The sequence below is a fragment of the Citrobacter sp. Cpo221 genome (assembly GCF_030332345.1).
In the GTDB taxonomy this organism is placed as follows: domain Bacteria; phylum Pseudomonadota; class Gammaproteobacteria; order Enterobacterales; family Enterobacteriaceae; genus Citrobacter; species Citrobacter portucalensis.
Genome location: NZ_JAOWIA010000052.1, coordinates 230,687 through 276,701 on the forward strand (window position 1 = coordinate 230,687; position 46,015 = coordinate 276,701).

44 protein-coding genes are annotated in these 46,015 nt (G+C 49.5%); 22 read left to right on the top strand and 22 right to left on the bottom strand.

From position 1 onward, the window contains the following. Positions 1-116 precede the first annotated feature (116 nt). A complete protein-coding gene (locus OGY72_RS12990) occupies positions 117-548 on the bottom strand; it encodes a carboxymuconolactone decarboxylase family protein (RefSeq protein ID WP_003825991.1) in 432 nt (143 codons plus the stop codon). 90 nt (positions 549-638) lie between these two features. On the opposite strand from OGY72_RS12990, the gene pdxR reads away from it, so the two are divergent. Both pdxR and OGY72_RS13000 read left to right on the top strand, forming a co-directional pair. Next, a complete protein-coding gene (pdxR, locus tag OGY72_RS12995) occupies positions 639-1,973 on the top strand; it encodes a MocR-like pyridoxine biosynthesis transcription factor PdxR (protein WP_286547837.1) in 1,335 nt (444 codons plus the stop codon). 123 nt (positions 1,974-2,096) lie between these two features. After that, the gene (locus OGY72_RS13000) at positions 2,097-2,447 is read left to right on the top strand and encodes a DUF2002 family protein (RefSeq protein WP_003037262.1); all 351 of its coding nucleotides are present in this window, start codon (positions 2,097-2,099) and stop codon (positions 2,445-2,447) included. A gap of 36 nt (positions 2,448-2,483) precedes the next feature. Here the strand turns inward: OGY72_RS13000 and alaE are convergent, their stop codons facing one another. Continuing rightward, the gene (gene alaE / locus OGY72_RS13005) at positions 2,484-2,933 is read right to left on the bottom strand and encodes an L-alanine exporter AlaE (RefSeq protein WP_003037259.1); all 450 of its coding nucleotides are present in this window, start codon (positions 2,931-2,933) and stop codon (positions 2,484-2,486) included. A 557-nt stretch (positions 2,934-3,490) separates the two neighbouring features. Here alaE and stpA point away from each other — a divergent pair. Next, positions 3,491-3,892, top strand: a complete 402-nt coding sequence (stpA, locus tag OGY72_RS13010) for a DNA-binding protein StpA (RefSeq protein WP_008785604.1) — start codon at positions 3,491-3,493, stop codon at positions 3,890-3,892. 36 nt (positions 3,893-3,928) lie between these two features. Here the strand turns inward: stpA and OGY72_RS13015 are convergent, their stop codons facing one another. From OGY72_RS13015 to OGY72_RS13025, 3 genes are all read right to left on the bottom strand, one after another. Next, positions 3,929-4,108, bottom strand: a complete 180-nt coding sequence (locus OGY72_RS13015; protein WP_003825999.1) for a GDFGVC terminal motif YodC-like protein — start codon at positions 4,106-4,108, stop codon at positions 3,929-3,931. A 90-nt stretch (positions 4,109-4,198) separates the two neighbouring features. Further along, positions 4,199-4,726, bottom strand: coding sequence for a rhodanese family protein (locus OGY72_RS13020; RefSeq protein WP_286547838.1), 528 nt, complete (start codon positions 4,724-4,726; stop codon positions 4,199-4,201). Positions 4,727-4,735: 9 nt separating this feature from the next. Then, positions 4,736-5,035 (bottom strand): ArsR/SmtB family transcription factor, encoded by a 300-nt coding sequence (locus tag OGY72_RS13025; protein ID WP_003037247.1) that lies wholly within the window; start codon positions 5,033-5,035, stop codon positions 4,736-4,738. 183 nt (positions 5,036-5,218) lie between these two features. Here OGY72_RS13025 and OGY72_RS13030 point away from each other — a divergent pair, with 183 nt between their 5' ends. Together OGY72_RS13030 and lysM are read left to right on the top strand one after the other, a co-directional pair. Continuing rightward, entirely contained in the window at positions 5,219-5,377 is a 159-nt protein-coding gene (locus tag OGY72_RS13030; RefSeq protein ID WP_003037242.1) for a YqaE/Pmp3 family membrane protein, read from the top strand. 95 nt (positions 5,378-5,472) lie between these two features. Further along, a complete protein-coding gene (gene lysM, locus OGY72_RS13035; RefSeq protein WP_063940987.1) occupies positions 5,473-5,922 on the top strand; it encodes a peptidoglycan-binding protein LysM in 450 nt (149 codons plus the stop codon). 12 nt (positions 5,923-5,934) lie between these two features. Here the strand turns inward: lysM and csiR are convergent, their stop codons facing one another. From csiR to OGY72_RS13070, 7 genes are all read right to left on the bottom strand, one after another. Continuing rightward, complete coding sequence (csiR, locus tag OGY72_RS13040) at positions 5,935-6,621, bottom strand: DNA-binding transcriptional regulator CsiR (protein WP_148361574.1); 687 nt, start codon at positions 6,619-6,621, stop codon at positions 5,935-5,937. Between the two features lie 45 nt (positions 6,622-6,666). After that, on the bottom strand, positions 6,667-8,067 hold the full coding sequence (gabP, locus tag OGY72_RS13045; protein ID WP_032944690.1) for a GABA permease: 1,401 nt from the start codon (positions 8,065-8,067) through the stop codon (positions 6,667-6,669). Between the two features lie 147 nt (positions 8,068-8,214). Next, a complete protein-coding gene (gene gabT / locus OGY72_RS13050; protein WP_149385111.1) occupies positions 8,215-9,498 on the bottom strand; it encodes a 4-aminobutyrate--2-oxoglutarate transaminase in 1,284 nt (427 codons plus the stop codon). Positions 9,499-9,523: 25 nt separating this feature from the next. Next, positions 9,524-10,972 (bottom strand): NADP-dependent succinate-semialdehyde dehydrogenase, encoded by a 1,449-nt coding sequence (gene gabD, locus OGY72_RS13055; RefSeq protein WP_286547839.1) that lies wholly within the window; start codon positions 10,970-10,972, stop codon positions 9,524-9,526. A gap of 23 nt (positions 10,973-10,995) precedes the next feature. Beyond that, a complete protein-coding gene (gene lhgD / locus OGY72_RS13060) occupies positions 10,996-12,264 on the bottom strand; it encodes an L-2-hydroxyglutarate dehydrogenase (protein WP_003826017.1) in 1,269 nt (422 codons plus the stop codon). Positions 12,265-12,281: 17 nt separating this feature from the next. Continuing rightward, on the bottom strand, positions 12,282-13,259 hold the full coding sequence (gene glaH, locus OGY72_RS13065) for a glutarate dioxygenase GlaH (RefSeq protein ID WP_286547840.1): 978 nt from the start codon (positions 13,257-13,259) through the stop codon (positions 12,282-12,284). A 248-nt stretch (positions 13,260-13,507) separates the two neighbouring features. Then, positions 13,508-14,110 (bottom strand): short chain dehydrogenase, encoded by a 603-nt coding sequence (locus tag OGY72_RS13070; RefSeq protein WP_353622066.1) that lies wholly within the window; start codon positions 14,108-14,110, stop codon positions 13,508-13,510. Positions 14,111-14,208: 98 nt separating this feature from the next. On the opposite strand from OGY72_RS13070, the gene OGY72_RS13075 reads away from it, so the two are divergent. Then, positions 14,209-15,099 carry a LysR substrate-binding domain-containing protein gene (locus OGY72_RS13075; protein WP_148361579.1) on the top strand — a complete coding sequence of 297 codons (891 nt, stop codon included), beginning with the start codon at positions 14,209-14,211 and terminating at the stop codon, positions 15,097-15,099. 70 nt (positions 15,100-15,169) lie between these two features. Here OGY72_RS13075 and OGY72_RS13080 read toward each other — a convergent pair whose 3' ends face one another. From OGY72_RS13080 to OGY72_RS13090, 3 genes are read right to left on the bottom strand one after another with little or no spacing between them, the layout of a single operon-like run. After that, positions 15,170-16,684: a tripartite tricarboxylate transporter permease gene (locus tag OGY72_RS13080; RefSeq protein WP_003826025.1), complete on the bottom strand. Its 1,515-nt coding sequence runs from the start codon at positions 16,682-16,684 to the stop codon at positions 15,170-15,172. 10 nt (positions 16,685-16,694) lie between these two features. Further along, entirely contained in the window at positions 16,695-17,129 is a 435-nt protein-coding gene (locus tag OGY72_RS13085) for a tripartite tricarboxylate transporter TctB family protein (protein WP_100247225.1), read from the bottom strand. Between the two features lie 14 nt (positions 17,130-17,143). Next, complete coding sequence (locus tag OGY72_RS13090) at positions 17,144-18,121, bottom strand: Bug family tripartite tricarboxylate transporter substrate binding protein (protein ID WP_003826029.1); 978 nt, start codon at positions 18,119-18,121, stop codon at positions 17,144-17,146. Between the two features lie 153 nt (positions 18,122-18,274). Here OGY72_RS13090 and tctD point away from each other — a divergent pair, with 153 nt between their 5' ends. The 13 genes from tctD (at position 18,275) to OGY72_RS13155 (ending at position 33,927) form a co-directional block, all read left to right on the top strand. Beyond that, entirely contained in the window at positions 18,275-18,949 is a 675-nt protein-coding gene (gene tctD / locus OGY72_RS13095; protein WP_003826032.1) for a transcriptional regulator TctD, read from the top strand. Continuing rightward, positions 18,936-20,348 carry a sensor histidine kinase gene (locus tag OGY72_RS13100; RefSeq protein ID WP_148361580.1) on the top strand — a complete coding sequence of 471 codons (1,413 nt, stop codon included), beginning with the start codon at positions 18,936-18,938 and terminating at the stop codon, positions 20,346-20,348. Before tctD ends, OGY72_RS13100 begins: the two co-directional genes overlap by 14 nt. Positions 20,349-20,802: 454 nt before the next feature. Next, positions 20,803-22,218, top strand: coding sequence for an undecaprenyl-phosphate glucose phosphotransferase (locus OGY72_RS13105; RefSeq protein WP_003826035.1), 1,416 nt, complete (start codon positions 20,803-20,805; stop codon positions 22,216-22,218). After that, positions 22,208-23,494, top strand: coding sequence for an outer membrane beta-barrel protein (locus OGY72_RS13110; RefSeq protein ID WP_125112809.1), 1,287 nt, complete (start codon positions 22,208-22,210; stop codon positions 23,492-23,494). Before OGY72_RS13105 ends, OGY72_RS13110 begins: the two co-directional genes overlap by 11 nt. A gap of 1 nt (position 23,495) precedes the next feature. Next, positions 23,496-24,053, top strand: coding sequence for a polysaccharide biosynthesis/export family protein (locus OGY72_RS13115; protein ID WP_003826038.1), 558 nt, complete (start codon positions 23,496-23,498; stop codon positions 24,051-24,053). A 2-nt stretch (positions 24,054-24,055) separates the two neighbouring features. Then, on the top strand, positions 24,056-26,185 hold the full coding sequence (locus OGY72_RS13120) for a GumC family protein (protein ID WP_191236069.1): 2,130 nt from the start codon (positions 24,056-24,058) through the stop codon (positions 26,183-26,185). Continuing rightward, positions 26,182-27,393, top strand: coding sequence for a lipopolysaccharide biosynthesis protein (locus OGY72_RS13125; protein WP_149385070.1), 1,212 nt, complete (start codon positions 26,182-26,184; stop codon positions 27,391-27,393). The genes OGY72_RS13120 and OGY72_RS13125 overlap by 4 nt, the downstream gene beginning before the upstream one ends. Then, positions 27,390-28,760, top strand: a complete 1,371-nt coding sequence (locus OGY72_RS13130; protein ID WP_126317529.1) for a capsular biosynthesis protein — start codon at positions 27,390-27,392, stop codon at positions 28,758-28,760. Before OGY72_RS13125 ends, OGY72_RS13130 begins: the two co-directional genes overlap by 4 nt. A 4-nt stretch (positions 28,761-28,764) precedes the next feature. Then, complete coding sequence (locus OGY72_RS13135) at positions 28,765-29,754, top strand: glycosyltransferase family 2 protein (protein ID WP_103285669.1); 990 nt, start codon at positions 28,765-28,767, stop codon at positions 29,752-29,754. 14 nt (positions 29,755-29,768) lie between these two features. Next, entirely contained in the window at positions 29,769-30,980 is a 1,212-nt protein-coding gene (locus OGY72_RS13140; protein WP_003826049.1) for a glycosyltransferase family 4 protein, read from the top strand. Position 30,981: 1 nt separating this feature from the next. Beyond that, on the top strand, positions 30,982-32,094 hold the full coding sequence (locus OGY72_RS13145; protein WP_057067649.1) for a glycosyltransferase family 4 protein: 1,113 nt from the start codon (positions 30,982-30,984) through the stop codon (positions 32,092-32,094). Between the two features lie 2 nt (positions 32,095-32,096). After that, positions 32,097-32,504: a hypothetical protein gene (locus tag OGY72_RS13150; RefSeq protein ID WP_003826052.1), complete on the top strand. Its 408-nt coding sequence runs from the start codon at positions 32,097-32,099 to the stop codon at positions 32,502-32,504. Positions 32,505-32,535: 31 nt separating this feature from the next. Next, positions 32,536-33,927, top strand: coding sequence for a DUF4832 domain-containing protein (locus tag OGY72_RS13155; RefSeq protein ID WP_286547843.1), 1,392 nt, complete (start codon positions 32,536-32,538; stop codon positions 33,925-33,927). 46 nt (positions 33,928-33,973) lie between these two features. Here the strand turns inward: OGY72_RS13155 and galE are convergent, their stop codons facing one another. The 7 genes from galE to OGY72_RS13190 form a co-directional block, all read right to left on the bottom strand. Continuing rightward, a complete protein-coding gene (gene galE / locus OGY72_RS13160) occupies positions 33,974-34,990 on the bottom strand; it encodes a UDP-glucose 4-epimerase GalE (RefSeq protein ID WP_198579497.1) in 1,017 nt (338 codons plus the stop codon). 52 nt (positions 34,991-35,042) lie between these two features. Further along, positions 35,043-35,981: a glucosamine inositolphosphorylceramide transferase family protein gene (locus tag OGY72_RS13165; protein WP_126317533.1), complete on the bottom strand. Its 939-nt coding sequence runs from the start codon at positions 35,979-35,981 to the stop codon at positions 35,043-35,045. A 207-nt stretch (positions 35,982-36,188) separates the two neighbouring features. Beyond that, positions 36,189-36,824 carry a carbonic anhydrase gene (locus OGY72_RS13170; RefSeq protein WP_003826059.1) on the bottom strand — a complete coding sequence of 212 codons (636 nt, stop codon included), beginning with the start codon at positions 36,822-36,824 and terminating at the stop codon, positions 36,189-36,191. A 154-nt stretch (positions 36,825-36,978) separates the two neighbouring features. Further along, positions 36,979-38,151: a MalY/PatB family protein gene (locus tag OGY72_RS13175; protein ID WP_286547847.1), complete on the bottom strand. Its 1,173-nt coding sequence runs from the start codon at positions 38,149-38,151 to the stop codon at positions 36,979-36,981. A gap of 123 nt (positions 38,152-38,274) precedes the next feature. Next, positions 38,275-39,735 (bottom strand): Na+/H+ antiporter NhaC, encoded by a 1,461-nt coding sequence (gene nhaC / locus OGY72_RS13180; RefSeq protein WP_286547849.1) that lies wholly within the window; start codon positions 39,733-39,735, stop codon positions 38,275-38,277. Positions 39,736-39,928: 193 nt separating this feature from the next. Further along, positions 39,929-40,867: a transcriptional regulator MelR gene (gene melR / locus OGY72_RS13185; RefSeq protein WP_003826064.1), complete on the bottom strand. Its 939-nt coding sequence runs from the start codon at positions 40,865-40,867 to the stop codon at positions 39,929-39,931. Positions 40,868-41,230: 363 nt separating this feature from the next. Further along, positions 41,231-42,403 carry a hypothetical protein gene (locus OGY72_RS13190; protein WP_286547852.1) on the bottom strand — a complete coding sequence of 391 codons (1,173 nt, stop codon included), beginning with the start codon at positions 42,401-42,403 and terminating at the stop codon, positions 41,231-41,233. A 757-nt stretch (positions 42,404-43,160) separates the two neighbouring features. On the opposite strand from OGY72_RS13190, the gene evgA reads away from it, so the two are divergent. Genes evgA through OGY72_RS13205 form a run of 3 tightly spaced genes read left to right on the top strand, consistent with a single transcriptional unit; the run spans position 43,161 to position 45,868 of the window. Continuing rightward, a complete protein-coding gene (gene evgA / locus OGY72_RS13195; RefSeq protein WP_008785570.1) occupies positions 43,161-43,775 on the top strand; it encodes an acid-sensing system DNA-binding response regulator EvgA in 615 nt (204 codons plus the stop codon). 4 nt (positions 43,776-43,779) lie between these two features. Continuing rightward, positions 43,780-44,847: a hybrid sensor histidine kinase/response regulator gene (locus OGY72_RS13200; RefSeq protein WP_286547853.1), complete on the top strand. Its 1,068-nt coding sequence runs from the start codon at positions 43,780-43,782 to the stop codon at positions 44,845-44,847. A 40-nt stretch (positions 44,848-44,887) separates the two neighbouring features. Then, entirely contained in the window at positions 44,888-45,868 is a 981-nt protein-coding gene (locus OGY72_RS13205) for an IS5-like element ISKpn26 family transposase (RefSeq protein WP_000019450.1), read from the top strand. Positions 45,869-46,015 lie beyond the last annotated feature (147 nt).

Consider the following 46,015-nt stretch of genomic DNA (forward strand, 5'->3'; position numbering starts at 1 on the left):
AGTGATATGTACCATCGCAGGTTGCCGGATGGCGACGCGTCGCGTCTAATCCGGCCTACAGGAAAGTACTTCCCGGGCCGGATAAGGCATTTATGTCGCCATCCGGCAGCGCAGAATCACATGCGCATCCCCACCGCCAGACGGTTAAAGCAGTTCATCAGGCTAATGGCAAATGTCAGGTCGCTAATTTCTTTCGCGCTGAAATGGTCTAGCAGCGGCAGATAAACGTCATCTTCGGCGTGAGTAGTGGCAATCTGGGTGACCGATTCGGCCCACGCCAGCGCCGCACGTTCCTGCTCGCTGAAGTGGTGACTCACCCGCCAGCCTGCCAGTGCGTCCAGTTTGGCCTGCGCAACACCGGATTTGCGCAGTGCTTTACTGTGCATTTCCAGACAAAAGGCGCAGCCGTTGATTTGCGAGACCCGCAGGTAAATCAGTTCCGTCAACGTAGGTTCCAGCGCGCAGTTTTCCAGCGCCTGGCTTGCCTGAACCAGGGCGTTATAGATTTCAGGGCTGAGTTCGTAATAGGGCTGGCGTAACATTGTCATGGTATTTCTCCTCGTTTGGATGACCCGCAATGTAGCACTATAATGGACTGCAACAGAGAGCCATATTGTTGCCAAAAAAGCAGACCATAAATGCCACGTTATCAGCAAATCGCCCGTCAGTTAAAAAACGCAATTGAGAAAGGCGAACTCAAGCCTGGCACCAGATTGCCCTCCAGCCGGACCTGGGCCCAGGAGCTGGGAGTATCACGCTCGACGGTGGAAAATGCCTATGCAGAGCTGGTGGCGCAGGGCTGGCTCGCGCGGCGTGGGCAGGCAGGAACGTTTGTCAGTGAGCAACTGCGACCAGAAAGGGCGCCTGCATCGCCTGCCATCTTCGCCGGAGAAAATCCCAGACCGCAACCTTTTCAGATGGGATTACCCGCACTCGATCTTTTTCCGCGTGAAGTCTGGGCGCGGGTGATGGGACGGCGTTTACGTACCCAAACGCGTTTTGATCTGGCGGTGGGCGATGTGTGTGGCGAACGGGTGTTACGCCAGGCAATTGTTGATTACCTGCGCGTTTCACGCAGCATAGAATGTCAGCCAGAGCAAATTTTTATCACTTCAGGCTATGCGGCATCAATGACGTTAATCCTGCGCGCTCTGGCGCATCCCGGTGAGGGAATGTGGGTCGAAGATCCCGGTTTTCCGCTGATCCGGCCCGTGGTGGCTCAGGAACGCATTGAGTTGATGCCGGTAGCGGTGGATGCCGATGGTCTGGATGTCAGTGCCGGGATCCGCGACTACCCGCAGGCGCGTTTTGTACTGCTCACTCCCGCACATCAAAGTCCGCTCGGGGTCGCCCTGTCTTTAGACCGTCGCCACCAGTTGCTGGAGTGGGCGACTCGCGCGCAGGCGTGGGTAATCGAAGATGACTACGACAGTGAATTTCGCTACCACGGCAAACCGTTGCCGCCGCTAAAAAGTCTGGATGCGCCCCAGCGGGTGATTTATGCCGGAACGTTCAGCAAATCGATGTTTCCGGCTTTGCGTACGGCATGGCTGGTGGTGCCTCTGACCCAGGTTGAACACTTTCGCCAACAAGCGGCGCTAACGGCCTGTAGCGTTCCGGTTTTATGGCAGCAAACGCTGGCAGATTTTATGCAAGATGGCCACTTCTGGCGGCACTTAAAACGTATGCGCCAGCATTATGCCGAACGACGACAATGGATGGAAAACGCCCTGACTGAACAAGGGTTTAGCGTCATTCCTCAGGAAGGTGGGATTCAACTGGTGATGAGTGTAGACGGAGATGATATTGCGCTGGTGCGCAAAGCGAATCAGGCCGGGTTAGCGGTTCAGGCGCTAAGCCGCTGGCGAATAACGTCAGAAGGAAAGGGTGGAATATTGCTGTCATTTACCAATATCAGCTCGGCGGAAATGGCGCAACAGGCGGCCTACCAACTGAGGTTGGCGCTGACATAAATCTGTACGGTTCTTAAGATATTCATCTCATCATGTTCACTCGTTTATGGACTTTTCTGAAAGCGTTGTTAATGCTGAATCAGGTAAGGTAAGCCCGCAGTAAAAGATAACGAGGAAAATAATATGTATTTACGACCTGATGAGGTGGCGCGCGTACTTGAAAAAGTGGGCTTTACCGTTGATGTAGTGACGCAGAAAACGTACGGCTATCGGCGTGGCGAAAATTATGTGTATGTTAATCGTGAAGCTCGCATGGGGCGTACCGCATTAATTATCCATCCCACGTTGAAAGAACGTAGCTCTTCGCTGGCGGAACCGGCAACGGATATTAAAACTTGCGATCATTACCAGCAATTCCCGCTGTATTTAGCCGGAGAGACTCATGAGCATTATGGTATTCCGCACGGCTTTAGCTCGCGTATTGCGCTTGAACGTTATCTGAGCGGGCTGTTTGGCGACGTTAATTCTAACTAATAACGCGACTGGCAGTGCCAGTCGCGAAGAAGCGTGTCAGGCTTTAGCCTGATGATAGCTGCTGACCTTAAACAAGCGGCGGCAATAATCAAGAAAGTAGCCATAGACAGCGCCCATCAGCATTGACACCACGATGTTCGAACTTACTGCAGCTGTAATCTGATGCCAGTCTGCGCCAACCGTCAGCAGAATAATCACATACACCGGCGACTGGAAGGTGACATAAGCCAGCACATCCGCCAGATTTTTTGCCCATCCTGCCTGCGTGGCTTTACGGGCCGCGCGCATGAACAAATCACGATACATGCCGTATGGCCACGCGATCAGTATGTTGACAGGGATAGCGACTAATCTGGAATACAGCGACTGTTCGAAGCTCATTCCAGAAAGGAATATTTCGATCAACATGTTCACGACAGAACAATAAACAACCATCGCGAACGTGTCTGCTACTGCATGACGCAAGCGTGACTGCGGAGAGAACATGTTAATGCTCCTTGTAAAAAGGGGAAAAAAGGTTTTGAATACCTTAACTGCTAGTGATTTGTCTTGCTGCTTTCGCGTTTTAATAGGATATCTGCCTGGTTAATAACTATCAACTAGCTGAAAATTTTTATTTATTGTCTTTTTGTCGATAAAATGCTCTGCAATGGTTTGTTTTTTGTTCGTTTTGGTATTTTCGTTGCTGTATTAATTAAAGTCTTTTTAGATCAAAGAGTTATTGTTGCTTGTTTTTCTGAATTTTTTGCGCTCCTTTTCTGAATGTTGACTGATGTGCAATATGTATACTCGTTGGTTCCACGAGATGCTGTGGCTTGTTTCTTAAGTGACGCGCTGAGATACCTTGCAGGTATATTCAAAGCTGCAATCAGAGTAATAGAATATATTGTCTGGGCGATAGCAGAATGGATGCTATAAATATCAGAGTTGGCTATTTGTTTAATGATAAACGAATAAATTAGACTGGAAATATAATAATCAGTTGCATACAATATTTAGCGTAATACCGTTTTTATGTTTTACGTTAAAGAGGTTTTGTTAATATGAGTTCAATGTTAAAAAACTTAAATAATATCCGCTCGCTGCGTGCAATGGCTCGTGAATTTTCCGTTGATGTACTGGAAGATATGCTTGAAAAATTCAGGGTAGTGACCAAAGAACGGCGCGATGAAGAAGAACAGCTACAGCGCCAACGTGCAGAACAGCAGGCAAAAATTAATGCCTTGCTGGCGCAGATGCAGGCAGACGGGATCAGCCCGGAGGAGCTGCTGAGCATAACACCTGCGACGGCACGTTCAGTTAAAAAACGCCAACCGCGCCCGGCGAAATATCGTTTTATCGATCTCAATGGTGAAACGAAAACATGGACCGGACAAGGTCGCACACCGAAGCCAATTGCCCAGGCGCTGGCTGCCGGTAAATCTCTTGATGACTTTTTGATCTAATTACGAAGGCGGTGAGGAGACCCTCACCGCTTATTTTCAGCAAACGCCGAAATCACCTTCTTCGGTATATCGCGTGACATCAGCTGCTTTCAGCGTGAATTTATCACCGCTTTCATTACTGGCTTGTACCGCCACAATTTGATCGTCATTGACTTCAACAACCTTCAGTTTTGGACCGCCCATACGCGGTTGAACCAGATCGCCAGGTTTAAACATATTGTTGCGCTCCTTTATTTATCATTTATCGCAGATCTCACCATAGATCACGTCAACCGGCGGGTACAGTGCTGTTTCAATGATTACCGCTTAATGAGTACGTCGGTTCCAGGGCATGATGTCCAGTAATCGCGCCATACCGCAAAAGCCGGTCATGCCAGCGAGAATCAGCCCGGCGCCTACAAAACCGCTCAGCAGGAAGAAGGCGCTGCTAACGCTATAGCCCAGAATAACGCCGAGTAGGGCAAGGCTGCCTGCGGCTATCTGCACCTGACGCATCAGCGGTAACGGTTGTGAACTGTCTTTCGCCACCGGCAACCCTGCGGCTTTCCAGCCGTCAATTCCACCTTCCAGCAACCAGACCTGCGCGGGGGCGGCGATGGCGCTCAGTTTTGTTGCCGCATTTTGTGTACGTTTGCCTGACTGGCAGTGAAAAATCACCTGCTCGGCGCGTAAATTCGCTGGCAGCGATCCCTGCTCAAGCGCGGGTAATGGCGCCAGATGTGCCTCAGGAATATGTTCGTGCAGATACTCGTCAGCATCGCGGATATCAATCAGTTTTGCACCCTGCGCGACCAGTGTCTGCGCCTCGCGCGGGGAAATCGTCCCAATAGTCATGATGGCTCCTTATGGGCAATACAGTGTTTTTAATGTGGCGATCAACGAATTCACAGCCGCATTTTTAATGGAGTAGAGGATGCGCTGAGCATCGCGCTGGCTTTCTATCAGACCTTCTTCACGCATACGCGCCAGATGCTGGGATGTGGCGGAAGGGCTAAGGCCGGTAACACGGGCTAACTCACCCGCGCTGGTACCGGGTGAACCACAGAGCATGCACAAAATCAGCAACCGTTTCGGGTTACTCATCGCTTTTAGCAGGGCGGCAGCCTGTTCAGCGCTGGCCTGGAGTTGTTCAAGTTCAGTCATATGTATTTAAGCATGATCTAAATTAAGCGTATTCTAAAATAAGTAACCAACGTACGCTAGCGTAAAGAGCGTAAAGGAGGGTAAAACAGCCGCGGAATGCTGGCAGAGTTGGGTAGAATGGCTACTCTTAGAGATAAAATCTCTTTTTAAACAATGATTAATTTTTGCTTGTAGGGAGTGTGTATGGGTTTCTGGAGAATCGTTTTTACTATTATTCTGCCCCCGCTTGGCGTGCTGCTGGGGAAGGGATTCGGCTGGGCATTTATCCTCAATATCGTTCTGACGCTGCTGGGCTACATTCCTGGTTTGATCCATGCCTTCTGGATACAGACGCGTAACTAATTCCTTTCTACTACGGCGCTTTGGCGCCGTTTTCTTTGTGCCCCTTTCTCCTCTGCTACACTTTTGGGTGTTGATTGTTAATTACCGAGGTGCATATGGGACTCTTCAATTTTGTAAAAGATGCGGGTGAAAAACTGTGGGATGCGGTCACTGGAAACCATGACACAGCCGATCTGGCAAAAAAAGTGCAGGAACACCTGAACAAAACCGGCATCCCTGATGCGGATAAAGTGGACGTGCAAATTAACGAAGGCAAAGCCACTGTTTCTGGTGAGGGATTAAGTCAGGAAGCGAAAGAAAAAATTCTGATCGCGATTGGTAATATCTCCGGTATCGCCAGCGTAGACGATCAGGTTAAAACCTCTGCACCCGCGAGCGAAAGCCAGTTTTATACCGTGAAATCTGGGGATACCCTGAGCGCTATTGCCAAACAGGTTTACGGTAATGCCAACCTGTATAACCAGATATTTGAAGCGAATAAACCAATGTTGAAAAGCCCGGATAAAATCTATCCTGGGCAGGTTTTACGTATTCCGGAACAGTAATATTATTCAGGCTTATTGCGTCAGCAATTTACCGGACATAGCCTGTTGAATTATCGGAATCGGCGTCAGCAAGTGCTGGCGCATTAATTCGCTGGCGTGCGCGGCATCACGTGCCAGAATCGCTTCGGTCAGCGTCTTGTGCTGATCGTGTTTGTCTTCCAGCATTTCAACCGACAGTACCGTTTTACGCAGCCAGATAAACCGGTAGCGTGCCGCCAGAGAGAATAGCCGTTCGCGCATTTGCAACAGATATTGTGAACCACAGCCGGCGACAATCGCCGAGTGAAACGCCTGGTGGCGCTGATCCCACTCGTCGAGCATCTGTTCGCTGGCGTCAATGGCCTCAAGCTTACTGAGCATATGCGCGCGCGCCAGAATTTCAGCTTCCCAGGCGTCGTCGCCGCGTTCAATGGCCAGTGCGACCAGCATGGCTTCCATATTGGCGCGGGCATCGAAAATATCGAGCAACTCCTGTTCTGACATCGGGGCGACACGATACCCTTTCTGATTAACCACCGTCACCAACCGCTCGGCAACTAACTGCGAAAGCGCTTCGCGTAGCGGTCCCACGCCAAGCTCATAGCGTGAGGTCAGCAGGCTCATACGCAGTTTTTCATCAGGCTGATACACACCGCGGATGATGTCGTTCTTCAGCCAGCGGTATCCATCAATGGCCGTCGGTTGGGGAATGGCGGTCATGGTCATACTCCTGAAAGGATTTCCCGGCCTGCGCCGGGAACAGGTTTAATGCGTATTTTGCAATGGTGCTTTTTGCCACGATAGCAGTTTTTTCCAGCGCGACATAATGGGCACGGTGCAAATAATTCCTATGGCTAACAACCCGGTAGAGATAACTTCCAGTTGTTGTGCCGGGCGAAACAGCATGACCACCAGCACAAAGATAATAAACGCGATGACCAGCCAGGTTAGCCACGGATAGAGCCACATTTTCAGTTTAATTTCACCGCCTCGCGCCAGCAGGATTTTGCGCATCCGCAGTTGAGAAACGGCAATGACCAGATACACCAGCAGCGCGATGGCACCGGAGCTGTCGATCAGGAATTTAAACACCTTGGCCGGGGCGTAATAATTGACGATGACGGTGAGGAACGCGGCACCTGTCGACAGTAGCACCGCCACATAAGGCGTTTTACTGCGGTTCGTTTTACCCATAAAGGCGGGGGCATCGCCACGGCGGCTCAGGGAGTAGAGCATACGCGATGACGTATACAGCGCGGAGTTAAGACAGCTGGTCACCGACAGTAAAATGACGCAGTCCATGATCAATTTCGCGTGCGGGATATGCAGTAGCTCCAGCACCGAGCGGTAAGAACCGACTTCTTTCAGGCCCGGCATATTCCACGGGATCAGCGCCACCACCACAAAAATAGAGCACAGATAGAAGATAGAGATACGCCAGATAACCGAGTTGGTGGCGCGAACGATATGTTTATCCGGGGTATCGGATTCGGCGGCGGCGATGGTAACTATCTCCGCGCCCATAAAGGAGAACATGGTGATTAACATCGCGCTGATCACGGCGCCAAAACCGTTGGGCATAAAACCGCCCTGATCCCACAGGCGTGAAACTCCGCTAACTTCGGCATAAGGGTAGAAACCGCTAATCGCCGCCGCACCGAGGGTAATAAACGCCAGAATGGCAACCACTTTGCACAGCGCCAGCCAGAACTCGAATTCACCGTAATTTTTAACGCTCAGCAAGTTACTGCCGGTTAACGCCAGCGTGATAACCAGAGAAAACAGCCAGATAGGAATGCCCGGTACCCAGGAGTGCAGAATGATGGCGGCAATATTCGCTTCCAGAGGGATAACTAACACCCAGAACCACCAGTACAACCAGCCGATGGTGTAACCCGCCCACGGGCCAATGGCCTTATCGGCGTAAGTGGAAAAAGAACCGGTATCCGGGGTGGCAACGGCCATTTCGGCCAGCATGCGCATAATCATCACCACCAGCAATCCGGCGAACAGATAGGCTAATAATACTGCGGGACCGGCTTCTGCAATCGCCACACTTGAACCGACGAACAAACTTGCGCCGATTACCCCGGCAATAGACAGCATGGTGACGTGGCGTGATTTCAGCCCGCCCCCTAAATCATGTGATTGTGACACTTGCCCCATCTTTAAACCTCGTTATTGTTATTGACGTCGCTTCCTGCACCTTACCCGTAGGCCCGGTAAGCGTAGCGCCACCGGGCATCACAACATTGCCGGATGGCAGCGCTTGCGCTTTATCCGGCCTACAATTTCACGTTTTTATTCGGGGGTTTAACCCTGCTTTGCCTCGGCAAAACACTGGGCGATAATGTCCAGCCCCTGGCGGATTTGCGCATCTTCAATGGTCAGCGGGACAAGAATGCGCAGCACGTTGTAGTAAGGTCCGCAGGAGAGCAGGATCAGTCCTTTCTCACGTGCACGCGCCACTACTTCCGCAGTCAGTTTGGCGTCTGGTTTCGTGCGATCGCCATCTTCGAACAGTTCGATAGCAATCATCGCGCCCAGCCCGCGTACGTCGCCAATCTCACGATGGGTTTCCGCGATAGCCAGCAGGCCTTCGCGCAGGGTTTGTCCCAGCTCGTTGGCTTTTTGCAGCAGATTTTCCTGTTCGAAAATGTTCAGTACCGCCAGCGCGGCGGCACAGGCAATTGGGTTACCGGCATAGGTACCGCCCAGACCACCCGGTGGGATTGCATCCATGACTTCGGCGCGTCCGGTCACGCCTGCCAGCGGGAAGCCTCCGGCGATGGATTTGGCGAAGGTGGTGAGATCGGGCGCAACGCCCATCTGCTCCATGGCAAACAGCGTACCGGTGCGGCCCGCACCGCTCTGTACTTCATCCGCAATCAGCATGATCCCGTGTTCGTCACAAATGGCGCGCAGCTGTTGCATAAAGGAAGGAGAGGCCGCGTAAAAGCCGCCTTCGCCCTGAACGGGTTCAATCACGATGGCGGCGACGTCTTCTGGCGCGGCATCGTTTTTGAAAATGCGGTGAATGCTGGCGATAGCATCATCTTCACTGATGCCGTGCAGCGGGCAAGGATAAAGCGCGCGATACACATGGCCTGGCATCAGCCCCATTCCGGCGGAGTACGGATTGACTTTCCCGGTCAGTGACAGGGTGTAGTGGGTACGGCCGTGGTAAGCGCCGCTAAAGGCGATAGTCCCCGTACGCTTGGTGGCGGCGCGGGCGATTTTCACCGCGTTTTCTACCGCTTCAGAGCCGGTGGTCACCAGCAGGGTTTTCTTGGCGAAATCACCCGGCACTTTCTTATTCATGATTTCACACAGCTCCAGGTACGGCTCATAGGCCAGCACCTGGAAACAGGTATGAGACAGCTTTTTCAACTGCGCTTCTACCGCAGAGACGATCTGCGGATGCAGGTGACCGGTGTTCAGCACCGCAATACCGCCAGCAAAGTCGAGGAATTCACGGCCTTCAACGTCCCAAACCCGACAGTTTTCTGCCCGCTCGGCAAAAATAGGGTGGATCTGTCCTACGCCACGGGGAACGGCGTTGCTGCGACGTTGCATAAGTTCTTTGTTGGTGCTCATCAGGTGTTCTCCAGTATTTGTTTTATTAAAGGCCGATGCACATATATTTGATTTCTAAGTAGTCTTCGATGCCGTATTTCGATCCTTCACGGCCAAGACCGGAGGCTTTTATCCCCCCAAACGGGGCGACTTCGTTGGAGATAATGCCGGTGTTAATCCCGACGATGCCGTACTCCAGCGCTTCGCCAACGCGGAAGACGCGGCTTAAATCACGGGCGTAGAAATAGGCGGCCAGACCAAACTCGGTGTCGTTGGCCTGAGCGATGACGTCAGCTTCGTCTTTAAAACGAAACAGCGGAGCCAGCGGGCCGAACGTTTCTTCTTTGGCGACCTTCGCGTTATCTGGCACATCCACCAGGATGGTGGGCTGGAAGAAGTTACCGCCGAGCGCGTGAGGTTTACCGCCCGCGATAATGCGTGCGCCTTTATCCAGAGCATCGGCGATGTGTTCCTGCACTTTGGCAACCGCTTTCTCGTCGATCAGCGGTCCGGTGGTGACGTCAGGTTGCAGACCATCGCCGAGATGCAGCTTGCTCACCGCCTGCTGGAGTTTTTCGGCAAAACGCTCATACACGGCGTCCTGCACGTACAGGCGGTTGGCGCAGACGCAGGTTTGACCAGCGTTACGGAACTTCGATGCCAGCGCGCCCTCCACGGCTTTATCAAGATCGGCATCGTCAAAGACGATAAACGGCGCATTGCCGCCCAGCTCCAGCGATACTTTTTTGATGTCTTTGGCGCACTGCTGCATTAACTGACGGCCGATTTCGGTCGAGCCGGTAAATGACAGCTTGCGCACCAGCGGGTTGCCGGTCAGCTCGTTACCAACCTCGCTTGCAGAACCGGTCACTACGCTGAAAACGCCTACCGGGATCCCGGCGCGATTAGCCAGTTCTGCCAGCGCCAGTGCGGAGTAAGGGGTCTGGCTGGCGGGTTTAAGCACCATCGTACAGCCAGCTGCCAGCGCCGGACCGGCTTTACGGGTGATCATCGCTGAGGGGAAGTTCCACGGCGTAATCGCGGCGGTAACGCCGATCGGCTGCTTGATGACGATCAGACGCTTATCGGCCTGATGACCAGGGATCGTATCGCCATAGATGCGTTTGCCCTCTTCGGCAAACCACTCAATAAATGAGGCGGCATAGGTGATTTCGCCTTTGGCCTCCGCCAGCGGTTTACCCTGTTCCAGGGTCATCAGGTGGGCGAGATCGTCCTGATGCTCAATCATCAGGTTGAACCAGCGGCGCAGGATATTGGCTCGCTCTTTGGCGGTCAGCGCACGCCAGGCCGGCAGAGCGCGGTTAGCGGCGTTAATCGCTTCGCGAGTTTCTTCCGCCCCCATTTTCGGTACGCTACCCAATTGCTGACCGTTGGCGGGATTGGTTACCGCGATGGTCTCGCCGCTGTTGGCGTCACGCCAGTTGCCGTCGATCAGTGCCTGCTGGCGAAATAAGGTTGGATCGTTAAGTTGCATGATTGCTTCCTGTCTTAATCGGTTTAACGGGTAAATGCGGCGTGTAATGTCTCCACGCTACGTGCCGCACGCAGCGTGCGTCCGGGATTACTCTGGTTCTCCAGCAGCGCATGAACTTTGCTGACAATATGTGCGCCGATAGGGATCGCCGACGTTGCCGCCGGAGAAGGGGCGTTACAGGTGTGAATTGAGCGTGGCGTGGTGACAAACAGAAAATCGTCGATAAGCTTGCCATCAGGTGATACCGCCTGTGCCCGTACGCCCGCAGGCCACGGTTGCAGATCCTTGAGCGTCAGGCTCGGGCAGTACTTTTGTACCAGCCGCAGATAACCGCTTTTGCACAGCGAATTCTTCATTTCACCAAGCCCTGAGCGCAGGTTGTTTTGCAGCACGCGGCGAATACCGGAAGAGCCGAGGATCTCCAGCGTATCGCTGAGCGAGAAGTCACGTTTACGGTAGCCTTCACGTTTAAATGCCAGTACCGCGTTGGGGCCGACGGTGACGCTGCCGTCAATCATCCGGGTCAGATGAACGCCGAGAAACGGCATCGCCGGGTCGGGGATGGGGTAGATCAAATGGTTAACTATCTGATTATGTTCTGGCGCCAGGCGGAAATATTCGCCCCGGAACGGACAGATGATAAAGCCAGGTTCAACGCCGAGCATTTTTACCAGTCGGTCCGCCATCAGGCCAGAACAGCTAATCAGCGTCGCGCCTTCATATTCCTGGCCCTGACGGGTACGGACAATCACGCCCGCAGCATGCTCTTTCAGCGCGCTGACCTCGGCGTTGTAAATAATCTCCCCGCCTTTGGCCTGGAAAATCTTCGCCATCGCGGCGGTGACTTCGCGGTAGCTGACAATCCCGCTCGACGGGACAAAAATGCCGCCCAGTCCGGTGATATTGGGTTCACGCTCGCGAAGTTCCTGCGCATTCAGCCATTCGCGCTCCAGACCGTTAGCGGCGGTGCGATCCCAAAGCGCGCGCATGCGCTCCATTTCCAGAGCGGAGGTGGCAACCAGCATTTTTCCGCAGACGTCGTAGCGGATGCCGTTTTGGTCGCAAAAGGCTTTTGTGGCGCGATTTCCGGCCAGGCAAAACTGAGCCTTCAGGCTGCCGGGGGTGTAATAGACCCCGGCGTGAATGACGCCGCTGTTATGGCCCGTCTGGTGGCAGGCCGGGCCGGGCTCTTTTTCCAGTAGCGCGATTTTGGCGTCCGGATAGACATCAATCAATTGCATGGCGGTCGACATGCCGATAATGCCGCCGCCAATAATCACAAAATCATACATCCGCTTTTCCTTCGCGCTTACTGATGGGTCTGGTAGTAGTTTGTCGCGTACGCAAAATAACCACGCTGGCGCATCAGTTCGCGGCGCAAGTCCGGATGCGAAGTGAAACGATCGCGCCCGTGCAGCCAGAACAGGTTGTTGATCAGCAGGAATTTACCTACTGAAACCGGAACGGAAATAATGCTCTTGCTGGTTTCCAGCGCATCGGACAGGTCACTCAGCCAGACGCCTTCTTCATAGTCTTTTGGCTGGACGAACTGGTCGATGTAGCGCATTACCGGGCGGCCCTGCTGGTCAACGTCAAATACCGGATGGAACACTTCCTGACTGACGTTTTTGCTTGGCGGTGCGGCAAAGCGCATGGCGCGACGCGCCAGAGGATGGGTAAAGTACTGCTCCAGATGCTCCCAGTCGTCGAGGTGCAGTAGCAGCGAGTTACCGCCGGTCATGTTCTGCTCGTCGATCTTCATCATCAGCACGTAATCGGTGATTTCTTCGAGGTAGGTTCCGTCGTTGTGCAATTCCATCACTCGGTGAGGCTGGCGCAGATAGCTGTCTGAGTTATCGACGTTTTTCACCACAAAACGAGCGTAATATTGACCGCTCATCGCATCAAAATTAGAGCGTCCGATGAGGTGCGCTACCGCCGTTGCCAGCTTGACCATTTCTTCCGCCTGCGCCACGTCGTCTACGCCAACGGCATTGATTAGCAGTGCGCCTTCGGCACGATCGAGCAGGGTTTTCAGCAGCAGGGGCTGTAACTGATTGCCGCACAGGTCGTCGAGGATTTTGCCCACTTTGAAGCGCAAGAAGGATTTGTATTCCAGCGCCTGAACCGGCCACTGTGCGACGGCCTGCAAAAATTGCTCAGTGGTCTCAGCAGAAAAAGTCAGCTCCAGCAGGCGTGGGGATTGGGCTGATGGTTTCAGCGTGAAACCGCTGTAGTGCTGGGCAGGATCTTCAGCGTTCGGTTTTACGGCAGTCAGTGCGTTCATCAAATCGTTCCTCTCGGTAGATTGTCAGGGAGATATGGCGCAGCTCGTTTCGTAGCCATAAATTAAAAATATCTACATTTTTGAAAAACGCGCACAGAATGAGCTTGTTTGTTTATTATTTGTGATCAAAAACAACAATTATTTAACATTGTGAAGGGTGTGGGTTAATGCGAGGGGAAAGATAAATTATTTTAAAACAGTGGGTTAATCATGCTGCCGTTGGTGATGAGTCAACGGCAGCGGCAAAGTCAGTAACCGACTTTATAAATACGCCCGGTTTGGATACCTTCCACACTGCGGCGATAGGCGTTGGCGACGGTGGTGGCGGGCACGCTTTCAAAGCCCGGGAAGAAACTGTCGTACGCTTCGGCGGATTCACTCAGCACGGTTGGACTTATCAGGTTAATGCGTTGACCATGGCCTAGCTCACAGGCCGCGGCGCGAACAAATCCTTCCAGCCCGGCATTGATCGTTGCGGCGTTTGTCCCCTGTGCGACGGGTTCGTGGGCGATAATGCCGCTAATTAACGTTATCGAGCCGCCATCATTCAGGAAATGCTGCCCGGTTAATGCCAGGCGTATCTGGCCTAATAGCTTGTCCTGAAGCCCCTGATTAAAGTCCTGGTCGGTCATTGTCGACAGCGGCCCAAAGAACAGATTACCGGTGGCGGAAACGATCGCATCTACCCGACCGACTTTTTCAAACAAGGCCTCGACACTCTCCTGCGAGGTGATATCGACCTGGTAATCCCCCTGAGTGCGACCCACGCGGACCACCTCATGTTTACGGCTCAATGCTTCTGTAACTGCGCGACCCACTGTACCACTGGCACCAATAATGACGATTTTCATAACCACCTCCGCAATAGTGTGAGCCGCTATTCTTTAATGAAAATGAAATCAGATAAACTGGCTAAAAGTTAGATGATTACTAACCAGGGGTTTGTAATATGGATAAACTGCGCGGCATGGAAACGTTTGTCGCCGTGGTGGAGAGTGGGAGCTTTACTTCTGCGGCGACGAGGCTCGAGATGTCTGCGGTGATGGTGGGAAAATATATCACCCAACTGGAAGCGCAGCTCGGCACGCGTTTGCTGGAGCGCAATACGCGCCGCCAGAGTCTGACCGATGCCGGACGCGTCTATTTTGAAGAAGCCCGTCGTGTGCTGGAGCAGGTATCGATAGCCGAACGTTCGGTAGAGCGTCTGCGGCTGGCACCGGCGGGGACGCTGCGCATTAGCGCGCCCACTTCTTTTGGCGCTTGCGTGATCTCGCCGCTGGCCGCTGCGTTTTTACAGACCTGGCCAGAGGTGCGCATTGAACTGGATCTCACCAACCGGATGGTTGATCTGGTGAATGAAGGTGTCGATCTGGCGATCCGCATTGGCGATATCCATCAGACAGACGTGGTGGCGAAATACCTGTGTCCCTACCGTATGGCAATTTGTGCTTCGCCAGATTATCTTGCCCGCCATGGCACCCCCCGGACGCCCGCGGATCTGGTGGATCATCTGTGCCTGTCCCATACCGTGTGGACGGCTCGCAACGAGTGGATACTGCCTGGCGTGACGGGGGAGGTCAGATGGAAGCGCGATGCGATCCTGCGTTGTAACGATGGTCATGGCCTGCGTATGGCGGCGGTAGCGGGGGCTGGGCTGTTATTGCAACCTGAGGTGCTGCTGGCGCAAGAACTGGCTACGGGGAAATTGATTCGGATCCTGGAAGGGTTTACGCCGCAGCCGCGGCCAATTCATTTGCTGTGGCGACAGGATTTGCGTCCGTTGCCTAAGCTGACACGGTTTGTTGAGCACGTTCTTAGTGCTGTCCAGGAATTAAGATGAAAATGCCGGATGGCGCTGCGCTTATCCGGCCTACGATGGTGATTAATCGTAGGCCGGATAAGGCGCATTATTAACCGATATCCACCTGCGGTTTGCTGTTGCGTTTACGGATCATGCGCAGCACCGGCGGGACCACGATAACCAGTACCGCCATCACCAATAACACTTTTGCCACGCCGCTGGCCCACAGAATATCCATACTGCCGTTACTGATAGATAGCGCCCGGCGCAGGTTCTGCTCCAGCATTTCCCCGAGAACGAAGCCCAGAATCAATGGCGACATCGGGAAGTGCATTTTACGCAAAATGTAGCCCAGCACGCCGAGGGCGACCATCAATACCAAATCGAAGGTGGTGCTGTGAACGGCGTACACGCCAACTGCGGAAACTGCCGCGATAGCCGGTACCAAAAACCACAGCGGGATGGTCAGCATGCGGGTAAACAGACCGATCAGTGGAATGTTCATCACCAGCAGCATTACGTTAGCAATCAGCAGCGCTGCAATCAGCCCCCAAACGATATCCGGCTGCTCGGTAAACATGGCTGGACCCGGGGTGATGTTGTACAGCGTTAGCGCGCCCATCATCACCGCCGTGGTACCGGAGCCCGGCACGCCGAGCGTCAGCATCGGAATAAAAGAGCCGCAGGCCGAAGCGTTATTGGCGGCTTCTGGCGCCGCAACGCCGCGAATATCCCCCTTGCCAAAGCTGTCGCTGTTGCCGCTGAGCTTTTTCTCGGTCATGTAGGTGATGGCACTGGCAATGGTGGCGCCAGCGCCAGGCAGAACGCCGACGAAAAAGCCAATCACTGATGAACGCAGGGTGGCCCCTACGCACTGTGCGCCTTCTTTGGCGTTGAACAACATGCGGCCCGTTTTACGCACCAGCGTCTGGCCACTGCTGGTATGTTCCAGCATTAACAATATTTCAGAGACAGAGAACAGCCCAATCACCACCACGATAAACTGCACACCGTCAGAGAGATGGACACTGTCAAAAGTAAAGCGATAAACCCCGGTGTTGGCGTCTACGCCGACGGTCGCAAGTCCGAGACCGATAAGCGCTGCCAGAAATGATTTCAGCGGATTTTGCGCCATCATGCTGCCGAGACAGGCAATGGCGAAAACCATTAAGGCAAAGTATTCCGCTGGACCGAAGGCCAGCGACCATTGGGCTAACGCCGGGGCAAACAGAATGATGCCGCCGATGGCGATAAGCGAACCAAAGAAAGAGCTGACCGCCGAGATAGAGAGCGCCACGCCACCGCGTCCTTGCTGCGCCATAGGGTAACCATCCAGCGCGGTCATAATCGCCGCCGCATCGCCGGGAACATTCAACAGGATGGAGGAGATGCGCCCGCCATATTCACAGCCTATGTAGACTGTAGCCAGCAGGATCAGCGCGGATTCTGCGGGCAGATGCAAAGCAAAGGCCAGCGGCAGCAGGATCGCCACGCCGTTGATCGGCCCAAGGCCGGGCAGCAAACCCACAATGGTGCCGACAAAACAGCCTATCAAGGCGATGACCAGGTTTTCCGGCGTCATTGCCACCGCGAAACCCTGAGAAAGATAAATCCAGGTATCCATCGTTTCTCCGTTAACCCAGCCAGGCGCCGAGTGGTAAGGTGACGTCAAGCAGTCGGTCAAAGGCATACCACAGCAGAATGCCGAGCACCGCGCCGGAAATACCCGCAGCCGGGATGGTTGCACCGAACAGCATGCCAATCACCACGGTGAGAATGGCGGTGGCGATGGGAAAACCGAGCCACTCAAAACCCCAGGCGTACATCAACAGAACAATGACCATCGTCAGCAGCTTTTGCAGCACGTGGCGACGGGGCCAACTGATGGTGTCCGGATGGCGCAACAGCAGCGCCACGGCACAGACCAACATCAGACCGATAATGCCAAGCGGGAAGGGACGCGGCCCTACGGGTTCATAGCTGTATTCGCTGCTGATTTGCCAGGCCACGAACAGCCCGGCTATGCAGAGCAACAGCCAGATACCTGCGAAAATACGATCGCTCATCATCTTTGCCTCTGCGTTTACTTCGCCAGACCGAAGGCTTTCGCCTGCTCACGATAATCCGTGACCTGCTTTTTCACGTAGTCGTCGAGCTGTTTGCCACTCATGTTGAATTCAAACAGGCCGCGCAGATCGCGCTGCTTTTTAAACTCATCGGTCTGCTGGAGTTTGTTAAAGGCATCAACCCACCACTGATACTCGGCGTCGCTGACTTTTGGCCCAACGTAGAAGCCACGAATGATAGGCCACACGAGGTCATAACCCTGCTCTTTGGCGGTTGGCACGTTGGCTAACTGTCCCGGCAGGCGTTCATCAGAGAACACCGCGAGCACGCGGATTTTGTCGCCGCTGAGGTAAGGCACCATCTCACTGAGATCGCCGGAAACCACCTGCACGTGATTGCCCATCAGTGCGGTAACCGGCTCGCCACCGCCTTCAAAGGCCACATAGCGCATCTTGTGTGGATCGACATTGGCTTTTTGCGCCAGCAGTGCCGACTTCATCCAGTCCTGGCTACCGATAGAGGCACCTGCACCAATGACCACGCTGTTTGGGTCTTTTTCCATGGCCGTCAGCAGATCTTTCAGCGTTTTCCACGGTGAGTCCTGGCGTACGGCAATCATGCCGTAGTCGGTACCCACACTTGCCAGCCAGCGGACATCATCCACGCCGTAGCGACCAAACTTGCCCTGTGACAGGTTCAGCAGTGAGCCGCCGGAGAAGGCCACTACGGTTCCCGCTTCAGCCGGGCGTTGAGCGACGATCGCGTTATAGGCCACGGCACCAACGCCACCGGGCATGTAGGTGACGCGCATCGGTTTTTCGATAGCGCCGGTTTCCATCATGCTCACCTGAATCAACTTACAGGTGAGATCGAAACCGCCGCCGGGTTTAGCAGGGGCGATACATTCAGTGCGCGATGGCGCTTGTTCCGCCAGTACAGAGGTACTCATCAATAAAATGCTTGCAGTAAGGGTACGAAGTAACTGTTTTTTCATTGTTTATCCTCACGCCGGAAAACCGGATTTTCGGGTACGGAAGAAGATTTTTGTGATTATGTGAGCCGATGTGTAGCAGTTCGGTTGCGTGATTGTTAAAACATTAACCTTTCAATTCCCTTTCAATGCGGCAGAAACTTTACAGGATGTGATATGCGTCTCTTATTAGCGGAAGATAACCGTGAGTTAGCTCACTGGCTGGAGAAAGCGCTGGTGCAAAACGGTTTTGCCGTTGACTGCGTGTTTGATGGCCTGGCAGCCGACCATCTTTTACATAGCGAAACGTATGCGCTGGCGGTGCTGGACATCAATATGCCGGGGCTGGATGGTCTGGAAGTCGTTCAGCGGCTGCGCAAACGCGGGCAGACGCTTCCTGTCCTGCTGCTGACGGCGCGTAGCGCGGTGGCCGATAGGGTGAAAGGGTTGAACGTCGGAGCCGATGATTATCTGGCAAAGCCGTTTGAAATCGAGGAACTGGATGCCCGGCTGCGGGCCTTGCTGCGTCGCAGTGCGGGACAGGTGCAAGGCATACAGCAACTGGGGGAGCTGGCGTTTCACGATGAAGGCTATTTTCTGTTGCAGGGGCAGCCGTTGGCGCTCACACCACGTGAACAGGCGCTGTTGACGGTGCTGATGTACCGTCGGTTGCGGCCGGTTTCACGTCAGCAGTTGTTTGAGCAGGTCTTCAGCCTGAGTGATGAGGTTAGTCCCGAAAGCATTGAGCTGTATATCCATCGTTTGCGCAAAAAGCTACAGGGAAGCGATGTGCGTATTGCTACGCTGCGTGGTCTGGGCTATGTGCTGGAGCGTAGCGATGAAGTGGGTTAAACCCCAATCGTTGTACCTGCAACTGCTGATGTTTCTGGGCTTGCCGCTAATGTTGCTGTGGGGTCTGTCGGCATTTAACAGCTATGTCAGTGCGCTACAGGCGGCGACCCAGGCGTATGACCGCACGCTCCTTTCATCCGCCAGGACCGTTTCCGAGCGGCTGGTGGTGCGCAATAAACTGCTGGAAGTGAACGTGCCATGGGTGGTGCTGGACAGCTTTGAATTGAATATGAATGACCGACTGTACTACAAAGTGGTTGATCCGGCGGGGAAGGTTATCTCTGGTTATGACGATTTACCGGCGATGCCGCCAGCTACCTCGCGCACGCGGCTTTATCCGGCGCTGGCATGGTTTTATCACACTGAATATCGCGGTGAGGCAATCCGCGTGGCGCGTCTGCTGCAGCCCGTCAACGAAGGCGGCATTGTCGGCATGGCGGAGATTTATGTTGCCGAAACGCTGCAATCGCGGCGCTATCTGGCGCGACAGCTGCTGTTTTCCTCGTGGGTTTCGCAAGGGCTACTGGTGCTGCTGACGCTGGTGCTGGTTGGCTGGCTGCTGCGCCGGGTGCTACGCCCGATGCGCCAGCTGTCATCGCTGATGGTGCGTCGTGAGCCAGGCCTGCTGACGCCGCTGCCGGAACTGCTGCCATGGTCGGAAACCCGTCTGCTGATTGTGGCTTTCAACCGTTATCTGGACCGACTTCGCGGTCTGATCTCTCGTCAGGAGCGCTTCAGCGCGGATGCTTCCCATCAGCTCAAAACGCCGTTGGCGGTACTGAAAACTCAGGCATCGGTGGCTCTCGCCAGCGCCGAACCGCGGCAATGGTATGAGAGTTTACAAGCCATGAGTAGCACGCTCGATAATACCATTCAACTGACGGAGAGGCTGTTGCAGTTGTCTGCGGTGAAGCGCAAGGAGCAGGGGGAAAGGCATTTCTCGCCGGTTAATCTGTATGAGGTGGTGCAAAGCAGCTGTTTTACCCGACTGGCGCAGTCGCGTAGTAAAGGGATCGATCTGGGCTATGAAGGGGAACAGGACGCGGTGTGGGTCGAGGGAGATGAAGTGCTGCTCGGTGAACTGTGTGGGAATCTGCTGGATAACGCACTGAAATACACGCCGTCACAGGGGATGGTGACCGCCCGACTGCAACGAGAAGGAGAGGCCGTGGTGCTGGTGGTCGAAGATAGCGGACCGGGCATAGATGAGCAGATGGTTCATCAGGCTCTGCTACCGTTTCATCGTCTTGATAACGTAGGCAATGTCCCAGGCGCCGGGATCGGCCTGGCGCTGGTCAATGATATTGCTCGCCTGCATCGCACGCATCCTCAGCTAACGCGTAGTGAGACATTAGGTGGGCTGAGGGTTCAGGTGCGCTTTTTAAGCGTTACCGTATGAAGTATTCATGGTGATGATATTTGTTGTTTAATTATAATAAAAAGTAATTAATTGTATTATTAATATCATTTGAAATGTTGTCTTAAGGCAGCTGTTTTTATTTTAATTACTGTATTAAACAGTAATGCTAAAGTGATTCAACGTCACTGAAACAATACTTTTGTGCAATTTATCATACATAAAACACTTTTTCATAGACCATGAGATGTTATCTGTCAATAGCGATAATGTTGTTAAAGGTTATCTTTTTTGCTGAGGTAGATAAAACTTCTATTGATATCAACCGCATTAAAATCATATAGATACGATTTCACTGGAGAGGGTTGTCACAGTAATGAGTATTATTTTTTACATTTACTGACAATGTGCCATTGCGTTTTTTAGACTTGTGATATAATTAGCAACATGAAATGAGAAAAAAACAATTAAAGATCAATAAATAATGGGCTGAGATATGCTTAAAAAATCGCTAAAGATTAGCAGCCAGGGATATCCAGTCTTTTTAAAACTGGTCGATTTCATTGTTATCAATGTGACGTTAATTTTTAGCGCCCATTTGCTGGGGTTGGTGCCCTTTAACACCATTGCCATTTTGAGTCTTCTCTTCTCCATCTTTTTCTTGCTGTTTGCTGAATACATTAAAATGTACCAGCAAAAGATTAAGACGATCGGTTTACGTAATCAAAAGCGCTTGGTTTTTTGTACGCTGCTGGCGATTTTTTTTAACGAACTGGTCAGTATGACGGTGGCTGAACCTGAGTCACTGGGCTACTTAGACAGACTGCCTTCCCCTTTTTATTCAGCCATTATTTACTGGTACTTCATTCCATTACCTTTTCTTTACTACATTCGTTTTTTTATTTTTAAGTATTCAACGAAAAAGAGTATACGGGTGGCGATTATTGGTCTGACCGACAATGGTCTGGCCGCAGAAACCGCGCTAATGAATGAATACGCCAATATCACATTAGATCTGGCCTTTTATGATGAGCGCGCCTTATCTCGTTGTGGCGATGTCGTTGATAAGGTTAAAAGTCCCTTTCGTGGTCCGGTTATCAATCTGGTCGAGGAAGCCAAGAAGGGAAACATAGACGAAATCTATATTGCTTTACCGATGGTTGCTTTACATCGCATTCGTCACTTTTTGGCCATGATGTCAGACACCACCGTAGATACCTATATTGTCCCTGACTTTTATACCTACAGTAACAACATGTCCAAGTTACGATCCATCCACAATCTGCAAACTATCGGTATCTTTAGTTCACCTTTTGAGGGGGCTGGCTCGTTTATTAAGCGGGCGGAAGATTTGGTTCTTGGCAGCGTCATTATGGTGATGATTTCCTCCCTGATGCTGGCGATTGCCATTGGTATCAAACTCACGTCCCGTGGGCCTGTTTTTTTCAAACAGGACCGCTATGGCTTGAGCGGGCAAAAAATTAAGGTCTGGAAGTTTCGTTCTATGCGCGTCATGGAGAATTCCGATACGGTTATTCAGGCCACTAAAAACGATCCACGGGTAACCAAATTCGGGAGCTTTTTGCGCCGCACTTCGCTGGATGAACTTCCGCAATTTATTAATGTTTTGCAGGGAAGTATGTCGATTGTCGGTCCCAGACCTCATGCGGTTACGCATAATGAGCAGTACCGCAAACAGGTCGAAAATTACATGATTCGCCATAAAGTTAAGCCAGGGATCACTGGGCTTGCGCAGATCAACGGGTTCCGCGGGGAAATCGATGCGCTTTATAAGATGGAAAAAAGGGTTCAGTACGATATTGAGTACATTCAAAACTGGTCGTTATGGCTGGATATAAAAATTATTATTAAAACTATTTTCAAAGGATTTGTCGGTAAGAATGCATACTAAATTACTCGTTATTACCGGAATCGTGATATCGCAGTCCGCATGGGCTGATTTAACACCGAAATCACACATTGGCTTTGCGGGGATAGACTTCCAGGGCAAGGTCGCTGTGGACTATGGTTATAATGATAACGTGTCTTATCAGCCACATAGCAGCGATGCTATCGGTTCCTCGTTTCAGAGTGCTGCGCCCGTTCTGAGTATGATTGGAGAGCGTGGTCAGGATAAGTATTTGCTGATGTACTCTGGGGATTATCGTAACTACTCAAGCGATTCTGCTGATAACTACAACGATCATTTTTTCCGTTTTAACGGTGCCTGGCGTTATGGGCTCATGCATGGCTTAACCCTCAATCTGGAGGATTCGCTTGGGCATGAATCCCGCGGCCGTGATATCACCGAGGGTTTTCTACCGAGTCAGTTTGAGCAGTATGGGATTAAATCTCCGCTGACGACGAATTTTATCAATAGTGAATTGCGCTACAGCTACGGTGCGCCTGATGGTCGCGGCAAAGCGGAACTGGCGTTGTTATACAAAAAACTGACTTTCGGTAACACCTCTGATGTTCGGGACAGCAGTGAGGACTTCTACAATTATATTCAGGAACAGGAATGGCATGAAAATAGCCTGATAGCGGAAGTTTTTGACCAATACTCATCCAGAACGCGCTTTCGCTATAGCTTTATTACTAACCAGCGTCGCTATGATAACAACTCAGATAAAGACACTAATGAGTATTATTTGCTGTATGGCCTGAAGTCGCAGTTGACGGGGAAAACCAATGTCGACATGAATATTTCATGGCTGTATAAAACATTTGAAAACAACGCAAACTCGCATGATTTTAATGGTCTAAACTGGGACATAAAAGCGGAGTGGAAGCCGTTACAGCAGTCTGTTTTCACGGCCCATTCTGCGCAAAGCATTAAAGACCCATCGGAAGTTGGGGGATATATTTTAGTGACCCAGTATGGCCTTTCTTACCAGCATTTCTGGTTAGGTACTCGTTTTTCTACTTTATTGGACTACTCATTCACTTCGGAAGACTATAAAAAACAGAACAAGGATCGGCATGATAAAGATGGCGTGTTTAGCGTAACCATGAGCTATGACTACACGCCGTCGGTTAATTTTGAGATTAAATATCAGATAGATACATTAAATTCGAATAAGGATACTGACTCGTTTTATATCGGTCCCAACGACAATCAGGAAGTCATTAGAACGTTGGGTTATGATAATTCTATGATTATGCTTAAAGCTAAGGTTCAGATCTAAAATGAAAATAATAGAACTGTGCGCGGTTTTGCTATTCAGTATCCTGTTGGTCGGATGCACAGCGTCCAGCCCGCGATTAATGGACGATCCTGCTACTGTTCAGCAGGATTACCGGCTTGGGGCGGGGGATACGGTCAATATCGCTGTTCATGGTCAACCCGATATGACGATGCGGTTTATTTTGGATAAGAGCGGGGAAATTAATTTCCCGTTTGTTGGTGCTCTTAAATTACAAGATAAAACCGTTGATCAAGTGACTAAAGAATTAACTCAACGCCTGACCGGAGATTATTTTACATCTCCGATGGTGACGGTGAGTATTGCCGAGTTCCGCAAATACTATGTTTCAGGTGAGGTAAAAAGTCCAAATGGCTTCGCCTATGAGCCAGGGCTTACCGTCGAGAAATCTATTGCGCAGGCGGGTGGATTTACAGATCGTGCTGACCGAAAAGATATCAACATTCGCCTGTCAGGGAGCAATCAGCTGCTTGAGAATGTCGATTTAACGCACTCTGTTCATCCTGGGGATGTCGTGATTATTGGCATGGGGTTCTTCTGACGATGAAACTATCAATAGTGGAAAACGGCAAAAAACGAGAAAGCAGTGTCGAATTCTCCCGCTTTGCCAAAGAGCTGAAAAAGAACGCCTGGAAAATCGCGCTGGCCGGTATCGTTGCCGGGGTCGTCGCGTATCCGTTAATCAGCATGATGTCTTCAAAGTATGTTTCAACGGCGACGGTGCTGATTAAGGCGCAGGCTGATAACGTTTCTCCGTTTCCACAGGTTGATGGTTTCGATTCAACGCGCAGTGGTTACTACGAAACACAATATGCGTTGATGCATTCACGTATTGTGCTGGAGCAAGCCGTACGTGATATGAAGCTGGATGAAAACCCGGAGTTTACCGGGGAAAAAGCCGGTGCTCAGGGGGCTGATAGCAATGAAAGTCGACAACTGAGAATGGAGCAAGCGCTGAAAACGCTGGCGAAAAATCTGAATGTCATTGGTATTCGTACGACGAACCTGGCGTCTATTACCTATGAATCAACGTCCCCTCAGGTTGCGGCTGACATTGCGAATGGCGTCGCGCAGGCTTTCATCAACTACACGGTGGAGCAGAAACGCCTGAAGGTGGAGAAAGCTCGCGAACTGAATTTTGAAAAAATGGAAGAGATTCAGAAGTCGATAGCTAAGCAAAAAGACGAGATGGACAGCTATCTGAAAAATGCCGGGCTGCTGACCTTCCGCGGTATCGATGGTTTTGAAACCGAGCAGTTAAGTATCGTAACCAATCGCCTGGCCGATGCGACCCAGCGTCGGGTTGCCGCTGAATCCGTCTATAACGAGGTGAACGGGGGAGGTAAGTCCATTGAGAGCGTTATCTCGCTGCCTTCGGTCTCTAACCACGCTCAGATCCAGGATTTGCGCATTGCGTTGATTCAGGCGCAACGAACGTTGTCCGAACAGCGTAAAGTCTATGGGCCAAAAAATCCTGCCATTTTAAAAGCAGAAGCCGATGTTCAGTCGATCCAAAGCCAGACCGGACGAGTGTTGGGCGAGCTGAAAGTCGGTTTACGTCAGCAATATCTGGCGGCGCTGGCGGACGAAAAAAACTATCAACAACAGGTGGATGAGCAGAAAGAGATCTTCCAGAAAATGGCGTCAAAGCGGGATGCCTGGAACAGTCAAAAGCTGTCGTTAGATAAAATGGAAGACCTGTATAAATCGCTTTATCAACGTACTCAGGAGCTGTCGCTGTCCGGCGTGAATGCCGATGCGGTGTTATACGACCCTGCAGTACCCGCGTTAAAACCGGCGAAACCGAATAAATCTTTATTGTTGCTGATGGTGGTCATGCTGGTGGTGGTGTTCAGCATCATGTATTTCATTGTCAAAGCGGCAATGGATAACTCAATCGGTACCCTCAGTCGCATGAAAAAACGGCTCAATGTTGTTCCGTTGGGTGAAATTCGTCGTTTTAGCGGAATCTCAGGGCGCGCGCAGGTGCGGGACATGATCATGAAGAACCCGCTTAATGCCGATATCGTGCACGGTATCCGTACCCGGATTATGCTGGATAGGCGACCTTTACAGACGCTCGCCGTGGCGTCGACGGAGCACGGCGATGGGCGTTCTTTGTTGGCGAATCTGTTAGCGAACTCTTTTAGTTTCGACCAGAAAACACTGCTTATTGATGCAGATTTCTTTAACACTGGTGGGCTCACATCCGAGCTGGCGTCAGCTACATCTGCAGGCTTAGCGGAACTGTTACGCGGGGAGATAGAGCTTGAACAGGCGAGGATCAAACTCAGTGATAATCTCGACTTTATTCCACACGGCAAGAACACCATCTCATCTTTACTGATGCTGTCTTCGGAGCATGTTGAACTCTTAATGCGCGAGTTGAAATCGCATTATCAGCGCATCATTATTGATGTTGCTGCTGTGAATCAGAGTCAGGATGTTCAACTGATCAAACGTGCCGTCGATGGAGTTGTTTTCATTGTGAAAGCCGGGGCAGGTTCGGCAGGACAAATCGCCAACGCGCTGGATAAGATCGAGGAAAATAACGGCGTGGTGATTGGTGCGGTGCTCAATGCAGTTGAAGAAAAGGATCTTGAGACGCAAGAAGGTCTGCGTTCACTGAACTTCAGTACCGATCAACTGATGGCAACGCCAGGCCGCGTATGAGTCTACTGAAGAGCGCTTCCACGATAGCCGGTTCATCAGTCATCTCGCAGTTGATTGGTGCACTGTCTATTTGGTTGATTTCACACAAGTACGATATGGCTGAAGTGGGGCTTTATGCGCTCAACTACAGCATCGCCGTGGTGGGCGCTCAGGTGTGTACCTTTGCATCACAGCTGTTAATTCCTAAACAGCAGGATGACGAACTGGTGCAGAATGTCGTGTTTTGCTTAATACAAAGCACGATCATTGCCTTACCGTACGCCGTACTCACCGCGTGGCTGTTTCACCAGAACATCCTGTTTCTCTATTTGCTGACGCTGGCAACGGCGTGGGTTTTAATCTCGGAAAACCTGTCGCTACGCACGGCCAACTTTCGTTTTCTGATTTTCCAGCGTATTTCTGTTTCTGTGGTCGTTGTACTTTCCGTCCTTCTTACGCACCATGTACAACTATTTTATTGGTCGTGGGCCTGCGCGACGATGGTGCTGACCATAAGCTGTATTTTGCATTCGTTTGATATTCGTTCGGTGGCGGCCAGACATCTGCGACCCGCCAGTAATTGGCATTTTTTCAAACAGAATATTCATCACATTACCAAAGTGGGCAGCGCGGAAGTGTTGGCGATGGCCAGCAGTAATTTGCCTATTATGCTGATTAACTTTTGGTTCTCGGCGCTGACGGCGGGTTATTTTTCCGTGGTTAGCCGCTTTTGCCTGGCTCCGGTGGTGATCATCGGGAATGCGGTGCGCAATACTATTTTTTCCAAATGGTCTATCGACTTCAGAAATAATACCTTTAACTATCAGGAGTATACTAAGGTACGTATGCTATTGCTGGTATTAGGGGTTATCTGTACCCTTGGGGTTTTTATTTTCTATCCGATTGTGATGCGCCTCGGTTTTGGCGAAGACTGGATTAACTCCATTGAGACGTCACGCTACATGTTGCCCTATTTGTTCCCGGCGCTGGCGATAAGCCCTCTGACGGTGATAGAGCTTATTTTTGGTTCCCATCGCTATTTTCTGCGCATCCAACTGGAACAGCTGGCGATTGTACTCTTCGCTTTTGTTGTGACGCCCTATTTTTATAAAGATTATGCAACGTCGGTCATCTTGTTTTCTTCACTGACATTTATTCGCTACGCCTTCATTTATCTAAAAATGAATAAGCGAGCCAATCTCCTGAAAGACAAGCCGGTGATACTATGACGCTTAATACCGGATACTATTTACAGGTTTATACCTTTGTCACGCTGATCCTGTGTGGCCTGGTGCAATACTTTACCGGCATGCAGTCAGTGCTGTGGATACCTTTTTTCCTCACCTTATTGATGGTGGGATTATTGGTGATGCAGACGCGTGATGGCTCCTTACATCTGGATGCCCAGGAGACGATTGTCCTGGCATTGTACTTTTCGTTTCTGGTGCTGGCTGGAGCATCGACGCTGATTCAGGGCGGGATCACCGTCGCGATTGTGGCATTTAAAAACGAAATTGCGCTGTCGCTGGTGATGATCTGTTTGCTGCTGGGCTTTTGCCGGGAGTCACAGATTTACCGCGCAACGCGCTATCTGTATTGGGTGTTTTACGCGCAGATTCCGGTAATGATTTATCAGGTGTTACTGGTCGTTCCCCAGCGCGTCGCGGTGCGTGGTGAAGATGAGAAATGGGACTCCGTGGTTGGCACGTTTGGCGGTGACCCCATGGGGGGCGGGAATACTGCCGCAATGGGCCTGTTTTGCCTGTTAATTATGTTGTTAAAAGTCTCAGAATTTAAGCATGGACTCACCACGTTCAAATCCATGGCGCTGCATATTGTTCTCGGTATCGGGTTATGCATCATTGGTGAAGTAAAGTTTGTCATTCTGCTATCGCCTATATTCCTGGCGTGGGTGTGGCTTTCACCGAGCTACGTCAAAGACGTTAGTAAGGTCAATCTGAAGACGTTATTGGTTATTGTGGCGGGAATGCTGTTGCTTATTAGCCTGTCGATTGTGATCCTCGCGTACTATTATTCTACGGCGTTCGGTGGCGATCCATCGAAAAGCTCGTTAAGTATTTTTATCGACTCCTTAAGCTATATCTTTGATCCGAACTACATTATGTCTACCGGTGAGTTAGGGCGCTTTACGACGTTCCTGTTCTGGTTGAAAAATAACGATCTGTGGGGGCTTTCAGGAACGTTATTTGGCTACGGACTCAATGCAACTAACAGTGGTAGTACGGTGTCGCCGGGCTTTTTGAATATTATCTACAACTTAATTCTTGACTCGACTTCCCTGAGTATGCTGCTGTGGGAAGTGGGGGTGATCGGCACGTTGCTCTTTATTAGCTTATTCATTTATATCCTGAAGGTTTGTCAGCCAAAGCCATTACTGATGCTTGAGCAACTGGACCAGCAGGATCTTCAGTTGTTGAGCTTTGCACCGGCGTTTAACGCTTTTGCGATTAGTTGCTTAATTAGCTTACCTTATAGCCAGATACTGATGATTACACCGATGTTACAATTCCTGTTCTATTTATCACTAGGATCAAGTTTAGTGATTCGTCGAACCGTCCTTCGCTGCGTAGGGTAATTGTATGGACCAAAAACCGTTTATTTCAGTGAGTATTAAAACACTCAATGAATCTAAATGTATTGAGAAGACGATTGACAGTATCCGTAAGCAGCTTATTGATTATCCACACAAAATTATTGTGGCAGATAGTCTGTCAACGGATAACACCCAACAGCTTGCGATCGATAAAGGGGTGACCGTAGTGTCCTTAACTGACCCTGGCGATCGCTGCTGTGGCGTCGGGCACCAGTTAGGTTATCTGTATAGTGAAGGGGAATATCTGCTGCTGATGGACGGCGACATGGAACTGGAAGAGGGCTTTGTGGATCAGGCGGTCGCGTTTTTGCAGGCCGAACCAGAATATGCAGGCGTTGCGGGAACCGTTGAAATGGACGATGCCGTTAACTATGAATTTAAATCGCGAAAGCAACGCATTAATAAAATCTATCCACTCGGGGATAGCGATCATCTGGGTGGCGGTGGCCTGTATCGTCGGTCGGCAATTGAAAAAATTGGTTATCTTACTAACCGTAATTTGCACGCGTATGAAGAGGCTGAACTGGGCCTGCGTTTAATCGAAGCAGGCTATAAACTGCGGCGTCTGGATATTCCTTACTTCAGCCATACGTCACATACGCTGCCGACGTTTAAGATGCTGGCGCGGCGCTGGACCAGCGGTTATTACCAGGCACCGGGTGAGCTTTTGCGTTGTAGTTGGGGGAAGCCCTGGTTTTCCCAGTCATTCAACATCGTGAAGAATGAGGCGGTATTTGCGCTTTACCTTATTCTCTTATTTGTGGCGCTGCTCAGTTTAAATATCAATGTGTTTGCCGTTGCGCTTCTACCATTACTGGCGTTTGCTTTGTTGAAGATTGTGCAAAACCGCTCGTTAACAGATGGGCTGCAAAGCGTTATTAATTTAATCGTACGCTCAGCGGGGCTGATCAAAGGTATTTTTTATCCGGTACGCGATCCGCTGACTCCGCCTAACAGTAAAATCATTCATGAATAACCGGGGCAGGCGCCATGAAAGTATTATTGGTTAACAAATTTTTTTTCATCAAAGGCGGCGCGGAAACGGTTTATTTTCAAGAGCGCGATATGCTGAAACAGGCCGGAGTGCAGGTTATAGATTTCTCTATGCAGCATGAGAATAATTTCCCCTCAGACTATACGGATTATTTCGTCAGTAATGTGGACTACCACAAAGCGAGCAATCTGCTGGGTGGTATCAAAACGGCGGTTAACTTTATTCATAATTCGCAGGCCTGCAAAAAAATGCTGGCGCTTTTAGAAAAAGAGCGCCCGGATATCGTCCACTTTCACAACATCTACCATCAGTTAACACCGGCGTTGATTAAAGTTGCGCGCAATTTTGGCTGCAAAACGGTGCTGACTGCGCATGACTATAAGATTGTGTGCCCCGCGTATTCCATGCTGCGCGACGGCAAGGTGTGTGATTCCTGTATTACCGGAACGGTTTTCAACGCCTTCAGGTATCGTTGTCAGGAAGGTTCAGCCTCAAAAAGTTTACTGCTCTCCCTGGAGGCAACCTGGCAGTACATTGCACAAAACTATCAGGCACTGGATGTGATTGTTTCACCGAGCGTTTTTTTACGCGGTGTTTTGCTGCGCACGCTGCCAAATTCGCGCATTGATGTCATCGTCAATGGCGTTGATGATAGCCGTCCCCTGGCCGAAGTAAGCGATGAAGGCTATATGCTGTACTTTGGCCGTCTGAGCCGTGAAAAGGGCGTGGCAACGTTGTTGGCAGCGCATAAAAAAATGCGGAACAGCGCGCCGCTGAAAGTTGTGGGGCACGGTCCGTTGCATGATGAATTAGCCGCCAAATACCCTGATGTTGAGTTTTTAGGTTATGTGCAACAAGGGGAGGCGCTCGATAAGCTTATTAAGCATGCGCGAGCGGTGATCCTGCCTTCAGAATGCTATGAAAACTGTTCTATGGCGATATTAGAAGCGATGTCCTTAGGCAAACCGGTTATCGGGTCGCGCATCGGCGGTATACCGGAACAAATTCGTGACGGTGTCGAAGGGATTTTATTCGAACCGGGTAATGTGCATGAGTTAGCCAATGCGATGGACGCTCTGGCCGACTCGCCTGAGAAGGCGAGGAATATGGGCTTACAAGGTCGTGCACGGTTGAGTGAAAAATATGCGCTGAGTAAACATATGGATACCCTACAGGCGCTGTATAAAGAACTGCTGAGCAGGCCATAGTATGAGTAAAAAAATAACGGTTTTTGGAACGCGTGGTATTCCCGATGTATTGGGTGGTGTGGAGACACACTGTCAGAATCTTTATCCTGCCATTAAACAGCAGTTCGACGTGGATATTTGCGTGATCGCTCGCTCGCCATATGTAAATTACAAACTATCGGTATATAAAAAAGTCGAAACCTACGCGCTGTGGGCACCCAAAAAGCGCTCGCTGGAAGCTATTGTCCATTCCGTTATAGCGGCGTTTAGGACACGTATCGACCATTCGGATATTGTGCATGTCCATGCTATCGGCCCTGGCCTTGTGATCCCACTCTTACGCGTGATGGGTAAAAAGGTGGTTTTTACCCACCACGGGCCCGATTACGATCGCCAGAAATGGGGATATGTAGCCAAAAAAATATTGTTGCTGGGTGAGCGTTGGGCGGTGAGATATGCCAACGAGGTGATTGTGATTTCTGAAGTTATTAATCAACTGATCCAGAAAAAACACGGTCGCTATGATGCGCATTTAATTCACAATGGCGTGAACGAGCCGCGGTTATTATCACAGCTCACCATCGACAATACGCTCTCCCGCTTTGGGCTGCAGCCGAAAAACTACCTCGTGGTGGTTGGGCGGTTTGTGGAAGAAAAAGGGATGCATGATGCCATCGCCGCTTATCAACACAGTGGTTTGACCATACCGTTAGTACTAATTGGCGATGCGGATCATCCGACCGAATACAGCGTGCGCCTCAAAAAGCTTGCCGCCGACACGCCAGGTGTTGTGATGACTGGTTTTTTACGTGGTGACGAACTTCAGGCGGTGTTTTCGCAGGCTAAATTGTTTGTGATGCCCTCATACCATGAAGGATTGCCCATTGCGCTGCTGGAGGCAATGTCATTTTCTCTTCCGGCCGTCGTCAGTGATATTCCGGCTAACCTTGAAGTTCAACTGCCCGCCGAGGCCTATTTTAAGGTGGGAGATGTAACCGGTCTGGCTGAAAAATTAGGCCAAGGGGCAACAGCAAATAGCGTGGACTATGGTGTATATTTGCAAAACTACAATTGGCATGAAATCGCCAAAAAGACGGTTAACGTCTACCACTCCATTGATAAAGATATAGGTTAATTTTGACCAGTCCTCAAAATCGTCCTCCTGCCATCGAACGGTTTTACGCTCACCTTGATGAGCGGATAGCGGAGGAATTGACCCCTGAACAAAAAGAAGGGGTGGAAAAAGCGCTCCTTGCTACAACCCTGACTTCGCGGCATCAGATCGATATTCGCAGAAGCTTTCCTTTTTTCAGCAAGCGTTATTATCTGGTTTTTTTGTTTGGCAGAGATTTACGCCGCCAGCATCGCCAGGAATCAACCCTGTCGAGAATGTTGCTCACTTTTTTGCTGCTGATTGCCGTGCTATTCGTCACCTGCTGCATATTGCTGACGCTGTATATGATCAAATCCGCGTTAGGTATTGATGTGTTCCAAAATTTTCACGTAGGTATCTGGGACTGGTGGTTAAGTCTGAAAGACCGCTAGCGTTAACAAATTGGTGGAGGACGTCTTTGCGATGAAGCGTAAATGGGTTTGTGCGTTGTTGTGCATGTTTTTCCCGCTGACGGTTATGGCCGCATTGACGACCGTTACCCCTAAAGCATTGACGGGCCCGTTAACCAATCCGGGGATTGGCGTGGCAAGTTTTCATCAGGGATACGGTGAAACGCTGGGGCTGGCGGACTATCCCAATACCGGATTTGAATACGAGCGTTTTTATTGGCGGGATCTGGAGCCAGTCGAAGGCCAGTACAATTTTGCGTTGGTGGATGATGCCTTTAAATACGCGGCGGCACATCGCCCTGCGATGAATGTCGGGCTACGCTTTATGGCTCTGGCAGAGCCGGAAAGCGGTTCGCAAATTCCTGACTGGCTGATTAAAAAAGGCGTGAAAGGAACCTGGACGCCGGATAAAAAGACATTTGCCCCGGATTTAGACGATCCTCTGTTTATTCAATACAGTCAGCGTCTGTTGAACGCATTTGGTAAGCGCTACGATGGTAATGAGAATCTCGCGTTTGTTGATATTGGCATGGTGGGATCGTGGGGAGAATGGCATAACAGCAACTTCCCGAACCTGAAGCCATTACTGGAGCGATACACCACGGCGCAACTGGATCGCTACGTCGCGATGCACTTTTCTGCTTTTCCGGTGACACCAAAAACCATGCTGATAAGCGGCGGTCAAAGTCTGGCGAATGCGGTGGCGCGTGGGGCAGGATGGCGTGCGGACTGTTGGGGAGACCTACGCGTATTTTCAGACTCCTGGAACCATATGGCTGATGATTACCCGCAGCGATTGCTGGCTGCACAGCAGAGTTATTCAGGGTTCAACGACGCCTGGAAACGTGCGCCGGTGAGTCTGGAGATCTGCTCGTATATGCAGGACTGGAAGAACACCTTTCACTATACACGTGCTGAAGTGCAGGGGATTTTTGACTGGGCGGTCAAGCAGCACGCCAGTACCATTAACCTGAAATCGAGAACGATACCCAGCGACTATCGACCGATTGTCGACGATGCGCTGACCAAATTGGGCTATCGATTTCGCCTTGCGTCCCTGAGTCATGAGTCCGTGTGGGACAGCGGACAAACGCTGACATTAAACAGTACCTGGTACAATGAGGGTATCGCACCGATTTATCTGCCTTACATGCTGGCATTCCGGGTCGTAGACAGCGCCAATAAGGTGGTGGCACAGGGGAATTCCGCGGAGGATATTCGCCGCTGGCTCCCCGGTAAGTATCAGGTCAGTTATGCGTTATCTATGCCAGGCCGACTGGCGAAAGGGCAATACGCGATTGAGGTTGCGATGCTGGATAAGTCGGGTGCGGCGAGAATTAACTTTGCCAATGAAGGGAAGCAGAGCAGCGGCTGGTACCGGGTGTCAACAATAACGGTACGCTAGTCAGACACAGCAGCGAGCCTGACGGTCAGACTCGCTGCTGAGAACATTAAATTCGATACCCATTCGGGTTATTTTTTTGCCAGTTCCAGGTGTCACGCATCATTTCATCAAGGTTGTAGATGGCCTTCCAACCTAGCTCTTTGTATGCCAGCGATGGGTCAGACCAACATTCGGCAATATCTCCGGGTCTTCTGGCGACAAACTGATAGTTTATTTTTGTCTGCGCCGCTTTTTCAAACGCCTCAATCAGATTAATTACGGAATAACCGACACCGGTACCGAGATTAATCACTTTGTAAGCCGCACCTTTGTTCTGGCAATCCAGCGCGGCTAAATGACCGGTCGCCAGATCCATGACGTGAATATAATCTCGCACACCGGTACCATCAGGGGTTGGATAATCATTACCGTACACAGACACGGTTTCCAGCTTACCAATCGCGACCTGGGAGATATACGGAACCAGGTTATTAGGGATACCGTTAGGATCTTCACCAATCCGACCTGATGGATGGGCGCCAACCGGGTTGAAATAGCGCAGACAGGTAATGCGAAAATTGGGTTGTGCACGTGAGAAATCGGCCAGAATTTGTTCGACCATCAACTTAGACGTGCCGTACGGATTAGTGGTACCACCCGTGCGTGATTGCTCGCTCAGCGGTACGCTTTCTGGATTACCATATACCGTGGCAGATGAGCTAAAAATGAAACGATTAACGCCAGCGGCCAGCATCTCATCCAGTAAAACCAGCGTTCCGGTAACGTTGTTTTCATAGTAGGCGAGGGGCTCTTTTATCGACTCTGAAACTGATTTGAGTCCCGCAAAATGAATGACATCGGTGATGTTATGGTCGGCGAAAATGTTTTTTAATGCCTGCCTGTCGAGAACATCGGCGATATAGACAATGGGCTCTCTTCCGGTGAGTTCCGCGACCCTGTCCAGCGAGATTCTGCTGGCGTTCGCCAGATTATCGATGACTATGACATCATCGCCTCTTTCCAGTAGCGTTAACACAGTATGTGAACCAATATAACCTGCACCACCAGTGACAAGAATTGCCATACAGACTCCAGATAAACGGGGATTGATTCACGCCAGTACCATAGAGAACGCGTTATTGGTAACGTTTGGTAAGGTAATAATTGCGATACCTCACCATGCATTTATAAGAAATTTTTTTAAGTATAGATAAAAAGCTGAATTTGTTTATTTTTGTATCATAAACAATATAGTTATTTGAGAAGTTCAGCGTGTGGACGCCGTCACTGTGGTTGATCGACGAATTGATTTGTTCGATCAGAGTTTCAGCAAAATTAGTGTCGTTTAGTGTCACTAATTCTTTGATATAGATTGATTTTCCATAAGTTTCAGGCGTGCACTCCTGTGTAAGGAAGTACATTTTATTTTCGACCTGATAGGAGGCACCTGCACCTCGATGATGGGGATTGCTCACCTTCAATGAGGGGGTAATCCGCTGCCATTGTCCATAAATATGATCTGCTGAATGAATAATTATTTCGTTATCCATCGTGGTGGACAACAGATAACAGGTTTCATTAATTGAGATAAATACGTTGTCGGTTAATTGGGTATCAGAGATTAAAACTTTAACTTGCTTCCAGCGTGCAGGGAACTCAATTGACTGAAACAGTATTACCTCTTTTCTTTCTGAAGACTCGGGGATCATGAACAGTTGATCGTTGATATGTATCAGATAAGGGAATGACAAATGACACTGTAAGTCGTCAAAGCCTTCAAGCCTAATATCTTCAAGTTCGACCAGTTCACGGTCAAGAACGCGACATCGTAGCGTGCCTTTTGAGTTGCGAAAGCTAAGAGCTTCATAGAAAACATACAGTTTATCATCTTTTTCAATCAGAAAAGGATCGGCCTGAAATGTATATTTCTTTTTTAACTGCTGCGCAGTGGATTTGCTTAATATCTCCAGAGTGTTGTCGGGGAATGAGTGTGTACCATTATCCTTAATAAGCATGATGTCCCACGACTCATGATAAAATAACTTATCCATTATTCTTTTTATTTTTGTTTGCATTTGCACCTGATCCTTTTTATCGCCAGCACCATGTATGAACAGCTGTTTGCGACTCAGTGAATGAGCCTGTCGCAATGTTGTATAAATGTGCGAAAACCGATGTGGAACACCAGTGGCTACTTTAAAACTAGTCGCAAGCCCGTTTTTTGTCCACTAACAGAAATAGGGAGAGGAGATGTCCAGAGCATCCTTGCTCCAGTGGGGGAATTACTCGAAATGCACCTGCGGGTTATCTGCAAGGGAAACGTAGGTTTTGCTGTTTTTATCCAGGGTACGGATTTCACCGCTTTCGATGTCATACACCCAACCGTGCAGACGAAGCGCATTATTGCGCAACCCAACCGCGACACAAGGATGCGTTTTAATGTTGTTAAGCTGTGCGATAACGTTCTCTTCCACCATGGCATTAACTTTATCGATTGGGTTATCCCAGGTTTTTTTATCGACCACGGCTTTCGCGGCATCGGCATAGTGCAGCCAGTGAGCGACAGCGGGCATCGGATCCAGGGGCTGGCTATCGGCAATGGCTTTCATCGCGCCACAATTGGAGTGACCGCAGATGACGATATCCGTTACGCCAAGTGCGACAACCGCGTATTCGATGGTTGCGGATACACCACCCGGTTCCGGACCAAATGACGGTACGATATTACCGGCGTTGCGGATAACGAAAAGCTGTCCTGGATCTTGCTGAGTAACGAGTTCTGGTACCAGGCGGCTATCGGAACAGGAGATGAAAAGTGCCTTAGGATTCTGGCTGGATGCCAGGCTGCGGAAGAGTTCCTTGCGTTGAGGGAAAATCTCTTTTTGGAAGTTGAGGAAGCCCTCGATGATATGTTGCATAGCAGTGTCTCTTGTCTCTGTTTAAGCAGGTTATGATGAAGATCACACTTTCCAGTTTAACACCAGCCGACAGAAGGGAAAGACTTTATAGCAGTTCAGCAACATCTTTGGATGATTTTGCCCCACCGTGGCAGGGCAAATCGTGTGATGTACGCTATGCGTTTTGCCATTTCTGGTATGCCGCTTTTAGCCGGTTCATCGCTTCTACCAGTACCGGGCGTGGGCAGCCAACGTTGAGTCTCATGTGCCCCTCTCCACCGGGACCATATTGCGCCCCAGGTGACAGGCCAAGCCTGGCGTCATGCACAAAAAAAGCGCTTAGCTGCTCATCGCTGAGATCCATTTTTCCCGCATTCAGAAACAGAAGATACGACGCGCCGCCATACACAATGGAAATCAAGGGACAGTACTTTTCGATTTCACTTTTTACAAACGCTACATTGTCGGCCAGATAGGCCAATAATTTCTGGTGCCAGTCGGCGCAATGGGTAAAGGCGCTGTAAATGGCCGCCTGCTGCAATGAATGCGTCTCTGCAAGGTAGCAGTTATCCAGAAAGTGGTAGAACTGATGGCGTAATTCATCATTCTTAATAATGGCGATTCCGCCCTGGATCGCCGCCGTATTGAAGGTCTTGCTGATGGAAGTAAGTACGATTGACCGACTATCTGGCGCTTCATCAACAGTAAAAAACGGCAAATGGCGCTTTCCTGGCAGGGTTAAATCACTGTGCACTTCATCAGACAGAATGATGACCCCAGCCTGCTGGCAATAGTGGCTTACTTTTTCCAGCGTTTCCCGCGACCACACCATACCGCCGGGGTTATGCGGTGAAGGGAACAAAAACATTTTGCACTGCTTGAGTTTCTCGCTGAAATCATGCCAGTCAAATTCATAGTGCCCGTTTTTCTCAATGAGGCGCGTCTGAATCAAATTCCTGCCGCTGGTGTTTACCAGATTAGGATAGGGATCATAGATTGGCGTACAGGTTAAAATATTATCGTCTGGACGGGTAAGCGCCATTAAAGAGAGTACGATAGTTTTTATAACACCGGGAATAAAATGTAACCAGTGTGCCTTGATATCGGCATCATACTGTTGTGCATACCAATGAATAACAGATTCTTTCCATTGTGGATAATCCAGGTTATAGCCTTGCACAGGCTGCGATACCACCGAACGCAGCGTGCTCATGATTGGCTCTGGTGTCGCAAAATCCATATCTGCAATCCACAGCGGTAATACATCGGTGGTACCGTACATCTGTTGTAATTGCCCGTATTTGCGACAATTAACATCCCTTGTGACAATATCATCAAATAAAGACATTGTTGACTCCTGGAAAGTCTCTGAAAATAGTGTAAGCAACGCAAAAGCGAAGAATGTTTATGTATATCTAATGGATATATTTAATTTACCCTGGTGATAGCTAAGATTTAGCTATTTAGTAGTTTATGATTTTTGCTCAACCATATTCTCAGTGGCTTCATTGGGCTCATATTTAGCAATGCCAATACCGGTTGCCGCCCACAGTAGGGCAAAGATGACGCCGCTGTAACAGAGGATTGCCCAGGGCAAGTAATCAAGCGTGGCAACGCCCAGCATAGTGGCGCAATAAACGCCTGAGGCAGACCAGGGGATAATCGGTTCGACAACGGTTCCGGCATCTTCAGTGGTTCGTGAGAGGTTTTTTGCCGCAAGACCTCGTTTTTTGTACTCCTCTTTAAAGGCATCACCGCACAGCAGCAACGGTAAGGTCCCATTTGCCGTGCAGGCACAGATGGTAAATGTCGTCACAATCGTGGTAGCCACCAGGCGGAATGTGGATTTAACGCCTTTTGTCAGCGCGTTTATCACGGTGTGCAGAGAGCCTGTCGCACTCATTGCCCCGGCAAAGCTAAAGGCGCTGAAAACGGTAACGAAGCTGCTAAACATTGAAATAGCGCCGCCTCGCTCCAGTAAGCGGGAAACATCGGAAGACAGTGTCGGCAGATTATCTCCGGTAAGCATTGCGAGCTTAAAGCCACTGACAACGGATTCGCCGACAGAGGATGCCGTGAATTGCTGAAAGACTAACGCCAAAATCATTGAGACTATCGTAGATAAAAAGAGCATCGGAATGGGCGGTCTTTTTGACAGTGAGCCATATAAAACGATGATCGGCGGGAGTAGCAGCAGAATATTAAAGTGATAAATCTGACCAATAGAATTCATCAAGTTGGTAATGTTTTCTGGCGCGCTGGACGAGGCATCAATGCCCATGCCCATATAGCTGTAAACGACGCAGCAAATAATAAAACCCGGGCCGGTAGTCCACAGCAGGTGGCCGATATGCGAGTACAGGTTTACCCCGGCAGCCAGTGCAGCCATGTTGGTTGAATCAGAAACCGGTGAGAGCTTATCACCAAACCAGCAGCCTGAAACAATAGCACCAGCGGCAATGGGCAGCGAGACATTCAGACCAATCGCTACGCCAATCATGGCAATACCAACGGTCCCGATAGAACCCCAGGAGGTACCGGTGCATACTGAGATCAGTGCTCCCAGCATAAATGCCGAAATATAGAAATACTGCGGATTAATCCACTTCAGACCATAATAAATCATCATTGGAATAGTGCCTGACACCATCCATGCGCCAATTAAGAAACCGATACTGGCGACGATTAATATGACCGGCAGCGCTTCAGATATTTTATTGCAAATAGATTGTAGAATGTCCTCCCATGTATAGCCGTGAGCGATGGCGATAAATGAGGCGGTTGCCGTTCCCATCAGGATCATGGGCTCAGCTCGAATATTGAAGATAAAATATCCGATACTAATCCCGCCCAGCATGACTACCATGGGTAAAACTGACAAAAAGAAAGACAATGGCTTTCTGTTGTTGGCGGTGCAGTTATTTAATTCCATAATTCCATCCCAATCGTTAATGGTTGAACACGTCAAATAAATACCTGCTACAGGTCACTCATGTCTGAGCAACATAGTTGCCAGAGTTCATGGCTGAACCCTATTTTATTAACTGCCGCAGATTATCTTTTTTGACCTGCTATTCTGGTGCTTATATTTTAGTAGTAAGGTAAGAGAACGTTTGGTGAATAAATTACCCCTCGGCATAAGGTGAATGATGTCGGCGTTGTTGACTCAATTTTCGATACTGCTGTGGCGGCATGCCGACGTATTTATGGAACGAGCTGTAAAATCGACTGCTAGAGCGAAAACCTGCAATTGTAGCGATATCCAGAATTGTTTTATCCGTATCGCTGAGTAAAGCCCGCACATGGTTAATGCGCATCGCGGTAATATACTGTTTCATCGTCAGTTGCATCACCCGATGAAAAATACCCATCGCATAATTGGGATTGAGCTTAACGTGTTCGGCAATAGCATCAACCGTAAGCTGTTTGTCGCAGTTGGCGGCAATAAACTCCAGCATCTGGCTGACGTAAAACTGTGAATGCCGTGAAATACTGTTTTTCTGGGTGCGCGACGTTTTGTTACCCAGTACCGGCCGCCAGCCAGCGAGGCTAAAGCGCTTGAGCATTAGCGCGATTTCATCAATGGCTAACTGGCGAATTTGTTCGTTATCGCTATTGAGTTCATTCTGCCAACGCTGCACTTCAAACGCGCTCAGCTGCTGTGAAGCCAACGAAGTAATCACCATCCCGTGGGTCACGTGATTAATCAGTTCCCTGTCCAGCGGCCAGGACAAAAACAGATGCATCGGTAAGTTGAAGATGGCCATCTGTTTACAGTGCCCGGCATCCGTGAGTTGGTGGGGAGTACAGGCCCAGAACAAGGTGATAAAACCCTGTTTGCTCTTCACCACTTCGTCATTAAAAAGATACTCCACATCACCATCAAATGGCACGTTCACCTCAACCTGGCCATGCCAGTGGCTGTAGGTCATGGCCAGCGGTGCCCGCAGTTCGACATCCATACGCTGATACTCTGAATAGAGCGCCAGCGGACTTCGCGACTTTTTCTCATAGCTGCGACACATATGTGGGTCGAGCGGCAGTTGCGGGGTACTTTTTGCCATTATGGTTGGGTTCCTGGATAGTGATTCCGGCCATGGGGTAACGCCAAAGCATGAACATAGCTTAACCGAAAAAAAACGTCGTTTTCTCTCCATTTTCGCGAAGTTATTCCCAAAAACTCAGATCCTGTGCCTGTCGCTTGCCGATCTGAGATATCGGGAATGGTGAGCTTTAATCTTAAAAGCGCTCAATCATAAGGGACGTTGCTGTACCTGACGGGGGTTGCGCGGCCATTGTCGTTTTTCTACCGTCAGCGGCGGTGAGCAGGTAAGGGGGGAAGATGGCTGTCTCTTGTGGCTCTGCTGTTCCAGAGCCACATTAAGGATGACGGAAATAAGTGATTAAGAGCCTATCCCATTAGGCTCTTAGTGGAAACTCAGGAATCGGTTGGAAAGAAATGCAGAGGATCTTTTAATCGTTTTCTCTAAGGAAAACAGTATAGGATTTTGTAAACTACAAAAATGAGATGTTTTGTTATCTCTTTTATCTATAACAGGAAAGGGGTAAAAAACCTTATTTTTAGGGAAGCATTCTGTATAAATGCTCATATGGTTTAATACTTCGCTGTTCAATGGTTTGGCCTTGTTACATATCTCGTTGGCGAATGCACTGCATTTGCTGCAATTACAACGATATGCAGAATAGTCAGTCGAGATGAGGGAATCATTATTGCCAATATTAAATCCTAACTTTCCTCGCCGGATATAAGCATCCATTATTCCACTGGCTTCATATTTTAGCAGTAATCCCTCCCGTTCACTCCGCGTTAAAGATGGCGATAATATATAACTCAGCAACAAGGTGGTTCTTTCATTTATGGATGGATATATATTTAACTTGTTGATCTGTTTCGTCTTAATGATGAAATAGGACGCGATGACAAAGCCAAGGCATCGAGCGGTGCTCATCTGCAGATCCCAGTTGTCTTTTTGTACGGTATATTCGTATGTTACAGGCATGAGTGAATGTTCGTACGCTAAAAAGTCGGCAATAAACTCCATGGTCCTGATATACGGAAGTTGGTTGCCATTCATCTTGATGTATTGATGTTGGTAACACATCAAATGAACCAATTCATGAAAGAAAACAAAGTTCATAAAAGATCGGGCGGTGTTAAGAGAAACCTCTACTGAATGTATGTCAACGCGATTGGCTATAATGCATAGTGCTGTATCGGCTAAGGCTGTGTGTTTAAATATGGAGGCAAGATCGAGACTGATGTTTAAGTTGTATACTCCCGCAACAATAATTACCCATGAATAGAATCTGTGATTAATTGCAATATATGCAATATCTTCGTGGATAACTATCTGGATTAATGGTTCATTTTCGTTCACAAAACCCCATATGGTTTTATTCACCGGGATGAGTGAGTCTTTACCCAGCCAGGCTTCGATCATCAAATCCAGCTCAGTAAATGAGTACCATGTAATATCGGTATCAATATCTTCAGGTGAACACCAGGATTGATAAGGCCATGCGTCAGGCATTGTGTCAGGGAATACAACATTGTTTAATGATTCTCGTATTTGATTCATTTTGCTATACGCCATCAATCAATTGCTTTGCTTACTACCAGAAGGGAAGCGTAAGTTGCTGTTCTGGTAACCTATTTTCTCCTTAGAATGTGAAAGTGATGCTTTTAACGTTGGCCGGTTTGTCTTCCCGCCGGGTTGTGCCGGTGTACGATTCCTCTGTGTTTACAGTTTCTCCAGAATTCAGGTTAGTAAAGTTGTTATCACCCGAAAGTATGAAAAACACATTTTTTTAATTAACACAGTCATTCACAGGGTAATTCATCAATACGCTACATCGGCTATATATGTACAAGGACAAGTGTAGAATAGTTTTATGCAGAAACAAAATCCACCAAAAGCAAATGCGTGCAACTTATTGAAAAATAATATTTGTTTGTTTTGCGAGTCTTATAACATATAAGAATATACGGCTGTGTAGCCATTATTGTAGGTGCATTTGCGCCTATTGTGCCGATCTATTAAATATCTCATTAAGAATAAACCGTGATAAATGAAAGCATTGTCCTACATGTGTAGGAATATTCCCTGGATATTGTGTTAATGATTTGATGTTCACAAAGGTTTAAAGTTTAATTTTTGTAAATTATAATGTTATTTTTATGATTTATTCATTCGAATTATGAAAAAATAATAAAATATACGCGTGGCTATGCTAGAATTTTCCGCTTAAAGTCTTACGTTGTATAAAACATAATATTGAAGACTCACCTGCTCTATAGCCATCGCCTCTCTTTATTTATCGGGATTCTTATACGCAATGAACGCGATAATCGTTGACGATCACCCATTGGCTCGCATTGCCATCCGCAACTTACTCGATACCAATGGTATCGCTGTGACCACCGAACTCGACAGTGGGGATCAAGTGGTTCAAACCGTTGAAAAAACCAAACCGGAGCTGTTGATTATCGATGTGGATATTCCGGGTATCAGTGGCATCGAAGTGCTGGAGCAGCTGAGAAAGCGGCACTATGCTGGTGTAATCATTATCATTTCAGCCAAAAATGAATTTTTTTACGGCAAACGTAGCGCCGAATACGGTGCCAACGGATTTGTGAGTAAAAAAGAAGGTATGAATAATATTCTTGCCGCAATCGAAGCAGCAAAAAATGGCTATAGCTATTTTCCCTTTTCCCTTGAGCATTTTACTGGTTCATCCGTCAGCGAGCAGGATAAGCTTGATACGTTGTCGAACCAGGAAATGAGAGTATTGCGTTATATCCTTAATGGCATGGATTACAGCACAATTGCCAGCAAAATGAATATCAGTAATAAAACGGTAAGTACCTATAAAAGCCGGTTGATGGAAAAATTAGATTGTTCATCATTAATGGAAATTTATGATTATGCGCAGAGAAATAAAATAGGATAGAGTAATGCTGGAACGCTTTTTTATTTTTTTGATGGTCATCTTTACCATCGGGTTGTCTACGGGTGTAAGCTCAGCTCGGCAAGTTGAGCTAAAAAGTAACTATAATACCTCAGTGCAAAATATCGGCTTGAACAGGGAAGAAACAAACTGGTTAGCGCATAAAAAAACCTTGGTTGTTGGCACCTGGTTACCGGAAGTCTCCCCCATTGTTTATCAAAATAGCGGTGAATATTATCGGGGCGTCAACGCGGATTACCTTGCGTTAATGCAAAAGAACCTCAATCTAAAAATCATTATAAAGCAGTATGATAATGAACAAGAGGCGCAGGCCGCGCTCTCCAATAACGATGTTGATACGCTGATAACCCAACTGTCACGACGCCAGGATGTTGGCGGAAATCTGTTGCGCACTTCGGCATTGCTGACCACATGGCCGACGCTTGTAACATCGCTAAAAAACACTCTGCTGCCGCTGACCACGAACCATCAGGTTAGCGTCGCGTGTGTGCGGGATTGCCCTTTTATCGATGTTATCCAGGGGGCTTTTCCTGAGGCTAAAGTCTCATTTTATGACGACGAGTATCAGGCTATGGCGTCGGTAGTGAATGGCGATAACCAATATTATATTGGTAACAATATCACCAGCAGTCATTGTATCTCTCGATACTTCTCACAATCACTGGTTATTACGCACTACTTTGATAAGCAAGAACAATATAATTATTTTGTCGTTAACGAAGATCAGCCTGTATTAAGAAATATTCTTGATGGTTTCATTACGTCAATCAGTAATGAAATTCATATGCAAGTCATGCAGAACTGGCTGAACCGCGGCAACCTTGCCTATCTGAATGCGCCTATTCCTTTCACCGATCAGGAAAAAGCGTGGTTGAAGAAAAAGCATGTTATCCGCATTTTAATCAACCCAGATTACTCGCCCTATACGCTGGTCGATCGCAGTGGTGAGTTACGCGGTATTGTTGGTGATTTGCTGAATATTATTCATCTGCAAACGGGGCTCGATTTTGAACCCATTTTAGCTAGGGAAGGTGCGAACAAGTTCCTGATATGAGATCATCATATTCATCCGGAGCGCATCCCAGAGGGACATCATGAGCCATCAACTCACCTTCGCCGATAGTGAATTCAGCACTAAGCGCCGTCAGACCCGAAAAGAGATTTTCCTCTCCCGCATGGAGCAGATTCTGCCATGGCAGAATATGACCGCTGTCATCGAGCCGTTTTATCCCAAGGCGGGCAATGGCCGACGGCCCTATCCGCTGGAGACCATGCTGCGTATTCACTGCATGCAGCATTGGTACAACCTGAGCGACGGTGCCATGGAAGATGCCCTGTACGAAATCGCCTCCATGCGCCTGTTTGCCCGATTATCCCTGGATAGCGCCCTGCCGGATCGCACCACCATCATGAATTTCCGCCACCTGCTCGAGCAGCATCAACTGGCCCGTCAATTGTTCAAGACCATCAATCGCTGGCTGGCCGAAGCAGGCGTCATGATGACCCAAGGCACTTTGGTGGATGCCACCATCATTGAGGCACCCAGCTCTACCAAGAACAAAGAGCAGCAACGCGATCCGGAGATGCATCAGACCAAGAAAGGCAATCAGTGGCACTTTGGCATGAAGGCCCACATTGGTGTCGATGCCAAGAGTGGCCTGACCCACAGCCTGGTCACCACCGCGGCCAACGAGCATGACCTCAATCAGCTGGGTAATCTGCTTCATGGAGAGGAGCAATTTGTCTCAGCCGATGCCGGCTACCAAGGAGCGCCACAGCGCGAGGAGCTGGCCGAGGTGGATGTGGACTGGCTGATCGCCGAGCGTCCCGGCAGGGTAAAAACCTTGAAGCAGCATCCGCGCAAGAACAAAACGGCCATCAACATCGAATACATGAAAGCCAGCATCCGTGCCAGGGTGGAGCACCCGTTTCGCATCATCAAGCGGCAGTTCGGCTTCGTGAAAGCCAGATACAAGGGGCTGCTGAAAAACGATAACCAACTGGCGATGTTATTCACCCTGGCCAACCTGTTTCGGGTGGACCAAATGATACGTCAGTGGGAGAGATCTCAGTAAAAACCGGAAATAACGCCAGAAATGGTGGAAAAAATAGCCTAAATAGGCTGATTCGATGTGTTTGCGGGAAAAAAATCGGCCCAGATCCGCGAAATTTTAATCAGCGAGTCAGCTTGGGAAGAAATGACCTGCTTATTCGCACCTTCC

Excerpts from the sequence above, each read along its gene's own strand:
- OGY72_RS13070 (WP_353622066.1), bottom strand. The coding sequence starts at position 14,110 with ATGAAAATCGTCATTATTGGTGCCAGTGGTACAGTGGGTCGCGCAGTT.
- OGY72_RS13120 (WP_191236069.1), top strand. The coding sequence starts at position 24,056 with ATGAAACTATCAATAGTGGAAAACGGCAAAAAACGAGAAAGCAGTGTC.
- OGY72_RS13155 (WP_286547843.1), top strand. The coding sequence starts at position 32,536 with ATGAAGCGTAAATGGGTTTGTGCGTTGTTGTGCATGTTTTTCCCGCTG.
- OGY72_RS13075 (WP_148361579.1), top strand. The coding sequence starts at position 14,209 with ATGGATAAACTGCGCGGCATGGAAACGTTTGTCGCCGTGGTGGAGAGT.
- OGY72_RS12990 (WP_003825991.1), bottom strand. The coding sequence starts at position 548 with ATGACAATGTTACGCCAGCCCTATTACGAACTCAGCCCTGAAATCTAT.
- galE (WP_198579497.1), bottom strand. The coding sequence starts at position 34,990 with ATGGCAATTCTTGTCACTGGTGGTGCAGGTTATATTGGTTCACATACT.
- OGY72_RS13200 (WP_286547853.1), top strand. The coding sequence starts at position 43,780 with ATGCTGGAACGCTTTTTTATTTTTTTGATGGTCATCTTTACCATCGGG.
- pdxR (WP_286547837.1), top strand. The coding sequence starts at position 639 with ATGCCACGTTATCAGCAAATCGCCCGTCAGTTAAAAAACGCAATTGAG.
- gabT (WP_149385111.1), bottom strand. The coding sequence starts at position 9,498 with ATGAGCACCAACAAAGAACTTATGCAACGTCGCAGCAACGCCGTTCCC.
- OGY72_RS13090 (WP_003826029.1), bottom strand. The coding sequence starts at position 18,121 with ATGAAAAAACAGTTACTTCGTACCCTTACTGCAAGCATTTTATTGATG.
- OGY72_RS13015 (WP_003825999.1), bottom strand. The coding sequence starts at position 4,108 with ATGTTTAAACCTGGCGATCTGGTTCAACCGCGTATGGGCGGTCCAAAA.
- nhaC (WP_286547849.1), bottom strand. The coding sequence starts at position 39,735 with ATGGAATTAAATAACTGCACCGCCAACAACAGAAAGCCATTGTCTTTC.
- OGY72_RS13145 (WP_057067649.1), top strand. The coding sequence starts at position 30,982 with ATGAGTAAAAAAATAACGGTTTTTGGAACGCGTGGTATTCCCGATGTA.
- OGY72_RS13175 (WP_286547847.1), bottom strand. The coding sequence starts at position 38,151 with ATGTCTTTATTTGATGATATTGTCACAAGGGATGTTAATTGTCGCAAA.
- OGY72_RS13085 (WP_100247225.1), bottom strand. The coding sequence starts at position 17,129 with ATGATGAGCGATCGTATTTTCGCAGGTATCTGGCTGTTGCTCTGCATA.
- OGY72_RS13030 (WP_003037242.1), top strand. The coding sequence starts at position 5,219 with ATGGGTTTCTGGAGAATCGTTTTTACTATTATTCTGCCCCCGCTTGGC.
- OGY72_RS13125 (WP_149385070.1), top strand. The coding sequence starts at position 26,182 with ATGAGTCTACTGAAGAGCGCTTCCACGATAGCCGGTTCATCAGTCATC.
- OGY72_RS13110 (WP_125112809.1), top strand. The coding sequence starts at position 22,208 with ATGCATACTAAATTACTCGTTATTACCGGAATCGTGATATCGCAGTCC.
- OGY72_RS13115 (WP_003826038.1), top strand. The coding sequence starts at position 23,496 with ATGAAAATAATAGAACTGTGCGCGGTTTTGCTATTCAGTATCCTGTTG.
- OGY72_RS13170 (WP_003826059.1), bottom strand. The coding sequence starts at position 36,824 with ATGCAACATATCATCGAGGGCTTCCTCAACTTCCAAAAAGAGATTTTC.
- lysM (WP_063940987.1), top strand. The coding sequence starts at position 5,473 with ATGGGACTCTTCAATTTTGTAAAAGATGCGGGTGAAAAACTGTGGGAT.
- glaH (WP_286547840.1), bottom strand. The coding sequence starts at position 13,259 with ATGAACGCACTGACTGCCGTAAAACCGAACGCTGAAGATCCTGCCCAG.
- gabD (WP_286547839.1), bottom strand. The coding sequence starts at position 10,972 with ATGCAACTTAACGATCCAACCTTATTTCGCCAGCAGGCACTGATCGAC.
- gabP (WP_032944690.1), bottom strand. The coding sequence starts at position 8,067 with ATGGGGCAAGTGTCACAATCACATGATTTAGGGGGCGGGCTGAAATCA.
- OGY72_RS13140 (WP_003826049.1), top strand. The coding sequence starts at position 29,769 with ATGAAAGTATTATTGGTTAACAAATTTTTTTTCATCAAAGGCGGCGCG.
- alaE (WP_003037259.1), bottom strand. The coding sequence starts at position 2,933 with ATGTTCTCTCCGCAGTCACGCTTGCGTCATGCAGTAGCAGACACGTTC.
- OGY72_RS13100 (WP_148361580.1), top strand. The coding sequence starts at position 18,936 with ATGAAGTGGGTTAAACCCCAATCGTTGTACCTGCAACTGCTGATGTTT.
- OGY72_RS13020 (WP_286547838.1), bottom strand. The coding sequence starts at position 4,726 with ATGACTATTGGGACGATTTCCCCGCGCGAGGCGCAGACACTGGTCGCG.
- stpA (WP_008785604.1), top strand. The coding sequence starts at position 3,491 with ATGAGTTCAATGTTAAAAAACTTAAATAATATCCGCTCGCTGCGTGCA.
- OGY72_RS13190 (WP_286547852.1), bottom strand. The coding sequence starts at position 42,403 with ATGAATCAAATACGAGAATCATTAAACAATGTTGTATTCCCTGACACA.
- evgA (WP_008785570.1), top strand. The coding sequence starts at position 43,161 with ATGAACGCGATAATCGTTGACGATCACCCATTGGCTCGCATTGCCATC.
- melR (WP_003826064.1), bottom strand. The coding sequence starts at position 40,867 with ATGGCAAAAAGTACCCCGCAACTGCCGCTCGACCCACATATGTGTCGC.
- csiR (WP_148361574.1), bottom strand. The coding sequence starts at position 6,621 with ATGACCGCCATTCCCCAACCGACGGCCATTGATGGATACCGCTGGCTG.
- lhgD (WP_003826017.1), bottom strand. The coding sequence starts at position 12,264 with ATGTATGATTTTGTGATTATTGGCGGCGGCATTATCGGCATGTCGACC.
- OGY72_RS13205 (WP_000019450.1), top strand. The coding sequence starts at position 44,888 with ATGAGCCATCAACTCACCTTCGCCGATAGTGAATTCAGCACTAAGCGC.
- OGY72_RS13080 (WP_003826025.1), bottom strand. The coding sequence starts at position 16,684 with ATGGATACCTGGATTTATCTTTCTCAGGGTTTCGCGGTGGCAATGACG.
- OGY72_RS13135 (WP_103285669.1), top strand. The coding sequence starts at position 28,765 with ATGGACCAAAAACCGTTTATTTCAGTGAGTATTAAAACACTCAATGAA.
- OGY72_RS13000 (WP_003037262.1), top strand. The coding sequence starts at position 2,097 with ATGTATTTACGACCTGATGAGGTGGCGCGCGTACTTGAAAAAGTGGGC.
- OGY72_RS13105 (WP_003826035.1), top strand. The coding sequence starts at position 20,803 with ATGCTTAAAAAATCGCTAAAGATTAGCAGCCAGGGATATCCAGTCTTT.
- OGY72_RS13130 (WP_126317529.1), top strand. The coding sequence starts at position 27,390 with ATGACGCTTAATACCGGATACTATTTACAGGTTTATACCTTTGTCACG.
- tctD (WP_003826032.1), top strand. The coding sequence starts at position 18,275 with ATGCGTCTCTTATTAGCGGAAGATAACCGTGAGTTAGCTCACTGGCTG.
- OGY72_RS13165 (WP_126317533.1), bottom strand. The coding sequence starts at position 35,981 with ATGCAAACAAAAATAAAAAGAATAATGGATAAGTTATTTTATCATGAG.
- OGY72_RS13025 (WP_003037247.1), bottom strand. The coding sequence starts at position 5,035 with ATGACTGAACTTGAACAACTCCAGGCCAGCGCTGAACAGGCTGCCGCC.